The organism is Pseudomonas sp. HP_12, from assembly GCF_055283955.1.
Genome location: NZ_JBTOQG010000026.1, coordinates 1 through 47,720 on the forward strand (window position 1 = coordinate 1; position 47,720 = coordinate 47,720).

General features: G+C 62.0%; 42 protein-coding genes and 1 pseudogene. 23 read left to right on the forward strand and 20 right to left on the reverse strand.

All coding sequences use genetic code 11. From position 1 onward, the window contains the following. Positions 1 to 645: 645 nt before the first annotated feature. Positions 646 to 2,307: a VRR-NUC domain-containing protein gene (locus ACYASU_RS17475; RefSeq protein WP_463583522.1), complete on the reverse strand. Its 1,662-nt coding sequence runs from the start codon at positions 2,305 to 2,307 to the stop codon at positions 646 to 648. A gap of 163 nt (positions 2,308 to 2,470) precedes the next feature. Here ACYASU_RS17475 and ACYASU_RS17480 point away from each other — a divergent pair, with 163 nt between their 5' ends. Continuing rightward, positions 2,471 to 2,974 carry a nucleoside 2-deoxyribosyltransferase gene (locus ACYASU_RS17480; RefSeq protein WP_463583523.1) on the forward strand — a complete coding sequence of 168 codons (504 nt, stop codon included), beginning with the start codon at positions 2,471 to 2,473 and terminating at the stop codon, positions 2,972 to 2,974. Positions 2,975 to 3,150: 176 nt separating this feature from the next. On the opposite strand, the gene ACYASU_RS17485 is transcribed toward ACYASU_RS17480, so the two are convergent. Together ACYASU_RS17485 and ACYASU_RS17490 are read right to left on the reverse strand one after the other, a co-directional pair. After that, positions 3,151 to 3,360, reverse strand: a complete 210-nt coding sequence (locus ACYASU_RS17485; RefSeq protein ID WP_192174307.1) for a hypothetical protein — start codon at positions 3,358 to 3,360, stop codon at positions 3,151 to 3,153. Positions 3,361 to 3,425: 65 nt separating this feature from the next. Next, the gene (locus ACYASU_RS17490; protein ID WP_282373606.1) at positions 3,426 to 4,328 is read right to left on the reverse strand and encodes a LysR family transcriptional regulator; all 903 of its coding nucleotides are present in this window, start codon (positions 4,326 to 4,328) and stop codon (positions 3,426 to 3,428) included. Between the two features lie 130 nt (positions 4,329 to 4,458). Here ACYASU_RS17490 and ACYASU_RS17495 point away from each other — a divergent pair, with 130 nt between their 5' ends. Both ACYASU_RS17495 and ACYASU_RS17500 read left to right on the forward strand, forming a co-directional pair. Then, positions 4,459 to 5,556, forward strand: coding sequence for an AbrB family transcriptional regulator (locus ACYASU_RS17495; RefSeq protein ID WP_463583524.1), 1,098 nt, complete (start codon positions 4,459 to 4,461; stop codon positions 5,554 to 5,556). Positions 5,557 to 5,663: 107 nt separating this feature from the next. After that, positions 5,664 to 6,446 (forward strand): exodeoxyribonuclease III, encoded by a 783-nt coding sequence (locus tag ACYASU_RS17500; protein WP_463583525.1) that lies wholly within the window; start codon positions 5,664 to 5,666, stop codon positions 6,444 to 6,446. Between the two features lie 225 nt (positions 6,447 to 6,671). Here the strand turns inward: ACYASU_RS17500 and ACYASU_RS17505 are convergent, their stop codons facing one another. The 3 genes and pseudogenes from ACYASU_RS17505 to ACYASU_RS17515 all read right to left on the reverse strand — a co-directional run. Further along, positions 6,672 to 7,916, reverse strand: a complete 1,245-nt coding sequence (locus ACYASU_RS17505; protein ID WP_463583526.1) for a D-mannose isomerase — start codon at positions 7,914 to 7,916, stop codon at positions 6,672 to 6,674. A 286-nt stretch (positions 7,917 to 8,202) separates the two neighbouring features. Then, a complete protein-coding gene (locus tag ACYASU_RS17510) occupies positions 8,203 to 9,066 on the reverse strand; it encodes a methyl-accepting chemotaxis protein (RefSeq protein WP_463583549.1) in 864 nt (287 codons plus the stop codon). Further along, positions 9,061 to 9,828 (reverse strand): annotated as a pseudogene (locus tag ACYASU_RS17515) (MCP four helix bundle domain-containing protein); the annotation flags it as partial. The gene ACYASU_RS17510 and the pseudogene ACYASU_RS17515, both read right to left, overlap by 6 nt. A 192-nt stretch (positions 9,829 to 10,020) precedes the next feature. On the opposite strand from ACYASU_RS17515, the gene ACYASU_RS17520 reads away from it, so the two are divergent. The 3 genes from ACYASU_RS17520 (at position 10,021) to ACYASU_RS17530 (ending at position 12,424) form a co-directional block, all read left to right on the forward strand. Beyond that, positions 10,021 to 10,509 (forward strand): GFA family protein, encoded by a 489-nt coding sequence (locus ACYASU_RS17520; protein ID WP_463583527.1) that lies wholly within the window; start codon positions 10,021 to 10,023, stop codon positions 10,507 to 10,509. Positions 10,510 to 10,674: 165 nt separating this feature from the next. Then, positions 10,675 to 12,222 carry an FAD-dependent oxidoreductase gene (locus ACYASU_RS17525; protein WP_463583528.1) on the forward strand — a complete coding sequence of 516 codons (1,548 nt, stop codon included), beginning with the start codon at positions 10,675 to 10,677 and terminating at the stop codon, positions 12,220 to 12,222. Between the two features lie 46 nt (positions 12,223 to 12,268). After that, positions 12,269 to 12,424, forward strand: a complete 156-nt coding sequence (locus ACYASU_RS17530) for a hypothetical protein (protein ID WP_192174314.1) — start codon at positions 12,269 to 12,271, stop codon at positions 12,422 to 12,424. A gap of 10 nt (positions 12,425 to 12,434) precedes the next feature. Here ACYASU_RS17530 and ACYASU_RS17535 read toward each other — a convergent pair whose 3' ends face one another. Then, entirely contained in the window at positions 12,435 to 13,532 is a 1,098-nt protein-coding gene (locus ACYASU_RS17535) for an MBL fold metallo-hydrolase (protein ID WP_463583529.1), read from the reverse strand. A 236-nt stretch (positions 13,533 to 13,768) separates the two neighbouring features. Between ACYASU_RS17535 and ACYASU_RS17540 the strand changes: the two genes are divergently transcribed. Continuing rightward, the gene (locus tag ACYASU_RS17540) at positions 13,769 to 14,398 is read left to right on the forward strand and encodes a TetR/AcrR family transcriptional regulator (RefSeq protein WP_463583530.1); all 630 of its coding nucleotides are present in this window, start codon (positions 13,769 to 13,771) and stop codon (positions 14,396 to 14,398) included. Between the two features lie 9 nt (positions 14,399 to 14,407). Here ACYASU_RS17540 and ACYASU_RS17545 read toward each other — a convergent pair whose 3' ends face one another. After that, positions 14,408 to 15,088: a DJ-1/PfpI family protein gene (locus ACYASU_RS17545; RefSeq protein ID WP_192174317.1), complete on the reverse strand. Its 681-nt coding sequence runs from the start codon at positions 15,086 to 15,088 to the stop codon at positions 14,408 to 14,410. Positions 15,089 to 15,248: 160 nt separating this feature from the next. Between ACYASU_RS17545 and ACYASU_RS17550 the strand changes: the two genes are divergently transcribed. The 4 genes from ACYASU_RS17550 to ACYASU_RS17565 all read left to right on the forward strand — a co-directional run bounded on the left by ACYASU_RS17550 (position 15,249) and on the right by ACYASU_RS17565 (position 20,499). Further along, a complete protein-coding gene (locus ACYASU_RS17550) occupies positions 15,249 to 16,232 on the forward strand; it encodes a GlxA family transcriptional regulator (RefSeq protein ID WP_463583531.1) in 984 nt (327 codons plus the stop codon). 594 nt (positions 16,233 to 16,826) lie between these two features. Further along, positions 16,827 to 18,176 (forward strand): GntT/GntP/DsdX family permease, encoded by a 1,350-nt coding sequence (locus ACYASU_RS17555; RefSeq protein ID WP_108120002.1) that lies wholly within the window; start codon positions 16,827 to 16,829, stop codon positions 18,174 to 18,176. After that, complete coding sequence (locus tag ACYASU_RS17560; RefSeq protein ID WP_237253794.1) at positions 18,177 to 19,037, forward strand: MurR/RpiR family transcriptional regulator; 861 nt, start codon at positions 18,177 to 18,179, stop codon at positions 19,035 to 19,037. It abuts the gene before it with no gap. A gap of 4 nt (positions 19,038 to 19,041) precedes the next feature. Then, entirely contained in the window at positions 19,042 to 20,499 is a 1,458-nt protein-coding gene (locus tag ACYASU_RS17565) for an N-acyl-D-amino-acid deacylase family protein (RefSeq protein WP_463583532.1), read from the forward strand. A gap of 115 nt (positions 20,500 to 20,614) precedes the next feature. On the opposite strand, the gene fahA is transcribed toward ACYASU_RS17565, so the two are convergent. Both fahA and hmgA read right to left on the reverse strand, forming a co-directional pair. Then, entirely contained in the window at positions 20,615 to 21,913 is a 1,299-nt protein-coding gene (gene fahA / locus ACYASU_RS17570; RefSeq protein ID WP_463583533.1) for a fumarylacetoacetase, read from the reverse strand. Continuing rightward, positions 21,910 to 23,226, reverse strand: a complete 1,317-nt coding sequence (gene hmgA, locus ACYASU_RS17575; RefSeq protein WP_463583534.1) for a homogentisate 1,2-dioxygenase — start codon at positions 23,224 to 23,226, stop codon at positions 21,910 to 21,912. The genes fahA and hmgA overlap by 4 nt, the downstream gene beginning before the upstream one ends. Before the next feature lie 108 nt (positions 23,227 to 23,334). Here hmgA and ACYASU_RS17580 point away from each other — a divergent pair, with 108 nt between their 5' ends. Further along, positions 23,335 to 24,129, forward strand: coding sequence for an IclR family transcriptional regulator (locus ACYASU_RS17580; RefSeq protein ID WP_463583535.1), 795 nt, complete (start codon positions 23,335 to 23,337; stop codon positions 24,127 to 24,129). A 243-nt stretch (positions 24,130 to 24,372) separates the two neighbouring features. On the opposite strand, the gene hppD is transcribed toward ACYASU_RS17580, so the two are convergent. The 3 genes from hppD to glcC all read right to left on the reverse strand — a co-directional run bounded on the left by hppD (position 24,373) and on the right by glcC (position 27,146). Beyond that, on the reverse strand, positions 24,373 to 25,449 hold the full coding sequence (gene hppD, locus ACYASU_RS17585; protein ID WP_192174325.1) for a 4-hydroxyphenylpyruvate dioxygenase: 1,077 nt from the start codon (positions 25,447 to 25,449) through the stop codon (positions 24,373 to 24,375). Positions 25,450 to 25,591: 142 nt separating this feature from the next. Next, positions 25,592 to 26,224 carry a maleylacetoacetate isomerase gene (gene maiA / locus ACYASU_RS17590; RefSeq protein WP_463583536.1) on the reverse strand — a complete coding sequence of 211 codons (633 nt, stop codon included), beginning with the start codon at positions 26,222 to 26,224 and terminating at the stop codon, positions 25,592 to 25,594. Between the two features lie 136 nt (positions 26,225 to 26,360). Continuing rightward, entirely contained in the window at positions 26,361 to 27,146 is a 786-nt protein-coding gene (glcC, locus tag ACYASU_RS17595; RefSeq protein ID WP_463583537.1) for a transcriptional regulator GlcC, read from the reverse strand. A 286-nt stretch (positions 27,147 to 27,432) separates the two neighbouring features. Between glcC and glcD the strand changes: the two genes are divergently transcribed. The 5 genes from glcD to ACYASU_RS17620 all read left to right on the forward strand — a co-directional run bounded on the left by glcD (position 27,433) and on the right by ACYASU_RS17620 (position 33,981). Next, complete coding sequence (gene glcD / locus ACYASU_RS17600; protein ID WP_463583538.1) at positions 27,433 to 28,932, forward strand: glycolate oxidase subunit GlcD; 1,500 nt, start codon at positions 27,433 to 27,435, stop codon at positions 28,930 to 28,932. Continuing rightward, complete coding sequence (glcE, locus tag ACYASU_RS17605; protein ID WP_463583539.1) at positions 28,932 to 30,044, forward strand: glycolate oxidase subunit GlcE; 1,113 nt, start codon at positions 28,932 to 28,934, stop codon at positions 30,042 to 30,044. The genes glcD and glcE overlap by 1 nt, the downstream gene beginning before the upstream one ends. 3 nt (positions 30,045 to 30,047) lie before the next feature. Beyond that, positions 30,048 to 31,271 (forward strand): glycolate oxidase subunit GlcF, encoded by a 1,224-nt coding sequence (glcF, locus tag ACYASU_RS17610; protein ID WP_463583540.1) that lies wholly within the window; start codon positions 30,048 to 30,050, stop codon positions 31,269 to 31,271. A 66-nt stretch (positions 31,272 to 31,337) separates the two neighbouring features. After that, the gene (locus ACYASU_RS17615; protein WP_192174332.1) at positions 31,338 to 31,745 is read left to right on the forward strand and encodes a heme-binding protein; all 408 of its coding nucleotides are present in this window, start codon (positions 31,338 to 31,340) and stop codon (positions 31,743 to 31,745) included. A 58-nt stretch (positions 31,746 to 31,803) separates the two neighbouring features. After that, positions 31,804 to 33,981, forward strand: a complete 2,178-nt coding sequence (locus ACYASU_RS17620) for a malate synthase G (protein WP_463583541.1) — start codon at positions 31,804 to 31,806, stop codon at positions 33,979 to 33,981. Positions 33,982 to 34,588: 607 nt separating this feature from the next. Here the strand turns inward: ACYASU_RS17620 and gntR are convergent. Continuing rightward, positions 34,589 to 35,605, reverse strand: coding sequence for an HTH-type transcriptional regulator GntR (gntR, locus tag ACYASU_RS17625; RefSeq protein WP_463583542.1), 1,017 nt, complete (start codon positions 35,603 to 35,605; stop codon positions 34,589 to 34,591). Positions 35,606 to 35,873: 268 nt separating this feature from the next. Here gntR and ACYASU_RS17630 point away from each other — a divergent pair, with 268 nt between their 5' ends. The 3 genes from ACYASU_RS17630 to csrA all read left to right on the forward strand — a co-directional run bounded on the left by ACYASU_RS17630 (position 35,874) and on the right by csrA (position 38,659). Next, entirely contained in the window at positions 35,874 to 36,401 is a 528-nt protein-coding gene (locus ACYASU_RS17630; RefSeq protein WP_192174361.1) for a gluconokinase, read from the forward strand. 128 nt (positions 36,402 to 36,529) lie between these two features. Next, positions 36,530 to 37,882, forward strand: coding sequence for a GntP family permease (locus ACYASU_RS17635; protein ID WP_192174335.1), 1,353 nt, complete (start codon positions 36,530 to 36,532; stop codon positions 37,880 to 37,882). Between the two features lie 588 nt (positions 37,883 to 38,470). After that, a complete protein-coding gene (gene csrA / locus ACYASU_RS17640; protein ID WP_037012727.1) occupies positions 38,471 to 38,659 on the forward strand; it encodes a carbon storage regulator CsrA in 189 nt (62 codons plus the stop codon). Positions 38,660 to 38,938: 279 nt separating this feature from the next. Here csrA and ACYASU_RS17645 read toward each other — a convergent pair whose 3' ends face one another. Then, positions 38,939 to 39,175 (reverse strand): DUF465 domain-containing protein, encoded by a 237-nt coding sequence (locus tag ACYASU_RS17645; protein ID WP_282370873.1) that lies wholly within the window; start codon positions 39,173 to 39,175, stop codon positions 38,939 to 38,941. A gap of 163 nt (positions 39,176 to 39,338) precedes the next feature. Here ACYASU_RS17645 and ACYASU_RS17650 point away from each other — a divergent pair, with 163 nt between their 5' ends. After that, positions 39,339 to 40,592 carry a M20/M25/M40 family metallo-hydrolase gene (locus ACYASU_RS17650; RefSeq protein WP_346626470.1) on the forward strand — a complete coding sequence of 418 codons (1,254 nt, stop codon included), beginning with the start codon at positions 39,339 to 39,341 and terminating at the stop codon, positions 40,590 to 40,592. A gap of 22 nt (positions 40,593 to 40,614) precedes the next feature. Here ACYASU_RS17650 and ACYASU_RS17655 read toward each other — a convergent pair whose 3' ends face one another. Both ACYASU_RS17655 and ACYASU_RS17660 read right to left on the reverse strand, forming a co-directional pair. After that, on the reverse strand, positions 40,615 to 41,547 hold the full coding sequence (locus ACYASU_RS17655; protein WP_463583543.1) for a ketopantoate reductase family protein: 933 nt from the start codon (positions 41,545 to 41,547) through the stop codon (positions 40,615 to 40,617). A gap of 180 nt (positions 41,548 to 41,727) precedes the next feature. Then, positions 41,728 to 43,095 carry a pyridine nucleotide-disulfide oxidoreductase gene (locus tag ACYASU_RS17660; RefSeq protein WP_463583544.1) on the reverse strand — a complete coding sequence of 456 codons (1,368 nt, stop codon included), beginning with the start codon at positions 43,093 to 43,095 and terminating at the stop codon, positions 41,728 to 41,730. A 952-nt stretch (positions 43,096 to 44,047) separates the two neighbouring features. Here ACYASU_RS17660 and ACYASU_RS17665 point away from each other — a divergent pair. Further along, positions 44,048 to 44,362, forward strand: a complete 315-nt coding sequence (locus ACYASU_RS17665) for a hypothetical protein (protein WP_463583545.1) — start codon at positions 44,048 to 44,050, stop codon at positions 44,360 to 44,362. An 11-nt stretch (positions 44,363 to 44,373) separates the two neighbouring features. On the opposite strand, the gene ACYASU_RS17670 is transcribed toward ACYASU_RS17665, so the two are convergent. The 3 genes from ACYASU_RS17670 to ACYASU_RS17680 all read right to left on the reverse strand — a co-directional run bounded on the left by ACYASU_RS17670 (position 44,374) and on the right by ACYASU_RS17680 (position 46,027). Next, on the reverse strand, positions 44,374 to 44,847 hold the full coding sequence (locus ACYASU_RS17670) for a hypothetical protein (protein WP_463583546.1): 474 nt from the start codon (positions 44,845 to 44,847) through the stop codon (positions 44,374 to 44,376). 85 nt (positions 44,848 to 44,932) lie between these two features. Beyond that, positions 44,933 to 45,193 carry a DUF1652 domain-containing protein gene (locus ACYASU_RS17675; RefSeq protein WP_463583547.1) on the reverse strand — a complete coding sequence of 87 codons (261 nt, stop codon included), beginning with the start codon at positions 45,191 to 45,193 and terminating at the stop codon, positions 44,933 to 44,935. 357 nt (positions 45,194 to 45,550) lie between these two features. Next, positions 45,551 to 46,027, reverse strand: a complete 477-nt coding sequence (locus tag ACYASU_RS17680) for a GNAT family N-acetyltransferase (RefSeq protein WP_463583548.1) — start codon at positions 46,025 to 46,027, stop codon at positions 45,551 to 45,553. Positions 46,028 to 46,370: 343 nt separating this feature from the next. Between ACYASU_RS17680 and ACYASU_RS17685 the strand changes: the two genes are divergently transcribed. Then, a complete protein-coding gene (locus ACYASU_RS17685) occupies positions 46,371 to 47,303 on the forward strand; it encodes a hypothetical protein (protein WP_346626475.1) in 933 nt (310 codons plus the stop codon). Positions 47,304 to 47,720 lie beyond the last annotated feature (417 nt).

Sequence of the window (47,720 nt, forward strand, 5' to 3'; positions counted from 1 at the left end):
CAATTTGCGATTCTGTACGGAGATCGATTTATCAGGCCGACCTGGTAAAAGCACGGCCTGCCTAACGGCAGGCCGCTACCAGCCCGCACACAAAAAATCTGACAGTCCCTGGAAAAGCACCCCAAGTAACCAAGGGTGCTTGCTCTCGGTTGGGCCCTTCCTTCGTCAGGGTACCCTCACTCCGACGACGCTCCGTGGGCCCGCGCCGAACGGACATCCATGTCCTGACGGCGCTCTCGCCGCATCCATGCGGCTCGGCCCACTCCGCGTCGTCTGCGTTCGGCCTGCACCCAAGTCGCGATTGGCGGCGTCTGAACTTTTTGCGTATGAAGATCAAAAGCAGATCAGAAGCACGCGTGGTAGGACCGGCTTTAGCCGGGAAGCCTTTGATCTTGATCGTTCCCACGCTCTGCGTGGGCATGCATCCCCTGACGCTCCGCGTCACCGGTCTCACTGATGCAACGCGCGCTGTTAGTGGGACCGGCTTTAGCCGGGAAGAGGCCATCTGAGGCGCCGGGATTGTTGGCTGTGTTTGAAGGGGACTGATTTATTTACAGCGCTTCACCGTAAATTGTTTGAAGGGGACTGATTTATTTACAGCGCTTCACCGTAAATTAATCTGTCGCCGTCTAAGCCAATTCCGTTTCACCCCGCCGCCCGCAAATCTTCTTCCGCCCATTTCACGTAGCACACCACCACCGGCATTTCGTGTTCGGCGCAGAAGTCGATCCAGCGCAGTTGGTTGTCTTGCAGGCGGTCGCCGGGGCCTTTGACTTCGATCATTCGGTAGCGGCGTTGTTCGGGGTAGAACTGGATGAGGTCGGGCATGCCGGTGCGGTTGGCTTTGATGTCTTGCAGCAGGCGTCGGAACCAGCGTTTGAGGTGTTGCGCCGGCAGGCAGTGCAGCGCTTGATCCAGCAGCTCCGGGGTCAGGGTGCCCCAGAACACGAAGGGCGATTGCAGGCCGAACTTGCTGGCGTAGGTGTCGCGGATCACTGCTTCGTAGCGCTGGTCGTCGAGCTGCGCCAGGCACTCGTCGAACAGGGCCGCGCGGCGCTGGTAGAAGTCCGGGCTGTAGAGGTCACTCGGTGCGCTGTGGAACGGGTGGAAAAACGCGCCGGGCAGCGGCGCAAAGATCGCCCGCCAACAGAGCAGACCGAACAGCGAATTGACCAGCGCGTTCTCGACGTAGTGCACCTCGCTGCCCTCTTCCGCCAGGTGCTGCTGGATCAGCCGTTCGACGCTGTGATCGGGAAGCGGCAGCACGCTCAAATCAAGCCGAGTGACGGCTCGTTTCAACCGTTTCTGCACGCTGCCCTCGCCCAACTTGCGCTTCAGACGCGGCTGTATGCGCAGCAGGTGTTGGGTTTCTTCATCGTTTTCCGGCGCCGATTGCGCTTCCAGCAGCAGCGTCATCGCGTCGGTGAATTGCTCGCTGCGCTCAAGCACGCGGATCCTGCGTACGCGGGCGCCGGGGTAGCTGGACTGTGCGTAGACGCTCAATGCCAGCGGCCAGTCCTGCTCGCGTTCGGCCTGCTGACCGATCTTGAACAAGAGCTTGGCGCGACGCATGGCCAGCCAGGGATTGTCGGTCTCGACCGCCAGCGCCTGAGGCGCCAGCTCGGCCAGTGCCATGCCGTCGTCCAAGGCCTGCCGGCAGGTGTGCAGGTGCAGGCAGATGTCGATGTCGGCGCGTTGGTTGATGCCACGGGACTCGACGGAAAATTCGACTTTTTCGTAGCGATAGATGCCCAGGTCCGCCAGCACGAACTCCGACCACTCCTGGTAGAGATTGCCGAAGTACAGCAAGCGAAGCCGGTCGCACAGTGGCATGACCTGCAGCGCGAAGATCACTTCTTCGAATCCGGCAAACCAGTGCTCCAGGCGCTGGGGTGCTTCGTAGATCGGCAACAGGCGCTGCAGGAGGTCGGATTTTTTCTCGGCGCTTTTGACGCCGTGGGCTTTGAAACACTGGCCCAGCTCATCTTTGCGCAGCAGCGCGAACAGAGCGTGAAGGTCCAGATGAGGCTGACCGTCGACCCAGCCGGATTCCAGCAACGGCGCGGCGGCCAACCGGACATCGCCGATTTCTGCGTAATCCAGTTTGCTGGCGCGGAACAGCGTGCCTTTGCGCATGACCATGCGCACCAGCAGCGCCTGCGCAGGTTGCGGCAGTTGGGCAAAGTCGTCGATGAAACGCCGCTCGTCTTCATCGAGCAGGTCGTCGTAGCGCTGGGCGATCCAGTTCAGCACCTGGCGGAAGTTTTCCAGGTAGTAAAACGGATTGTCGAGGGGGGAAAGGCTCACGGCGAGGTCACGTAAAGGCTGACGGAAGAGCGTCAGGATACTGGTTATCCGTACAGATTCCAGCCCTGCCTGTTGTAGGATGGCGCCGGCCCGATCAACGGCGCGGACCAAAGAGCACTGCTCACCCGTTAGACTCGCTCCACGCATTTTCCAGGAGATCGCCATGCCTTCCACCAGCCAACCCCTGGTCTATCTCGCGGGCTTCGACGTATTTCGCGCCGACGCCATCGAGCACGGCCGCTATCTGAAAGCCCTATGCGACCAGCACGGTCTTGAGGGTTTGTACCCGTTTGACAACGAAGTGCCGCAGGGGCTGAGCCCTGAAGAGGCGGCTGCGGTGATTTGCAACGCCAACATTGCGATGATCAAACGCTGCGACGCGGTGCTGGCGAACTTGAACGCCTTTCGCGGCGCCGAGCCGGATTCAGGCACCGCCTTCGAAGTGGGCATGGCCGTTGCCCTAGGCAAACCGGTGTGGGCGTATTTCGCAGCGACTGGCGCGTTGCGCGAGCAGATTGCCCATGACGCGGCGGGCTTTGATGGGCAAGGGTTTCAGGTGGAAGATTTCGGCCTGCCGCGCAATTTGATGCTGGCGTGTACCTGGGCGGGCAGCAGCGAGACGGCGGAACAGGCGGTTGAGGGATTGGCTGCGCATCTGGCTGGCTGAACCCAACCCTGTAGGAGTGAGCTTGCTCGCGATGGCGTCGTATTTACCACTGAATATCCAGCGGATGTACTGGCCTCTTCCCGAGCAAGCTCGCTCCCACAAGGTTTGCATCTGCTGCTAGACCGCGGAGCGGTTCACGACTGGAGATATCCGACAATCCAGCGCCAGCGCCCCGCCTATTCCAGATTCGACGAACTGATGTCCAGCTTGTCAGCGTCGGCAAACTCGTCCAGATCCAGTTCGCTCAAATCCAGCTCGCCCTCCGGATCGCGGTCTTCGTCGGAATCGGCGTCGTTGAGGGGCGACTGGTCGCCGCCGAAATGCTCGCCGTCGTGTGCCCAATAAGCAATTGCGTGGATGTCCGGCTGGTTTGTCTGTAGCTGCATCGTTGACGCTCCGTAGGTGAATGTCGTTAAGCAGGCTAACCCACCCGGCGGGGTAAAAGCACAGGTCACGACCAATTGAGGAAGGATCCGCCGTCATCGCGCAGCATCTGCACCATGGCGTGGGCGGCAGGCGACAGATAGCCTTCGCGGCGCAGCATGACGCAAATGGTGCGCGTCATGGTGGTCTGCTCCAGCGGCACCTCGCGCAGGTCCTGCATGTTCTTGCCGAACTCCAGGGTCTCCCGGGCGATGAAGCTCAGCAGGCTGGTCTGGGCAATCAACCGGGGCAGCAGGGAAATCGAATTGGACTCGATCTGCACTTCCGGCAGCGGCAGGTCGTGGCGGGCGAAGGCGTCGTCGACCCAGATGCGCGACGACACGCCGGAAGGCGGGAGCACCCAGCGGTAACGGCACAGGTCGCGCATCTCGAACGGCGCCTGGAAGATCGGATGGTTGCGGCTGGCGATCACCACGGCTTCGTCGGTCAGGATCGGGTAGAACGAGAATTCCTCCTCGGCACTGCGCTGGGCGCAGATGATCATGTCCAGGTGCCCGGAGCGCAGTTGCTCGCGCAGCATGTCGTCCTGACCGATCACCAGCTTGAGCGTGACCTGCGGCGAGCGTTTGAGCAGCGCGCTGGTCAGTTCCGGCAGCAGGTACTCGGCCATAGTCGCCGCACAGCCCAGCCGGATATCCCCTACCGCGCCACTGGCGAAATCCCGCACCTCGCGCTGGGTCTGGGCAATGCTTTGCTGCAGCACCTTGCCCCGCGCCTGGAGCAGTTCGCCGACCGGCGTGAGCTTGATTCGGCGGCCGTCGCGCTGGAACAGCTTGGTGCCGAAGGATTCCTCCAGCCGCTGAATGCTCTTGGTCAAGGCCGGCTGGCTGCGGTTGAGCTTTTCAGCCGCGCGCCCGAGGTGACCGAGTTCGGCGATGGTTTCGAAATAGGTGAGGTCACGCAGGTCCATATATCAACCAAAGTTATCGATTCATGATTATTAGAAAATAGACTTGATCGATTGCGCTGTCGATACTGGGCGTCATTGGAAATGCACTCGGCAGGGAAGCACTCAGGTCACTCCTTATCAGGAAATGCCAATGCTCTGGAGATCCGCGTTGCCACGCCCCGCCTCGTTTGCCCTCGCCCACCAGCACCCGCTGACCCAATGGCTGCTGCTCATCCTCATGGCCGGTAGCGCCGGCCAACTGTTCAAATACTCCCACATCCCCGCCGCACTGTTTCTCGGGCCCATGCTGGTGGCGATCGGCTTCGGCGTCGCCGGGGCCAGCGTTCGTCTGAACAAGCAGGTGTTCCGCCTCGGCCAGGGCACGGTCGGCGTGCTGGTCGCCCACTCCATGACCGTCGGCGTGCTGCTCGCGGCGATGCAGTCATGGCATGTCATGGTGTTCGCCACCTTGCTCACCGTCGCGTTGAGTGCGGTGGTCGGCATCGCCATGGCGCGCTGGGGCGGCATTCAGAGCAGCACCGCAGCGTGGGGCACTTCGCCGGGCGCGGCGTCAGCGATGGTCGCGATGGCCGAGGATGACGGCGCCGACTCTCGGGTGGTCGCCACCATGCAATACGTGCGGGTGGTGTGCGTGGTGATGGTCGGCGCGCTGGTCAGTCGGCTGATTGGCGCAGATGCCGGTGGGTCGGACGTCCACAGCACGGACGCGCTGTTGCACGGGATGAACCTGCTCAATCTGGGCCTGAGCCTGCTGGTGATCGTGGTCGGCGTGCTGCTCGGCAGTCGCTTGCCGGCCGGCGCCTTGCTGGTGCCCTTGCTGCTCGGCGGCGCGCTGCAGCTGAGCGGCCTGCTGCAGATCACCCTCCCTGCCTGGGTGCTGGCGATCGCCTACGGCGCGATCGGCAGTTACATCGGCCTGCGCTTTGATCGCGTGACCATTAGCTACGTCTGGCGGCGGCTGCCCGCGATGATCGCAGGGGCGCTGGTGCTGATCCTGCTGTGCGCCCTGTCGGCCTGGGGCATCGCGGAAATCATGGGCAAGGAATTCCTCTCGGTGTACCTGGCCACCAGCCCGGGCGGTCTTGATGCCATGGCGATCATTGCCATCGACACCCATTCGGACGTCGGCTTCGTGCTGGCGATGCAGACCCTGCGACTCTTTGCTGTGATCGTGACGGGGACCTATATCGCCCGGCAGGTGATTCGTGTGTCGCAACGTTTTGCCTGACGGAGCGAAGCCGGCTGATTGACGAGAAAGGCAGCGGCGCGCACACCGATGGAATCTTCGGCCAGCAGGCGACCTCCAACGCTGCACACCCATTGGAGGCGAACGCCATGGCCACGCTGAAAATCGCCACGTTCAACATCAACGGCATCCGCGCGCGGTTGCCCATTCTGTTGCAGTGGCTGGAAAAGGAAGCGCCCGACATCGTCTGCCTGCAGGAACTGAAAGCGGCCGACACGGCCTTCCCCGCCGACGATATCCGCAATGCCGGCTACGGCGTGATCTGGCAGGGCGAGCCGTCGTGGAACGGCGTGGCGATCCTGTCCCGGGACAGTGAGCCGCTGGAAATTCGCCGGGGTTTGCCGGGCAATGAAAAGGACAAGCACAGCCGCTATCTGGAGGCGGCTGTTCAGGGCGTGATCGTCGGCTGTCTGTACCTGCCCAACGGCAACCCGCAGCCGGGGCCGAAGTTCGAGTACAAGCTGGACTGGTTCGAGCACTTCATTAAACACGCCGACTCGCTTTTCAAGAGCGAGCATCCGGTGGTACTGGCGGGAGACTACAACGTCATCCCCACAGACGATGACATCTACAACACCCGCTCATGGCTGAAGGATGCCTTGCTGCAACCGGAAAGCCGCGCGTGCTTTGAGCGGTTGCTGGACCAGGGCTGGACCGACGCCCTGCGCGCGAAATTCCCTGACGAGCGGATTTACACGTTCTGGGATTATTTCCGCAACCACTGGAAAACCAACTCAGGCCTGCGCATTGACCACTTGCTGTTGAGCAAGGATCTGAAGCCCAAGCTGAAAAACGCGGGGGTGGACCGCTGGGTCAGGGACCTGCCCCACGCCAGTGACCATGCACCGACGTGGATTGAGTTGAAGGTGTGAGGTTGATGCGCGGCTCGCCAACCCACTGCCCTTAATCAACATGACCACACTGCCGATGTACCTGCTGAAAACGGGACTGTGGGAGTGAGCTTGCTCACGAAGGCGGCAGTTCAGGCGCTAAAGATATAGCGGATGTACTGGCCTCTTCGCGAGCAAGGTGGAGCGCCACCCCGGTCGCTCCTACACAGATCGCGTTGGCCTCGAGACCGCGCAGGATCCCGCGGGCTAGGCCCGGCTCGCCAACGCCGTCGCCAGGCTTTGTTCCAGCGGCAACACCGGCAGCAGCGTCGCCTGATAGGCGTGATACAAATCCGGCTTGCCGGCCCAGATGTCGGCGCTGGGTTTGTTTTCAGGGTTGAGTTCGTGGCGCCAGCTGCCGTTTTCGTAGTCGATGAACAGCGTCTCGCTGAACTCCCAGAACGTCCGGTACCAGTCTTCGTATTGCTGCTCGTGGGTGCGTTGCAACAACGCCGCGGAGGCGGCCGCGGCTTCGGCGTGGGTCCAGTGCAGGCGATGGCGGACCACCGGTCGGTTTTCCCAGTCGAGGGTGTAGACGATCCCCGGCGCGCCATCGACGTCCCAGCCATAGCGGCAGGCGTTTTCGAATAAACCGCGAGCGTCTTCCAGCATCCAGGCCGGCGTTTCCAGCCCGGCCTTGCGCCGCGCCGCTTCCAGGTGCAGCACCAGCCGCGCCCACTCGAAGGCGTGGCCGGGCGTGGTGCCGTAAGGGCGGAAACCGTCGTCGGGCTTGTCGACGTTGTAGTCGAGGATCGGCTGCCACTGCAGGGTGAAATGCTCGATCACTTGATGGTTGTTGCCAGCGGCGTGCTGATGAATAACCCGCTCGACGATGCTCAGCGCACGATCCAGCCAGCGCGCATCGCCGGTGACGTCGGCCAGGGCGAGGAACGCCTCGGTGCTGTGCATGTTGCTGTTGGCGCCGCGGTAGGGTTCTTCGTTGCTCCAGTCGCGGTCGAAGGATTCGCGCATGGCGCCTTCTTCCTCGCTCCAGAAGTGCCCGGTGATCACCTGAATCGCTTGTTCCAGCAACGCCTGGGCGCCGGGGCGACGGGCGACGACTGCCGAACTGGCGGCGAGGGCGACGAAGGCGTGCAGGTAAGCGTTCTTGCCGGTGTCGGCGCTGTGCTCCAGGGGTTTGGCGAACCAGCCTCCGTGTTCGGCGTCACGCAACGGCCCGGCCAGCGCCGCAATGCCGTGATCGACCAGCGCGGCGCAACCGGGAATGCCGTTGATGTGGGCCATGGCGAAACTGTGGGTCATGCGTGCGGTGTTCATGGTTTCGGCCACGGCATCGGCGGGGAGCCGGCCGAGGTCATCCAGATTGCCGAAGCCCTGGGGCAGCTTCGAGGCCTTGGCAAACGCCAACAGCCGATTGCCCTCCTGCATCAGCCATGCCGTGTGGCCCGGGGAGCGCAGCCAACTGCTGAAATCGCGATTCACGTCATCCATTGCCCTTCACCTATCTCGTCGGCAGGTTCGGCCCGCCAGGAATTATTAGTCGGGGCGAATCATGCAAGCCGAGGGCAGCGACAGGCAAGTGAATGAGGTGAAAGGCTGCCGTTCTTGGCCTGTTCCCGGCTAAAGCTGGTCCTACCAGGAAGGCGTCATTTGTCACACCGCAAAACCGAGGGTGCTCAAACCGGCCTCTTCCCGGCTAAAGCCGGTCCCACTAATACCGCATTACCCTGTGGGACCGGCTTTAGCCGGGAAGCCTTTGAGACGTTGAGAAGAACCATCAAACCCGAAAGCGCGTGACCACCTGGTTCAACTCCGCCGCGAGCCGGGACAGTTCGTTGCTCGACGCGCTGATCTGGTTGGCGCCGGACGACGACTGCATCGACAGGTCGCGGATATTGACGATGTTGCGGTCCACTTCCCGCGCGACTTGCGCCTGCTCTTCGGCGGCGCTGGCGATGACCAGATTGCGTTCGGAGATTTCGTTGATCGACGTGGTGATCCGGCTCAGCGACTCGCCGGCACCCTGGGCCAACCCCAGTGTTTCGGTCGCCCGTGAGCGGCTGATCGACATCGACTCCACTGCTTCGGTGGAACCGCTGCGCATGGTCGTGACCATCTTGTCGATTTCCAGGGTCGACTGCTGGGTGCGGTGGGCCAGGGCGCGCACTTCATCAGCGACCACGGCGAACCCGCGTCCGGACTCGCCGGCCCGTGCGGCTTCGATGGCAGCGTTCAATGCCAGCAGGTTGGTCTGCTCGGCGATGGAACGAATCACGTCCAGCACCTTGCCGATGTCCTTGGACTGATCGGCCAGGTTCTGCACCAGGTCCGAGGTGTGCTGTACGTTGCCGGACAGGGTCTGGATCGAATTGACCGTGTCGATGACCCGGTTCTGGCCGTCGCGGGCCGCCGCGTTCGATTCGCTTGACGCCTGGGACGTCGACACCGCGTTGCGCGCGACTTCCTCGACCGCCGAGGTCATTTCGTTCACCGCCGTGGCGGCCTGTTCGATTTCGGCGTTCTGCTGGTGCAGGCCGCGATGGCTGTCTTCGGTCACCGAGTTCAGCTCCGTGGCCGCCGACGCCAGCTGGCTCGCCGAATTGCCGATCAGGCTCAGGGTCGAGCGCAGATTGGTTTGCATCTGCTGCAACGCGCTCTGCAAGCGCGTGACTTCATCATTGCCCTCAACGCGAATGTCATGGGTCAAATCGCCCTTGGCCACGTACTCGGCGGCATCAACCGCTTCCTGCAGGGGGCGAACAATGCTGCGGGTCAGCCACACCGCGAGCACCACGGTGGCCAGTGCTGCAATCAGCACGAACACCAGCACCACGTTTCGGGAGTTGCCGTATTGCGCTTCGGCGGCAGCGCCTTCGAGTTCGACCTGATGGGAGTAGAAATCACCCAGATCGCCCAATTGCGCGCCGGAGTTGTCGACGGCGGTTTTCATGTCCACCAGCAGCAGTTTGTTCAACGCCTTGAGGTCACCGCTCTCGGCGAGCACAAAAGACTGGGTCAAACCGCGCTGATAATCGACCAGGGTCGCGCGGAATTTGCCGTACAGTGCCTTCTCTTCCGGGGTATCGATAAAGGTGTCGAGGCTGGCGAGTTTCTCGTCAAGGATCTTCGCGCGCGCGTCCATCTGACCTTTGTAGACGCTGACGTTTTTCGGATCGGTGTCAAGGGCAACCCGCAGCGAGATCGTGCGAATGCGCAGCATGGCTTCGCGGATGTCATTGACCAGACGCATGCTCGGCATCCAGTTGCTTTCAACCGCCACCTCGCTCTGTCGGATCGTCGACATCTGGCTCAGGGCGAACCAGCCCAGCAACGCGACCAACAGGGAAATCAGGGTAAACCCAAGGCCGGCGCGGCGGGCGATGGTCAGGTTGCGTAGGCTCATAACGGTCGGCTCATTCTTGTAGGGGCGGGACGCTAAGTCGTCATATGACTACCGCTTATCGACATTGCCGCGGGCTTCTTGAGCCGCCGGTCCGTGAATAATCCGAACGCCCGTTCGAGAAAACATCGAACCCCGCCCGCTTGAGCGGTCTAGACCCTTAGACCCGACATCACATTCAAGCGGAGGTGAATCATGCATCTGGAAGGCTCTTGCCATTGCGGCGCCGTCGAATTCAGCCTGACAAGCGCCCATCCCTACCCTTATCAACGCTGCTACTGCTCGATCTGCCGCAAGACCCAGGGCGGTGGCGGCTACGCGATCAACCTGGGCGGCGATGCGAAAAGTCTCCATGTTAAAGGCAAGGACAGCATCGCCATCTACCACGCCAAGATGCGCGACGATGAGGGTCACCAAACCCGCATCAGCAGTGCCGAACGGCATTTCTGCAAACGGTGCGGCAGCGGGCTGTGGCTGTTCAGCCCCGAGTGGCCGGAGCTGATCCACCCGTTTGCGTCAGCCATCGACACGCCGTTGCCCATCCCGCCGGAGCACACGCACTTGCTGCTGAACTCCAAGGCGCCGTGGGTGGAAGTGGCCGCAGGACCGAATGACCAACAGTTCGAGGAATTCCCTGAAGAGTCGATTGCCGACTGGCATGAGCGGCTGAAGTTGACGCAATAGCCAGACGCAGTGAAATGACCACGCGGTCCGGGCGTTCCTCCGGCAGTTGAAGCGAACGGAGCGCCCGCCCAACCGGCCACCCGATAATTCCCTGAACCTCTCCCCCGACCGCCGACTCCCAACTAAAAGCCCCTAAGTCCAATAAAAGCCCACAAGGAAGCGCACATGCCTCTGCATCGAGTCGCCCCTCTGACCGATATTCAGCAAGACCGCGGTCTCCAGGTCGAGTTTGGCGAAACCAAGGCGCTGCTGGTTCTGCACGGCGACGAAGTCCGCGCGTTTCAAGCCTTCTGCCCCCATGCCGGCGCGCCACTGGCCGACGGCGCCATCTGCAACGGCCACCTGATCTGCCCCTGGCACAAGGCCGAATTTTCCATCGACGACGGCCATCTCTGCGAACCGCCTGCGCTGGATGCCCTGACTCGTTACCCCGTCCACGTCATCGATGGCCATGTGCTCGTCGATGACCAGCCCATCGCCGCCGACACGCCGACGCTGGCCGAGGACAGCCGCTGCTTCGTCATCATTGGCGCCGGCGCGGCGGGCACAGCGGCTGCCTGCGCGCTGAGGGAAAAAGGCTTCAACGGTCAATTACGGCTCATCGACAGAGAAGCCGCGCCCGGGTACGACCGCACGGCGCTGAGCAAATTTGTCTTGTCCGCCGAAATGGATACCGATGAGATTCCGGCTCTGCGCGACGGCGGGTTCTACCTGAGCAACCGTATCGAACGGGTGCACGGCGAAGTGATGAAACTGGACGTCGTCAACAAGCGCGTCACCTTGGCGGACGGGCGCCGCTTTGACTACGACGCGGCGCTGGTCACCACCGGTGGCGAGCCCCGCGCGTTGACTCTAGAGGGCGCGGACCTGCCGCAAGTGCTGACCCTGCGCAGCCGCGATGACGCCAGCCGAATTCTTGCGTCGGTCCACCCCGGCAGCCACGCATTGATCGTCGGCGACAGTTTTATCGGGCTGGAAGCGGCGTCGGCGTTGCGCACACAAGGTGTGAACGTGACGGTTCTGGCTCGTCATGAAGTGCCGTTTGCCGGTCAGCTGGGTGAGCGCATCGGCAAAGCCCTGCGGGCGCTGCATGAGCAGAACGGCGTGCTGTTCCGCACCCATGTGGACGTCAGCCGTTTCGAGGGTGTTGAACGGGATGGGCAGCAGCTGCTGCAGACGGCGGTGCTCAGCAATGGCGAACGACTGCAGGTGGATCTGGCGTTGGTCGGCGTCGGCGTGAGCCCGGTGACGCATTTCATCGACGGCGTTCAACTGGAGGACGATGGCTCACTGGCGGTCGACGACGGCATGCGCGCGGGCAAGGATCTGTGGGCGGCCGGCGACATTGCCACCTTTCCGCTCAACCATCAGCCCCGGCGCATCGAGCACTGGCGCCTGGCCCAACAACAGGCCCGCATTGCGGCGGGCAACATGCTGGGCGAGGACCTGCGATACACCGATGTGCCGTACTTCTGGACCTACCACTTTGAGAAGCGTCTGGATTACCTCGGCCACGCCGAAGACTGGGACGACATCGTCTACTTGGGCGAGCCGGAACACTTCGATTTCCTGGCGCTTATCTGCAAACAGGGCGTTGTCGCGGCCGTGGCCGGCTGTGAGCGGGAACGGCCCATGGCGATGCTCGCCGAACGCATGAAACGACCGCTGTTCAAAGACGAAGCGCTGATGCTGATCAACCAGATCGACCATTGAGCACGTGCTTCAAATCAACCATCAACCTCGTACACCGGAGGGCGCCATGCCTGATAAAGAGTCCAATCGCGAAGACCTCGACCACAAGCCTGAAAACGCAGGCAAGGTCGGCGAGGAACACAAACAAGCCAATCAGAGCGGTGAACAACAGCGACCGCCGGAAACGGAGCATCCGGCAGATTCCACTGACGCCAAACCCTGAAACAGCCGGCTTAGCCGCGACTGGTGACCTGCTGGCGATCGTCCCGCCGTTTCGAGCAGCGGCCGGTCGCAGGCTCGGCAGCCTTGTCCACTTTCAGCCACCACGCCTCGCCTCGGCTGGGGTACTGAACGTAAAACGGCTGGCCCATTTCTGGCGTGGTGATGGAAATGCTGCGGTCCCACGCCAGCGCGAGAATCCGGTCGAACGGCTCGTGCCAGGCGTGCATCGCCAGGTCGAAGGTCCCGTTGTGGATCGGCAGCAGCCACTTGCCGCGCAGGTCGATGTGCGCCTGCAGCGTCTCTTCGGGCTGCATGTGCACGTCCGGCCAGTCTTCGTTGTACGCGCCGGTCTCCATCAGGGTCAGGTCGAACGGGCCGTACTGCTCGCCGATCAGCTTGAAACCGGCGTGATAGCCGGTGTCACCGCTGAAGAAGATGCGCTGCTCGCCATCAAGCATCACCCACGATGCCCACAGGGTATGGTTGCCGTCGCGCAACGTCCGGCCCGAGAAGTGCTGCGCCGGGGTCGCCACAAAGCGAATGCCATGAATCTCCGTCGACTGCCACCAGTTCAACTGCTGAACCTTGGCGGCCGGCACGCCCCACTCGATGAGCGTGTCCCCTACCCCCAGCGGCGTAATGAAATGCTCGGCCTTGTCCTTGAGCACCTGAATGGTCATGTGATCGAGGTGGTCGTAGTGGTTGTGGGAGAGGATCACGGCCTTGAGCGGCGGCAGGTCTTCCAGGCGGATCGGCGGCTGATGGAAGCGCTGCGGACCGGCCCATTGCACCGGCGAGGCACGTTCGGCGAATACGGGGTCGGTCAGGAAGTATTCACCGCGCAGTTTCAGCAGCACTGTGGAGTGGCCGAGCCGGTAGACCGTGTTGTCGGGCGCCGCGAACAGTTGCTGGCGCGACAGCGGCTGAACCGGGATCTCCCCGGCCGGGCGGGTGTGGTGGGGTTTGTTGAACAGGGCGTTCCAGAAGATGCGCAGGGTTTTGCCCACGCTTGAGCGCGCCATCGGCTTGTGATTGAAATAGCGACCTTCACGCCGAGTCAGGACGGGCAGCGCAGGATTTGAATCAAGGTTTTTATCGATCGAGGCCATGAGGGTGCTGACTCCATGAAACGGGTGAAGGTGGCGTTGCGGGAGCTGCAAGCTGCAAGAGCATGCCGTACGCCGTAAGCTTGCGACTTGAAGCTTACAGCTTGAAGCTCTTGTCTGCTTCTACACTACACAGTGTAGTTTCAAGCTTGCACGATGAGCAAAGAGAAGTAAACTGCCCGGTGTAATTTTCCTGTCGGGCGGTTGAGTCGTCCGCGCCACCTCACAGAAGCGAATCCATGACTGCCCCACTGCGACTGACCGACCGTAAACGCGAAGCCATCGTTCAGGCGGCGATCGCCGAGTTCCGCGATAACGGTTTCGAGGTCACGAGCATGGACCGGATTGCCGCCCGGGCCGAGGTCTCCAAGCGCACGGTCTACAACCACTTCCCCAGCAAGGAAGAACTGTTCTCCGAAATGCTCCATCGCCTGTGGTCCTCCGCCGCGACGCAGACCGATGCAGTGTACAAACCCGGCGTGCCCCTGCGCGATCAACTGCGCGAATTGCTCGACGCGAAGATGAAAACCCTCGGTGACAGCAACTTCATCGACCTGGCCCGCGTGGCCATCGGCGCAACGATTCACTCTCCCGATCGTGCGCAGATCTGGGTCAGCCGACTCAATCAACGGGAAGAAACCTTCACCGTCTGGGTGCGCGGCGCCCAGCAGGACGGCCGCCTCAAGGCCGTCGAGCCGGTGTTCGCCGCGTCGCAGATCCATGCATTGCTCAAGGCCTTCGCCTTCTGGCCGCAAGTCACCCTCAACGAGCCCCTGCTCGCGCCGGATAAGCAGCGCGAAGTGGTCGAGTCGGCGCTGGACCTGTTCCTCTGCTGGTATGAAATCCCGCTCACTGCATCTCCGATCTAGTCCCGCCCGTTAATCCATGGCCGCCGTGACGCGTTCGACAATCTGCCGACGCGCCAGCAAACCCTGCATGGCGCGATCGGTGGCGACGGCGAGGATGTTCGCCGGTGCGGTGTCCGGTCGGCCGGAATCGTAGGGCGGTGCCGGCGCGTACTCCAATTGCAGCTGAATGGTCCGGGCGGTATCCGCGTCAAACACTTCGCTGATCAGCGTCAGCGCAAAATCGATACCCGCCGTCACGCCGCCGCCGGTCATCAGGTTGCCGTCGCGCACCACGCGCTCGTGCACCGGAATCGCACCGAACTGCTCCAGCAATGAATGGGACGCCCAGTGGGTGGTGGCGCGGCGGCCTTTCAACAGCCCTGCTGCGCCGAGCACCAGCGCGCCGGTGCAGACGGAAGTCACGTACTGCGCCGTGGCCGCCTGATGCTGGATGAAGGCCAGGGTTTCGGGGTCTTCCATCAATGCATCAACCCCTACCCCGCCCGGCACGCAGATCACGTCCAGGTCTATGCAGTCGGCGAAGGTCGCGGTCGGCACCAGGGTCAGGCCGGTGCTGGACTGCAGCGGCTCAAGGTTTTTCCAGACCAGATGCACGACCACGCCGGGCATGGTGGCGAAAACATCGTAGGGACCGGTGAGGTCCAGTTGCTGGACTTTGGGGAATACCAGCAGGCCGATATGCAGGGTCATGGTGTGTTTCCTTGTACTGGAAGTGATTCATCTGACGGTATGAAGTGACGCGGCCGATGGGGCTCGGCCAGCGACTGGACGAAACCACTGTAGCGAGCTAGCCTCTGGCGGATACGCCATAAAGCCGACAATTCACGCCAATCTTCACAGTGAGAGCGCCATGCCCCATCAGCCCAGGCCGGTTCACGTTCTGGCCTTTCCCAACGTTCAGTTACTCGACGTCACCGGACCGCTGCAGGTGTTTGCCTCGGCCAACGTCATGGCCCAGGAAGCCGGCCTGAAAAAAATCCCATACCGGCCGGAGGTCATCGCTCGCGAACCCGGCAGCGTGGTCTCCTCCGCCGGGCTCGGGCTGCTTACCCACCCGCTACCGTCCACGCCTTCGGACACGCTGATCATTGCCGGTGGCGGCGCGGTGCACACGGCGCTGCGGGACCCGATTCTGGTGGACTGGGTGCGAACGCAATCCGCCAGTGCCCGGCGAGTGGCGTCGGTGTGTACCGGCGCATTTTTACTGGCGGCGGCGGGCGTGCTGGACGGCCATCGGGTGGTCACCCACTGGGACAGTTGCGACGAACTGGCGCGGCGTTTTCCGCAACTGCGCGTCGACCCGGACCCGATCTTCATCAACGAAAACCAACTGTGGACGTCCGCCGGGGTGACAGCAGGGATAGACATGGCCCTGGCGATGGTCGAGGCGGATTTGGGCCGGGACATCGCACTGGCCGTGGCGCGGGATCTGGTGGTGTTTCTCAAGCGCCCGGGCGGGCAATCGCAGTTCAGCACGGCGCTGTCAATGCAGCATCAGACCCGCGACCAAGGCAGCCGGTTTGGCGACCTGCACGCCTGGATTCTCGACAACCTGGCCAGTGACCTGTCGGTTGCCACACTGGCGGCGCAGGTGGGCATGAGCGAGCGCAGTTTCGTCCGCCACTACCGCGCCCACACCGGGAACACGCCGGCGCGGGCCATCGAGCAATTGCGCGTCGAAGCGGCGCGGCGCCTGCTGGGGGACAGCGCGCTGCCAATCAAGCGCATCGCCGACCGCTGCGGTTTTGGTACGGAAGAAACGTTGCGGCGCAGCTTCATGCGTGCGGTATCGGTGACACCCCAGGCGTATCGGGAGCGGTTCACTGCGGCATGAAGCGGCCGCGAATGCTGACTGTCCTTCCCCAGAGAAAGTGGCTGGCTGTCCTGGCCCCTTCGCGAGCAAGCTCGCTCCTGCAAATTGACTGCATCGACCGGGCAATCCAGGTCGCGCACAGAGACCTGTAGGAGTGAGCTTGCTCGCGAAGAGGGCCGTTCAGCCAATGAATTTTCTTCGCTGGATAAACCGCATTCGCGAGCAAGGTGGAACGCCACCCCGGTCACTCCCACACGTCTAACAAACCGGCCGAAATCCTGAGGCAGCCCTCGCTCCCCACAAATTGACTGGTCGCAAGACAAAGCATCGGAGCGAAATTAATTTTCACGAATTGATCTTTTTATACTGCTTCGTGTAATTTACTTTCCATCACGAAATCAGAGATAACAATAATGACTGCCTGTGATCGTCCCGCCCCTGCTCTTCTTTCGCCGTTCATGGCGCTTGCAACACCCACTGCCGAGATCGTTTTCACCGCCTGGCTGCGCACTGGTTAACCCCTGCGCGGGCTAGCCCTACACGGGATCAGCCCCACTCTGGTTAGCCCCGCCGCCCAAGCCCTGACCTCCTCATTCTCAGCAAGGAATCCGTTGCATGCCTCCGTCAACCGGCCTGTCTCTGTTGGTCTATGCCGCCGTCGCGATCATCGCCCTGATCGTGCTCATCGCGCGCTTTCGTCTCAATCCGTTCATCGTCATCACCCTGGTGTCCGTCGGCCTAGCGCTGGTCGCCGGGATGCCGGCCAATGCCGTCGTCGCGTCCTATGAGGGCGGCGTCGGCAAGACGCTGGGGCATATCGCGCTGGTTGTGGCGCTGGGCACCATGCTCGGCAAAATGATGGCCGAGTCCGGTGGTGCCGAGCAGGTGGCGCGCACCTTGATCGACCGCTTCGGCGAGCGCAACGCGCACTGGGCGATGGTCTGCATTGCGTTTCTGGTGGGGCTGCCGCTGTTCTTCGAAGTGGGTTTCGTGCTGCTGGTGCCGATTGCGTTCACTGTGGCGCGCAGGGTCGGCGTGTCGATTCTGATGGTCGGCCTGCCGATGGTCGCCGGCCTGTCGGTGGTCCACGCGTTGGTGCCGCCGCACCCTGCCGCGATGCTGGCGGTGCAGGCCTATCAGGCGTCGGTGGGCCAGACCCTGTTTTACGCCATCCTCATCGGCATCCCTACCGCGATCATTGCCGGCCCGATCTACGCGCGCTTCATCGTGCCGCACATTCATTTGCCCGATGAAAACCCGCTCGCCAAACAATTTCTCGACCGTGAACCCCGCGCCCAGCTGCCGAGCTTCGGCATCACCATGGCGACCATTCTGTTGCCGGTGGTGCTCATGCTGCTGGGTGGCTGGGCCAACCTGATTTCCACGCCGGGCAGCGGCTTCAACAGCTTTCTGCTGTTCATCGGCAACTCGGTGATCGCGCTGCTGCTGGCCACGTTGCTAAGCTTCTGGACGTTGGGCATTGCACAGGGGTTCTCCCGCGATTCGATCCTGAAATTCACCCAGGAATGCCTGGCGCCAACGGCCAGCATTACGTTGCTGGTGGGCGCGGGTGGCGGTCTGAACCGGATTTTGGTCGACAGCGGCGTGACCAACGAGATCGTCGGCCTGGCGCAGGACTGGCATCTGTCGCCGCTGCTGATGGGCTGGCTGTTCGCCGCATTGATGCGCGTCGCCACCGGGTCGGCCACCGTGGCAATGACCACGGCGTCCGGCATCGTGGCACCCGTAGCGCTGGGCCTGGGTTATCCCCATCCAGAGCTGCTGGTGCTGGCGACCGGCGCCGGCTCGGTGATTTTTTCCCACGTCAACGACGGCGGGTTCTGGCTGATCAAGGAGTATTTCAACATGACCGTGGCACAGACCTTCAAAACCTGGACGGTGCTGGAGACGCTGATTTCGGTGATCGCTTTCGTCCTGACCCTCGGGCTGGCGCAGGTGATCTGAGTGGACATTCTTTACCAGATCCGCGCCCGGCAGGAGTCGTTCAGCGCCGGCGAAGGCCGCATCGCCAGACTGGTGCTCAGCGACGTGGCGTTTGCCGCCAGCGCCAGCCTCGACGACCTCGCCGCCCGCGCCGAGGTCAGCAGCGCCACGCTGTCGCGTTTCGCCCGCACGGTGGGCTGCAAGGACCTGCGCGACCTGCGTTTGCAACTGGCCCAGGCCAGCGCCGTGGGCAACCGCTTCCTCACCCCGGAGCAGGCGCCGGAGCAGTCGGCGTTTTTTACCCAGATCGTCGGCGACATCGAGTCCACCCTGCGTCAACACCTGGCCGGTTTCGATGAATCACGCTTCCAGGCGGCGGTGGCCCTGCTGGCGCCGGCGCGGATGATTCACAGCTTCGGCATGGGCGGCGCGTCCAGCCTGTGCAGCGAGGAACTGCAGACCCGGCTGGTGCGCCTCGGCTACCCGATCGCCGCCAGCCGTGACCCGGTGATGATGCGCCTGATCGCCGCGACCCTGGGTCCCGAGCACAGCGTGATCGTCTGCTCGCTGAGCGGGCGCACTCCTGAACTGCTCGACGCGGTGGATCTCGCCCGCAGCTATGGGGCGAAGATTCTCGCCATCACCCTGCCCGGCTCCCCGCTGGCGGAACGGGCGGATGTCCTGCTGCCGCTGCAGATCGCCGAAACCAATTTCATCTACAAACCCACGGCCGCGCGCTACGGCATGCTGCTGACCATCGACGTGCTGGCCACCGAACTGGCGCTGACTGCGCCCGACGCCAACCGCGAAAGGCTGCGGCGGATCAAGCTCGCGCTGGATGACTACCGCGGCGGCGACGACGGCCTGCCCCTTGGAGACTGACCCCATGCTTTACGACCTGATCATTCGCGACGCGCTGGTGATCGACGGCAGCGACACCCCCGGCTATCGCGCCGATGTGGCCATCGGCGAAGGCCGTATCCAGCGCATCGGCGACCTCCACGACGTGTCCGCCCGCGAAGACATCAACGCCGCCGGCCGCGTGCTGGCGCCGGGTTTCATCGACGTGCATACCCACGACGACACCGTGGTGATTCGTCAGCCGGCGATGCTGCCGAAAATCACCCAGGGCGTGACCACGGTGATCGTCGGCAACTGCGGCATCAGCGCCTCGCCCGTTTCGCTGGCGGGCGATCCGCCGGATCCGATGAACCTGCTCGGCCCCGCCGCTGCATTCGTTTATCCGCGCTTTGTCGATTACCGCAACGCGGTGGACGCGGCGCGTCCGGCGGTCAATGTGGCGGCGCTGATCGGCCACACCGCGCTGCGCAGCAATCACATGGACGATCTTTTTCGAACGGCGCGCGCTGATGAAATCAGCGCCATGCGCGGGCAATTGCGCGACAGCCTGGCGGACGGCGCGCTGGGCCTGTCCACCGGCCTGGCCTATGCCTCGGCTTTCGCCGCCGAAACCGACGAAGTCAAACAACTGGCCGAGGAGCTCACGGCGTTCGGCGCGGTGTACACGACGCACCTGCGCAGCGAGTTCGAGCCGGTGCTGGAGGCCATGGACGAGGCGTTCGAGATCGGCCGTCATGCCAGATCCCCGGTGGTGATCTCCCACATGAAATGCGCAGGCGCAGGCAACTGGGGCCGCAGCCCGCAACTGCTGGCGTCCCTGGAAAACGCCGCCCTGACCCACCCGGTGGGCTGCGATTGCTACCCCTATGCGGCCAGTTCTTCAACGCTGGATTTGAAGCAGGTCACCGATGCGTTTCCGATCACCATCACCTGGTCAACACCGCACCCGGAACAGGGCGGCCGCGAGTTGACAGACATTGCCGCCGACTGGGGCCTTTCACTGGTGGACGCCGCGCGAAGGCTGCAGCCGGCTGGCGCCGTGTATTACGGGATGGACGAGAACGACGTGCAGCGGATCATGAAGCACCCGCTGTCGATGATCGGTTCCGACGGGCTGCCGGAAGACCCGTTCCCGCACCCGCGCCTGTGGGGTGCGTTCCCCCGGGTGCTCGGGCATTTCAGTCGGGATCTGGGGCTGTTTCCGCTGCACACCGCCGTGCACAAGATGACCGGACTGACCGCCACACGCTTCGGGCTGCATGAGCGTGGCTTCGTGCGCGAAGGGTATTGCGCGGACCTGGTGTTGTTCAACGCGGGCACCGTGCGCGATGTGGCGGATTTCAAAGAGCCAAAGCGCGCGGCCGAGGGGATCGATGCGGTCTGGGTGAACGGGCATTTGAGTTACGCGGAAGGCAAACCGCAGGGGGAGCGGCAAGGGAGGTTCTTGCCGCGCAGTGGATCTCTGGTGGGTGGGTTTGGTTAATTTCTGTAGGACTGGCTTTAGCCGGGAAGACGTAAGCGGCACACCGCAAATCTGGGCTGTACACGCTGGCCTCTTCCCGGCTGAAGCCGGTCCTACTAAGACATGGGATGCGGCTTTAGCCCACCACCACCCCACGGCACTCGCCAAAGCCGATGCTCACTTCGCCCTCTTTGCGGCAGCGCGCTTTGAGGATCACCTCATCGCCGGCCTCCAGAAAGGTTCGCGTCTCGCCGTTGGGCAACTCTACGGCGCGCTTACCGCCCTCGGTCATTTCCAGCAGGCTGCCGAGTTGGCCGGGCTGCGTGCCTGACAAGGTGCCGGTGCCGAAGAGATCCCCCGCCTGCAGCTTGCAGCCGTTGACGCTGTGGTGGGCCACCATTTGCGCGACGGTCCAGTACATGTTTAGCGTGTTGCTGAGGGACAGACGCTGGGGCGCGACGCCCTGCTCTCTCATCTGCGCGGTGAGCAGCAGCACTTCCAGCTCGATGTCCAGCGCGCCGCCGGCCTGATCCTGCTCGTCGAACAGATAAGGCATCGGCTGCGGGTCACCCTCGGGGCGCGCCGGTTGAGCCGCGCGAAACGGCGCAAGGGCTTCGGCCGTGACCACCCACGGCGAAATGCTGGTGGCAAAACTCTTCGACAGAAACGGCCCCAGTGGCTGGTACTCCCAGGCTTGCAGGTCGCGAGCCGACCAGTCGTTGAGCAGGCAGAAACCGGCGATGTGCTCGCCCGCCTTGCTGATGGCGACAGGCTCGCCCGCCTCGTTGCCCTGCCCGATCCATACGCCCACTTCCAGTTCGTAATCCAGGCGCTTGCTCGGCCCGAAATCCGGTGTCTCGGCACCCGGTTTCAAGGTCTGCCCGCTGGGGCGCTTGACCGGCATCCCGGACACACCCAGGGTCGACGCGCGCCCGTGATAAGCGATGGGCACGTATTTGTAGTTCGGCAGCAGCGGGTTGTCCGGGCGGAACAGCTTGCCGACGTTCATCGCGTGATGAATGCCGACGTAGAAATCAGTGTAGTCGCCGACCTGCGCCGGCATGTGCATCTGGCAGTCAGCCATTGGCACCAGCAGACGGTCGCCCATGGCCTGCAAGCGTTCACGCTGCAGGGTTCTTTCGTCGAGCAGGTGCAGCAATTCATGGCGCAGCGCCTGCCGCGACGAACCGCCCAGGGCGAAAAAGTCGTTCAGTTGCCCGCGGCTGGCGGCCTCCACGGCCACCCGCGCGGCGCCGTTGAACAGGCTGGCCTCAAGGGCCGTTTGCAGGTCGAGAATGAAATCGCCGATGGCAACGCCGCCGCGCTTGCCGAAACCGGGGCGGCTGAACACGCCCAGAGGCAGGTTTTGCAGGGGGAAATCGGGATGGTCGTTGGCGCTGGCAACCCAACTGCGCGGGTGGTGTGAAGTGCTCATCGTTGGCTGTCCGTGTCGAAAAGCTTGAACGTTCTGGCGATGCCATCCCAGCAGGCATCGTAGTCGCTTTGCAACTGTGGGCATTCCAGCGCGTGGTAGCTGGGGCGCAGGACTTTGCCGGTCTCGAACATGAACGCCATGGTCTTCTCGATCTTGTGCGGCGTGAGTTCGGCGGCGATGGCTTTCTCGGCGCTGGCGTTGTCCGGGCCATGAGCGCTCATGCAGTTGTGCAGCGACGCGCCGCCGGGCATGAAACCTGCGGCCTTGGCGTCGTAGGCGCCGTCGATCAGGCCCATGAATTCGTTCATCAGGTTGCGGTGGAACCACGGCGGCCGGAAGGTGTTTTCCGCCACCATCCAGCGCGGCGGGAAGATCACAAAATCGACGTTCGCCTGACCTTCGACAGCGCCCGGAGACGTCAGCACAGTAAAGATCGACGGATCGGGGTGGTCGTAACTCACCGTGCCCAAAGTGTTGAACAGGCGCAGGTCGTATTTGTACGGGACGTTGTTGCCGTGCCACGCAACGACGTCGAAGGGGGAATGACCGAGCGTAGTCGCCCACAGTTCGCCGAGGAATTTCTGCACCAGCACAGTGGGCTGCACGCTGTCTTCAAAATGTGCGTGGGGCACCTGGAAATCCCGGGGATTGGCCAGGCCATTGCTGCCAATGGGCCCAAGGTCAGGCAGGCGCAGGGCGCAGCCGTGGTTCTCGCAGATGTAGCCCCGCGCTGTGCCGTCGAGCAGCTCGACGCTGAATTTCAAACCACGGGGCAGGACGGCGATTTCCTGCGGCTCGAGGTCGAGCAGGCCCAGTTCGGTGGTGATGCGCAGCCGGCCCTGCTGGGGGACGATCAGCCATTCGCCGTCAGCGTTGAAGAACGCGCGCTGCATGGAACGGCTGGCGGTGTAGACGTAGACGCTCACGCCCTCGGCCTGTTCGGCAGACGAGGTGCTGGCCAGCGCGTGCAGGCCTTCAATGAAATCGGTCGGCTCGGCGGGGATGTCGAAGGCATCCCAGCGCAGGCGATTGGGTGTGACGGGGCCCTGCTGCTGGCCCGTGATCTGGCGCTCAAGGCGCTGAAAACGGGGGTGCGCGGCGGACGGTTGAATGCGGTAGAGCCAGGTTCGTCGGGCTTCGGCGCGGGGGACGGTGAACGCGGTCCCGGAGAATTGCTCGGCGTACAGGCCCAGCGGGTGACGTTGCGGCGAGTTCTGCCCGTGGGGCAAACCGCCCGGCATCGCCTCGCTGCTGAATTGATTGCCGAAGCCGCGCTGGTAGCGCAAGGGCTCGGACCGAGGTGTTGTCGACATGGCGACCTCTTATTGTTTTTATCGTAAGCGTGTTACGCATAACGTAATTTGAGTTTGAGGAAGGGTCAAGCTATAAAGCAGCCTTTCCAGACCGGGGGCCTCCCTTCCATGACCGACGATTCCACCCCCGCCACCGCGCCGCGCCAGCAGAAAGTCCAATCGGCTGAAGTCGGCGTCGGCATCCTCAAGGCGCTGGCCGAACTGGCGCCCGCCACGTCACTGTCGAAACTCGCCGAATACGTCGGCATGCCCGCGAGCAAGGTGCATCGCTACCTGCAGGCGCTGGTGGACAGCGGATTTGCCGAGCAGGACCCGGCCAGCAATCACTACCGTCTAGGGCGCTCGGCGTTGCAGGTCGGGCTGGCGGCGCTGAGCCAGCTGGATGTGCTGAAGACCTCCGCACCGGCATTGATCGCGCTGCGCGACGAACTCAACGAAACCTGTTTTCTGGCGGTGTGGGGCAATAAAGGCCCGACAGTCGTGTATGTCGAACAGTCACTGGGGGCGGTCACCCTAGTCACGCAGATCGGCTCGGTGCTGCCGCTGCTCAGTTCGTCCACCGGGCTGGTGTTCGAGACCTTTCTGTCGCCGACCGAAACCTCGGCGCTGAGAGAGGCGGAATCGGCCTCGTTGAACGCCGCGCAGATGAAGGAGATTGATCGCCACGTACGAGAGATCCGCAGCACCGGGGTGCATCAGATTCATGGCTTGTTGATGGCCGGCGTCAACGCGGTGTCGTCGCCGGTGTTTGCCATGGGCAACAAGCTGGTGGGTGTGGTGACGGTGGTGGGTTCAGCGTCGGTGTTTACCGATCAGCGCCAGGCCCTCGCCGCGCAGAAACTGCTGCAGACGGCGCAGGCGATCAGCGCGCGGATGGGTGGGGAAATGCCGCAGGATCAGTAGCACCGCTCGCATCGAGTAGGACCGGCTTTAGCCGGGAAGGCGTCGGCAGTCACACCACACAACTGATGGTGTTCAAACTGCCCACTTCCCGGCTGAAGCCGGTCCTACTAACGGACCATGTGCATCTAGTGGGACCGGCTTTAGCCGGGAAGGCGTCGGCGGTTACGCCACAAAATTGATGGCGTTCAAACCGGCCCCTTCCCGGCTGAAGCCGGTCCCACTAACAGCGCGCGTGCACCTACTTCAATCCACCGCCAACACCCCGCGTCGCACTTGATCGCGCTCGATCGATTCAAACAGCGCCTTGAAGTTGCCTTCACCGAAGCCATCGTCGCCCTTGCGCTGGATGAATTCGAAGAACACCGGCCCCATCAGGGTTTCCGAGAAGATCTGCAGCAGCAGGCGCTTGTTTCCGCCGTCGGAATTGCCGTCCAGCAGAATCCCCCGCGCCTTCAGCTCGTGCTCCGGTTCGCCATGGTTAGGCAGCCGGCCTTCGAGCATTTCGTAATAGGTGTCCGGCGGCGGGGTCATGAAGCGCATGCCCAGCGCCTTGAGCCGGTCCCAGGTGTCGATGAGGTTTTCGGTGAAGAACGCGACGTGCTGAATGCCTTCGCCGTTGAACTTCATCAAAAATTCTTCGATCTGCCCGGCGCCCTTGGACGATTCCTCGTTCAGCGGGATGCGGATCATGCCGTCCGGCGCGGTCATCGCTTTCGAGGTCAGGCCGGTGTACTCGCCCTTGATGTCGAAATAGCGCAGCTCGCGGAAGTTGAACAACTTCTCGTAGAAGTTCGCCCAATAGGCCATCCGCCCGCGATAGACGTTGTGGGTCAGGTGATCGATGAATTGCAGGCCGGCGCCCTTGGGATGGCGGTCGACGCCTTCGAGGTACACGAAGTCGATGTCGTAGATCGAGGTGCCTTCACCGAAACGGTCGATCAGGTACAACGGCGCGCCGCCAATGCCCTTGATCGCGGGCAGGCGCAGTTCCATGGGCCCGGTGCCGATCTCGACAGGCTGGGCGCCCAGTTCCAGCGCGCGTTTGTAGGCCAGTTGCGAATCCTTGACCCGGAAGGCCATGCCGCACACCGAAGGACCGTGCTCCGCAGCGAAGTAGGACGCTTCACTGTTGGGCTCGTTGTTGAGGATGATGTTGATCGCGCCCTGGCGGTACAGCGACACGTTCTTCGAGCGGTGTTGGGCGACTTTGGTGAAGCCCATGATCTGGAACACAGGCTCCAGCACATTAGGGGTGGGCGAGGCGAATTCAATGAATTCAAAGCCCATCAGGCCCATCGGGTTTTCGTAGAGATCAGTCACGGTCTTGCTCCTGCTAAATAGTGAGAGGCACAGCGGCTCGGATCACGATTCAGCGGGTGGCGCGCAGGAAATCCCCCGCACGCTGCGGGCGAGGAAGTCGCCGAAGATCAGTTGCAGACCGAAGCTTTTCATGTGGGAAAGATTACTCCGGCTTGTCCGATTGCGCATCGGGATGGGCGGACTGAAACGCTGGATGCTGCAACGCCAGCCCTTCGACCCGGCAAATTCGCGGGTACGGGCTCATGTCCACGTTGAAGCGCCGCGCCGCATACACCTGGGGCAGCAGGTACACATCGGCCAGGCCAACCGCGCCGAAACAAAATCCAGTATCGCCAATCAGGGCTTCCACGGCGGCGAAGCCTTGGTTGATCCAGTGGCCGATCCACGCCGTCACATCGCCTTCGTCATGGCCCATGCCGCGCAAACGATTGAGCACCGCGACGTTGTGCAGCGGGTGAATGTCGCAACCGATCAGGGCGGCGACTTGCCGATGGCGCGCGCGGTCGAGCAGCGCGTCGGGGAGCAATGCAGGTTCCGGGGAGAATTCTTCGAGGTATTCGAGGATCGCCATGGACTGGATGATCACCTCACCGCCGTCCAGCTTCAGGGCGGGAACGCGGCCCTGGGGGTTGATCGCCAGGTAGTCGGGCTGGTGATGTTCGCCGCCGTCGCGAATCAGGTTGACGGGGATGGCGTCGAACGCGAGACCTTTCAGCGCCAGGGCAATGCGCACCCGGTAGCTGGAGGTCGATCGGTAGTAGGTGAAAAGATCCACGGGGATGGCCTGTTATTGTTGTTTTGGTTTTTCACTACGGCGTAAGCGGCTTACGCAATGCGTAAACTGCGGCAATGGGTGAGGTCTGTCAAGCGAAGGTCCTATCAAGCGGAGCTGCAGGCAAAGCTCCGGTGACTCAAGCCCAACCCTCGAGCCGCAACGTGGCGCGCACCAGCCGCTGCTCTTCGCTTTCGATCTCCCGCAGGTTGTCGCAGATGTTCTGGATGTGCGCCACAGCGGCCTTGCGCGCCTGCTCGGGCAATCGCCCGGTCACCGCGTTATAGAGCCGGGCGTGATGGCGGTCGATCTGCCGTTTCTGCGCGTCGCGGTGATAGAGGTTGTTGACCGAGGCGAATACCGTGTTCAGCAGCAGATCCGTCAATGAGCGCAGGGTCTGCACCAGCACCGGGTTGTGCGAGGCCTCGCAGATGGCCAGGTGAAACGCATGGTCGAGCCGTGCGTGTTCGGACGCCGCCAACGGGTGGTCATGGCCGGCGACCAGCGCGTCGTAGGCCCGGGTAATCAGGACAAAATCCGCGTCGGTGCCGCGCAGCGCCGCCAGCCGCGCGGACTCCCCTTCCAGCAGGCTGCGCACTTCAAACAGGTCGTACAGCGTGCGGGGCTGGGAAGCGAACAAGTGCATCAGCGGTGAATTGGCGGTCAGCCCCAGCCCCCCCATCTGCGCGACGAACGAGCCCTTGCCCTGACGGGTTTCGATGATGCCTCTGGCGCGCAGCAGCTGCAGGCCTTCGCGCAGCGCAGTGCGCGACACCCCCAGCTTTTCGGTCAACCGCCGTTCGGAAGGCAGCAACTGACCAACCTTGAGCACCCCGTCGACAATCAGCCGCTCGATGCGCTCGCTGACGACATCGGCGACCTGCTGCGGACGTTTGGTTTGGGACTGGGCCTGAGTGATTTCCATGGGTCGGACCTGCTTCGTTGCGTTGGATGAGTGGGCACTTATTGCTTGCCCTCACTGGTATGACCATGGACGGCGGTAAAAACCACAAGAACTGGCGTGGGATCTATCTCACTGATAAACAAGTCTTTTAGGCGTTTATTTGATTCAGCCGTATCACGAAACTGGTTCGACCACTGCTCCACCCGGTAGACACTAAGCCCGGCTGAGCCAATGATGCAAGCCAGCCTTTCACGTTCCGTCACGGAACGGGCCTCCAATAAAAACAAGACAGGGTTGCGAACCCATCATGAATATCCTGTACGACGAACGCGTCGACGGCGTGCTGCCGGTCATCGACAAACAACAGCTGCTCCAAGCGCTGCAATCCCGCCTGCCTGATCTGGACATCCTCCACCGCGAGGAAGAACTGCGCCCGTATGAATGCGACGGCCTCTCCGCCTACCGTACGACGCCGATGCTGGTGGTGCTGCCCCAGCGCATCGAGCAGGTGCAGACGCTGCTGAAGGTCTGCCATGAGCGCGGCGTGCCGGTGGTGGCGCGGGGTGCCGGGACCGGACTGTCCGGCGGCGCCCTGCCCCTGGAAAAAGGCGTGCTGCTGGTGATGGCGCGCTTCAACAAAATCCTCCACATCGACCCCGCCGGGCGTTACGCCCGCGTGCAACCCGGTGTGCGCAACCTGGCCATTTCCCAGGCCGCAGCGCCTTACGACCTTTATTACGCGCCAGACCCCTCCTCGCAAATTGCCTGTTCCATCGGCGGCAACGTCGCGGAGAACGCTGGCGGCGTGCATTGCCTGAAATACGGCCTGACCGTGCACAACCTGCTCAAGGTCGACATCCTCACGGTCGAGGGCGAGGACATGGTGCTGGGCTCCGACGCACTGGACTCGCCAGGCTTTGATCTGCTCGCACTGTTTACCGGGTCAGAAGGCATGCTCGGCGTGATCACTGAAGTGACGGTCAAACTGCTGCCCAAACCGCAAGTGGCGCGGGTGCTGCTGGCCGCCTTCGACTCGGTGGAGAAAGCCGGTCGCGCGGTGGGTGACATCATCGCCGAAGGCATCATCCCCGGCGGCCTGGAAATGATGGACAACCTCGCCATTCGCGCCGCTGAAGACTTCATTCACGCCGGCTACCCGGTGGACGCCGAAGCCATTCTGCTGTGCGAACTCGATGGCGTGGAAGCCGACGTGCACGCCGATTGCGACCGGGTTCGCGCGGTGCTGGAAAACGCCGGCGCGACCGAGATACGCCAGGCGAAGGACGAGGCCGAACGCGTGCGTTTCTGGGTCGGGCGCAAGAACGCCTTCCCGGCAGTCGGTCGGCTGTCGCCGGATTACTACTGCATGGACGGCACCATCCCGCGTCGGGAATTGCCCGGCGTGCTGAAGGGCATTTCCGCGCTGTCGGAAGAATACGGCCTGCGCGTCGCCAACGTTTTCCACGCCGGCGACGGCAACATGCACCCGCTGATCCTCTTCGATGCCAACCAACCCGGTGAGCTCGATCGCGCCGAAGCGCTGGGCGGAAAGATTCTGGAGCTGTGCGTGAAAGTGGGCGGCAGCATCACCGGCGAGCACGGCGTGGGCCGCGAGAAGATCAATCAGATGTGTGCGCAATTCAACAGTGACGAGCTGACGTTGTTTCACGCCGTAAAAGCCGCGTTCGACCCGGCCGGCACCCTCAACCCCGGCAAGAACATCCCGACCCTGCACCGCTGCGCCGAATTTGGTGCCATGCACGTGCACATGGGCAAGCTGCCCTTCCCTGAACTGGAGCGTTTCTGATGGATGCCCAACGTCAGCCAGCCTTCGTGGCCCAGGACCGCGACGCCAGCGACGCACTGCTGGAGCAGGTCAATCAGGCGATTCAGTCCGCCCTGCCGCTGCGGATTCAAGGCGCCAACAGCAAAGCGTTTCTCGGTCGCGAGGTGGCGGGTGAAGTGCTCGATACCCGCCTTCACTGCGGCATCGTCACCTACGACCCGACCGAACTGGTGATCACCGCCCGCGCCGGCACGCCGCTGTCGGTGCTGAACGCCGCGCTGGAGGAAGCCGGTCAGATGCTGCCCTGCGAGCCGCCCAGCTACAGCCTTGGTGATGCGAGCGACAGCGGCGCAGGCGATGGCACCGTGGGCGGGATGGTCGCGGCAGGCTTGTCCGGGCCGCGCCGGCCATGGTCAGGCTCGGTGCGTGACTTCGTGCTGGGCACGCGGGTGATCACCGGCCTGGGCAAGCACTTGCGCTTCGGCGGCGAGGTGATGAAAAACGTTGCCGGCTACGACCTGTCGCGCCTGATGGCCGGGAGTTTTGGTTGCCTGGGCCTGATCACCGAAGTCTCGTTGAAAGTCCTGCCCAAGCCGCGGCTGTGCACCAGCATTGCGCTGGAGATCGACAGCCCCACCGCCCTCGCCCGCCTGGCGCAATGGGGTCAGCAACCGCTGCCGATCAGCGCCGCCAGCCACGACGGCCGCGTGCTGCGTTTGCGTCTTGAAGGCGGCGAAGGTTCGGTCGCGGCGGCTCATGACCGCCTGGGCGGCGAATCCATCGACCCGGCTTACTGGCGCGCGCTCAACGAACACCGCCTGGATTTCTTCACCGATGGCCGTCCCCTGTGGCGCCTGTCATTGCCCGTCAGCACGGCTGCGCTGGACCTGCCGGGGGATCAATTGATCGACTGGGCCGGTGCGCAACGCTGGTTGAAATCCGACGCCAGCGGCAGCGAGATTCGTCGCATCGTCAGCGCCGCAGGCGGCCACGCCACCTGCTACAGCCACGGCCTCGACGACAGCCCGTTTCAGCCGTTGGCCACGCCATTGCTGCGCTACCACCGCCAGCTCAAGGCACAACTCGATCCGCACGGAATTTTCAATCCGGGCCGAATGTACGCGGAGATCTGAACCATGCAGACGACCCTGAGCGAACACGCTAGAAGCCTGCCCCGTGGCGAAGAAGCGGAAAGCATTCTGCGCAGCTGCGTGCACTGCGGTTTCTGCAACGCCACCTGCCCGACCTATCAGTTGCTCGGCGACGAGCTGGATGGCCCGCGCGGGCGCATTTATTTAATCAAGCAGGTGCTGGAAGGCAAGGAAGTCACCGAGAAAACCCAGCTGCACCTAGACCGCTGCCTGTCCTGCCGCAACTGTGAAACCACCTGCCCTTCCGGGGTCGATTACCACAACCTGCTGGACATTGGCCGGGAGGTGGTCGACGCCGCCGTGCCGCGCCCGCTGGGCCAACGGTTGCTGCGCGACAGCCTGCGCGCCGTGGTCCCCAATGCAGGTCTGTTCAAGTCGCTGACCCAGCTGGGCAATTCATTCAGGCCACTGCTGCCGGTTGCGCTGAAGACCAAGCTGCCGGGCAACATTCGTCCCGCCAAGGCTCGGCCGACCCGGCATCACGCGCGGCAGATGTTGATTCTCGAAGGCTGCGTGCAACCCGGGTTGTCGCCCAACACCAATGCGGCCACGGCGCGAGTGCTGGATCGACTGGGCATCAGCGTCACCTCCATCGCCCAGGCCGGTTGCTGCGGCGCTGTGGATTACCACTTGAATGCGCAGGAACAAGGCCTGCAGCGGGCGCGGCGGAACATCGACGCGTGGTGGCCGAGCATTCAAGCCGGTGCCGAGGCCATTGTGCAGACGGCCAGCGGCTGCGGCGCCTTCGTTAAAGACTACGGCCACCTGCTGCGCAACGACCCGGTTTACGCCCAAAAAGCGGCAGCCATCAGCGAACGCACCAGGGACCTGGTCGAAGTGCTGCGCGCCGAACCCCTGGAGCAGCTCGGCGGTTGCACGCGCCAGACCCTGGCCTTCCATTGCCCGTGTACGCTGCAGCACGCGCAGAAACTTGGCGGCGCCGTTGAGTCGGTGTTGACCCGACTGGGCTTCAATCTCACACCGGTGCCCGACAGTCACTTATGCTGCGGCTCGGCCGGCACCTATTCGATCACCCAGCCGGTGCTGGCGAAACAGCTGCGGGACAACAAGATGAACGCGCTGGAAAGCGGCAACCCGGATGTGATCGCGACGGCCAACATTGGCTGTCAGACCCATCTGGCCAGCGCCAACCGCACGCCGGTCAAACACTGGATCGAACTCATCGAGGACGCCCTGCCTCCAAGTTGATTGCAGGCGCACTGGCTCCGTATCAGACCGACACGCATGACACCCTTTGCCCTTCAGGAGAACTGCATGAAAACCAAATCCGTACTGACCCAGACCGAAGTCACCCAGATCCTCGCCGCGGCCCGCACCGAGGCGCAGAACAACGGCTGGGCAGTGTCCATCGCCGTCACCGATGACGGCGGTCACCTGCTGGGCTTCGAGCGCCTCGACGGCTGCGCGCCCATCGGTGGCTACATCGCCATCGAAAAAGCCCGCACCTCGGCGCTGGGTCGTCGCGAATCCAAGGGTTATGAGGACATGGTCAACGGCGGGCGCACCGCATTCGTGACCGCCCCGCTGCTGACTTCGCTGGAAGGTGGCGTGCCGGTGATCATCGACGGCCAGACCATCGGCGCGGTGGGCGTGTCCGGGGTGAAAGCCGATCAGGATGCGCAAGTGGCCAAGGCCGGGGTTGCGGCGGTAAGCGCGCAGTAACGTCCGCAGCGATCGCCTGCAGCAATGCTGCAAACCCAATTCATGATGGAGACCCCAGATGACCGAGTTCGTCAATTGCCACAACCTCAAGGTGGCGGCCAACCTCAAGCGTTTCGTCGACGAGGAAGTGATCCCCGGGACAGGCCTGACCCCGGAGTTGTTCTGGGCCGATTTCGATTCGCTGGTCCACGACCTCGCCCCGGTCAACCGCGAGCTGCTGAAAGAGCGTGACCGCATACAGGCTCAGTTGGACAAGTGGCACAAATCCAATCCCGGCCCGGTCACCGACATGCCGGCGTACATCGCGTTTCTCGACAGCATCGGCTATCTGAAGCAGGTGCCGGCGCAGGTTCAGGTGTCCACCCACAAAGTGGACATCGAAGTCAGCGAACAGGCCGGTCCGCAACTGGTGGTGCCCGCTGCCAACGCCCGTTACGCCTTGAACGCCGCCAATGCGCGCTGGGGTTCGCTGTACGACGCGCTCTACGGCACCGATGCCATTTCCTCGGCCAACGGCGCCGAAATCAAGGCCGGGTACAACCCGCTGCGTGGCGAGAAAGTCATCGCCTTCGCCCGCGCCCTGCTCGATGAAGCCGCGCCCCTGGCGTCGGGTTCCCACGTCGGCGCCAAAGCCTACGCGGTGGACAGCGGCGAGTTGCTGGTCACCCTGGCGGACGGCAGTCAGTCGCGCCTTGCCCAGCCCGAGAAATATGTGGGCTATCAGGGCGAGCCGCGCCAGCCGAATGCGATCCTGCTGAAGAACAACGGCCTGCACATCGAAATCCAGATCGACCCCGCCAGCCCGATCGGTGGCACTGATCCGGCCGGGATCAAGGACTTGCTGCTGGAAGCGGCGCTGTCGACCATCATTGACTGCGAAGACTCGGTCGCCGCCGTGGATGCCGACGACAAGCTGGTGATCTACCGCAACTGGCTGGGCCTGATGAAGGGCGACTTGACCGAAGCCCTGGTCAAGAACGGCAAGACCATCACCCGTTGCCTGAACGCCGACCGCCAGTACACCGCCGCCGACGGCAACGCGATCACCCTGCACGGGCGCTCGCTCTTGTTCATCCGCAACGTTGGTCACCTGATGACCAACCCGGCGATTCTCTACGACGGCAACAAGGAAATCCCCGAAGGCATTCTCGACGGCGTCATCACCAGCCTGATCGCCCTGCACGACCTGCATAACCGCACCAACTCCCGCGCCGGCAGCGTTTATATCGTCAAACCAAAGATGCACGGCCCGGACGAAGTGGCGTTCGCCGACACGCTGTTCAGCCGCATCGAAGACGCGCTGAAGATCCCGCGCAACACCCTCAAGATGGGGATCATGGACGAAGAACGGCGCACCAGCGTCAACCTCAAGGCGTGCATCGAAGCGGCGTCGTCGCGGGTGGCGTTCATCAACACCGGCTTCCTCGACCGCACCGGCGACGAAATGCACAGCTCGATGGAAGCCGGGCCGATGCTGCGCAAGGGCGACATGAAAGCTACGCCGTGGATCAAGGCGTATGAGCGCAACAACGTGCTGGTCGGCCTGGCCTGCGGGCTGCGCGGTCGTGCGCAGATCGGCAAGGGCATGTGGGCGATGCCGGACCTGATGGCTGACATGCTGGAGCAGAAGATCGCGCACCCGAAAGCCGGCGCGACCACGGCGTGGGTGCCCTCGCCGACGGCGGCCACCTTGCACGCGCTGCACTACCACAAGGTGGATGTGAAGGCGGTGCAGCAGGAATTGGAACAGGTTGATCTGGACAGCATCAGCGAAGACATTCTGCTGGACCTGCTGAGCATTCCCGTCGTCGAAAAGGCGGAATGGAACGAGGATCAGATTCGCGAAGAAGTGGAGAACAACGCCCAGGGCCTGCTGGGTTATGTGGTGCGCTGGGTGGAGCAAGGCGTTGGCTGCTCCAAGGTGCCGGACATCCACAACGTCGGGCTGATGGAAGACCGCGCGACGCTGCGCATTTCCAGCCAGCACATCGCCAACTGGCTGCGCCACGGCGTGATCTCCGAGGACTATGTGAAAGACGCCTTGAAACGTATGGCGAAGGTGGTCGACCGGCAAAACGCCGGGGATTCGGCTTACACACCGATGGCCGGCAATTTCGAGAAGTCCGTGGCCTTCCAGGCCGCCAGCGCGCTGGTGTTCAAAGGTCGTGAGCAGCCGAGCGGCTACACCGAACCGCTGTTGCACGAGTTCCGGTTGGCGTTCAAGAAGGAGCATTGATCGAGCGGAAGCGCTGGGATTGAAGTGGGGGGTGACTTGCTCACGAATGGGGTGTGTCAGCGATGCTCAGGCTGGCCGACAGAATGCCTTCGCGAGCAAGCTCGCTCCCACAGGTTCAGCGTCTGACTCAAGCTTTGGGGTGGATTGAGGACTTGTGGGAGTGACCGGGGTGGCGTTCCACCTTGCTCACGAATGGGGTGGGTCAGCGATGCTCAGGCTGGCCGACAGATTGCCTTCGCGAGCAAGCTCGCTCCTACAGGTTCAGCGTCTGACTCAAGCTTTGCGGTGGATGGAGGAATTGTAGGAGTGACCGGGGTGGCGTTCCACCTTGCTCACGAAGGGGCCAGTCGAGCCCATGCATCTCTAGCGGCTGGAAGTCAGCATTCGCGAGCAAGCTCACTCCCACGGGATAGTGGCTCGACTCGAGATTCCGGACCGAGCCGAGGACTTGTGAGAGTGAGCTTGCTCACGAATGGGGTGGGTCAGCAGCACTCAGGCTGGCTGACAGATTGCCTTCGCGAGCAAGCTCACTCCTACAGGATCAGCGTCTGACTTTGGTTCGGGGCGGATGGAGGACTTGTGGAAATGAGCCTGCCCACGAAAGCACCTAAGTGCTTTCCCGCACCACCAGTTCAAACCCCAGATCCACCTGCGCTTCGTGAACTGTGCCGTCCAGCAAGCCGAGCAATAGTTGCGCGGCGCGCTGGCCGACCTGTTCGCGCGGAGTGCGGATGGAGGTCAGGCGCGGGACCATGTGGGCCGAGCCCGGCAGGTCGTTGAAGCCGATCAGCGACACCTGTTGCGGAATGCGGATGCCCTGCCGCAGGGCTTCCAGCGATGCGCCCTGGGCCAGGTCGTCGTTGCAGAAAAACACCCCGTCGACGTCCGGATGCGCTTTGAGCAATCGGGCGAACAGCTCGCTGCCCAGGCCAATGGACGACGGCAGCGGCGACGCCGTCTGCAGCGCCTCGTCATACAGCCCTTCCTGCTCCAGCACGCCGCGAAAACCGACGCCCCGTTGAATCACCCGTGGATCAAGCTGCGCCGACACGTACGCCAGTCGCCGCCGTCCACGACTCAACAGATGCCGCGCCGCCTCGGCACCCGCCTGTTGCTGGGAAAACCCCACGCAGGGTTCGGCCCGGGTCGGGTCCAGTTCCATCATGTGCACGCAGGGCACGCCGCTGGACGCCAGCAATTGCTGCGCCGCCACGCTGCGGTCAAAGCCGGTCAGCAGAATGCCGCGCGGTCGGTGGGACAGATGACTGCGCAGCAGGTTCTCTTCTTCTATAGGCGAGTAGTGATAATTACCGATCACCACTTCCAGCCCACGCGGACGCAAAACCGTCTGAATGGCTTCGAGGGTTTCGATGAACAACTGGTTGGACAGCGACGGCACGAGCACCACCACTGACTGACTCTGCGAAGACGCCAGCGCCCGTGCGGCAGGATTGGCGACATAGCCTAGACTCAGCGCAGCAGCGCGAACCTTCTCTACCAGTTCAGGCGCCACGGTGGCCACGCCACGCAAGGCTCGGGACGCGGTAATCGGCGAGACGGCGGCCAGTTTGGCGACTTCGTTGAGAGTGGGACGACCGGTGGAGCGGGAACCAATACGTGTCATGCGTTGCCAACTGATTGGAAGGAAGCTGCGGGGGTTGCGATTGTGTGGGATGGGCTCTAAGGTAGCGCTATCTCACGGAGGCCCGCAACTTTTCGATCGTCTAAACGACTGGATTGATGCATCTCATGGATCAGCGAGATACCCATAACAATGACTACACCTGGAAACAGTCTCGCCGGACTTGCACACCATTCGGCGAAGACAGCGCTGTCTCCGGGACGAGGTTTTTATGACTACTGCTCCACATGCTATTTCCGCCATCGTGGTAATGGGTGTTTCCGGCTGCGGCAAGAGTGCCGTCGGCGAGGCCATCGCTAAAAACAGCGGCGGTCGCCTGATCGAGGGTGATGCGTTCCATCCTCAAGCCAACATCGACAAGATGAGCGCGGGCCATCCCCTCGACGACAACGACCGCGCCGGCTGGCTGACACGCCTCGGCGAAGAAGTTGCCGCCGCGGTAAAAAACGGCGAAAAGCCCGTTCTCACCTGCTCCTCCCTCAAGCTCATCTACCGCGAACGTCTGCGTGCAGCCGTCCCGGAGCTGGGCTTCGTGTTTCTGGAGCTGACCAAAGAACTCGCCACCGAACGCTGCTCCCATCGCCCGGGGCACTTCATGCCGGCCAGTCTGGTCGACAGCCAGTTTGCGACCCTCGAGCCTCCGTACAACGAAGACCGCACGCTGGTGGTAGACGCGACCAAATCGATCGAGACCATCGGTAAAGAAGCGGCCACCTGGTGGAGCGAGTCTGGCTCCGAATCTCACACCCCATCTGTCACCGCGCGCACCGGCTCTTGATCCTCGATCAGGCGTGAGCGGCAAAGGTAGCGCTGTCTCTGATGACGCTGCCCTCGCTTCACAGGGCAGAGAGCAACAGCGTCAAGCAGTAGCTCCAAAAAAACAAAATACAACGGAGAGACACCCCCATGTTCGGCATGACTCAAGACACGTATCTGCTGGTCGATGCGTTGGTGACCATCATTGGCCTTGTGCTTCTGATCACCAAGTTCAAAGTCCACCCCTTTATTGCATTGACCATCGCTGCAGGCTTTCTCGGGCTGACCTCCGGGATGCCGGTCGACAAAGTGATGAAATCGTTCCAGGACGGTTTCGGCGGCGTGCTCGGTTTCGTCGGCATCATCCTTGGCCTGGGCACCATGCTCGGCAAGCTGATGGCCGATTCCGGCGGTGCTGACCAGATCGCCCAGACGCTGATCCGTCGCTTCGGCAAGGACCGCGTGCACTGGGCCATGATGTTTTCGGCGTTTCTGGTGGGTATCCCGCTGTTCTTCGAAATCGGCTTCGTGCTGTTGATCCCGCTGGTATTCATCGTTGCCCGTCGCAGCGGTGTGTCCATCGTCAAAATCGGTATCCCGTTGCTGGCAGGTCTGTCGGCCGTCCACGGCCTGGTGCCACCGCACCCGGGTCCGCTGCTGGCCATCGGCATCTTCAACGCAGACATCGGCAAGACCATTTTCTACGGTCTGATCGTGGCGTTCCCGACCGCAATCATCGCAGGTCCCATCTACGGCAAGTGGATTGCCAAGCGCATTCCGGGCAACCCGTCGAAAGAGCTGATGGACCAGATTGCCAAAGAGTCGACCAACGAAAACCTGCCGAGCTTCGCCATCACCCTGGTGACGATCCTGCTGCCGGTGTTCCTGATGCTGCTGAAGACGTTCGCCGACGTCGCGCTGCCAGCCGGTCACATCTTCCGCATCTGGATGGATTTCATCGGTCACCCGATCGCTGCCCTGTTGTTCGCATTGCTGCTGGCGTTCTACACCTTCGGTTCGGCCCGTGGTTTCAGCCGTGACCACATCATCAAGCTGCTCGACCAGAGCCTGGCGCCGGTCGCCGCGATCGTGCTGATCGTCGGTGCCGGCGGTGGCTTCAAGCAGATGCTGGTGGACAGTGGCGTCGGTAACCTGATCGGCCATATGGCCGTGCAGGCGCAGATTTCGCCAATTCTGCTGGCGTGGCTGGTGGCTGCGGTGATCCGGATTGCTACCGGTTCTGCGACCGTCGCCACCATCACCGGTGCCGGGATTGTGGCCCCTGTGGTCGGCATGATCCCGGGCGTGAACCGTGAACTGCTGGTCCTGGCAACCGGTGCCGGTTCGCTGATCCTTTCCCACGTGAACGACGCAGGCTTCTGGCTGGTCAAGCAGTACTTCAACATGACCGTGGCCGAAACCCTGAAAACCTGGACCGTGATGGAAACCATCCTGTCGGTGGTGGGCATCATCCTGATCATGCTGTTGTCGCTGGTCGTCTGATGCTTTGATCGCGGCAAATTGACGCTGCGGTTTCTTCGCTGTTCCCATGCCCACCCTCGCGGTGGGCATGTCGTTTCTGCCCCCCTCAAACCATTCACCGCCACGCTCCGGATGCTGAGGCTAGCGTCTGCAGGGCAGGTGAACCGGGCCTGATACAAAACCGTTCACACATGCCGTCATCAATTCGATTAAAGTTACCGCGTTTTGCCGGTACTCATTTGGGAAGTCTCCTACACTCCTTTCAGAGAACTCGTACTCAGCAATCTAATGAAAATTTCATCGCTGCCCGGCATGAGTTCTTTGCAATAAAGCTCAAAGGAGTGTGGAATAGGCGCCGCCCGGAATTCGGCTATCAGCCCGATAGCCGATTCGCGCGGGAATTTCCCGCCAGCATCAGGCAAGATTCACCTGCCGTTCGACCCAGGAGCCACGCTAACTGTGACGAGACGATGAACCTGGGGAATTAAAATCGTACCAATGGCGTCATACTGATGACCGCATTTGGATGCATTCGGCAATTACCATCACCCAAAGGCTCACGCCAGCCTCCCGGTAGAGGCGCTTCATGAGGCCATCAAGGAAAAGATTATGTTGATACTCACCCGCAAAGTCGGCGAAAGCATAAACATTGGTGACGACATCACCGTCACCATTCTGGGCGTTCAGGGCCTCCAGGTTCGTCTTGGCATCAACGCTCCGAAAGATGTTTCCGTGCACCGCGAAGAAATCTACAAGCGCATCAAGGCCGAGACTGCACCTGACCAGGATCCGCAATAAACCCACCGGTTTATGTTTATTCGATAACTGTCAGCGGCCACCCGGTGCTGACAGATCGGCGACGGCGACTGACCAGACGCCGTTTTTTTTCGTCTGAACTTTGGATCCATGGAAATCGCCCCGCGGACAACTAAGCCCGAGCGAAGACACTGATTCAGCGTAATTGACGATGCACTTCCGGATGTCGGGGCAAGTTGTCAGACATCGGGTATCGCCAACTAAAAACGGCCGACCTCCATAAGAGATCGGCCGTTTTAGTAACTGACCCGTTTAACCCGATCAGTTCGGGGTGTTCAGGTGACTGGCGATGGTGTCTTTTGCCTGCAACCGTTTTTCCTTGAGTTTCTTCAACTCCTCGTCGGGGATATCGCCCGCCTCTTCGGCGCTGACAATCTGGATGTCCAGCTCATCATAGTGCTCGACCAGGGCATTGAGCTTCGCGTCGCTGCCTTTGCGCTTGGCAAGCTCTTCTTTGGTGATGCTCAGGTCCGCGTACAAATCGTGCTTAACCGGCATGGGATGCCTCTCCTCTGATGGCTGATGTAGGAATGTTGAGGGTAGCCCACCGGAAAGGTTCGACGTTTTTGCCGACGTGAATAACGCGTTTTGACATGCACGATCCTGTGCAACGGGCTAGGGTGTCGATCGAGCCCTCTTCATGCCATTACAAGGATCGACAATGACCTCACCCTTTTCCCGCTCCCTTCTCGCCAGCGCGCTGGCCTTCGGTATCGCGTTTTCAGCGGCAGCCCCTGCGTTCGCCGAGCCCGACAAGCAGGTCCAGGCAGATGCCGAGCAATACAAGGACGAAGCGCTGAAGCTGCTGGAGCAGCTGGTCAATATCGATACGGGCTCCGGCTACGAGCCGGGACTGACCCAGGTGCGGGACATCGTCGTCGCCCAGCTCAAGGCGCTGGGCGCAACCATCGAGATGATCCCCAATACCGCGCCGGACAAAAGCCAGCATGTGGTCGCGACGCTCAAGGGCACCGGCAAGGCGAAGATCCTGCTGATGGCGCACATGGACACCGTATTCAAGGAAGGCTCCGCCGCGGCCCGGCCTTTCCACATCAAGGACGGTCGCGCGTACGGGCCGGGAGTGATGGACGACAAGGGCGGCATCGTCGCCGGGCTCTACGCGCTGAAGATTCTGAAGAAACTCGACTTCAAGGACTATGCGCAGATTACCTTCCTGCTGGACGCCAGCGAAGAGACCGGCTCGGCCGCCGCCACTGCGCTGATTCAGAACGTCGCCAAACAGCACGATGTGACCCTGAACCTGGAGCCGGGACGTCCCGCCGATGGTTTGGTGGTCTGGCGCAAAGGCAGCGCCACCGCGGTGGTCGAGGTCAAGGGCAAGGCGTCCCACGCCGGCGTCGCGCCGGAGCTGGGGCGTAACGCGGCCATGGAGGTGGCGCATCAGATTCTGCAACTGGGCAAACTGGGCGATGCCGAGAAGAAGACCACGATCAACTTCACCGTGCTCAACGCAGGCGATCGTACCAACGTGATCCCCGATCAGGCCACCGCCAAGGCCGATGTGCGCGCCGCCGTGCCGGAGGAATTCGACCGCATCGAGAAGGACCTGGCCCGTGTCTCGGCGGACAAACTGATCCCGGACACCCAAGTGACGACCCGCCTGGAACGTGGCCTGCCACCTATGCCGCAGACGCCGGAAACCGACAAGCTGGTCGATATCGCCCAGGGCATCTACGGCGAGATCGGCCGCAAGCTGACCATCGAGGGCAGTGGCGGCGCGGCCGATGCGAGCCTCTCGGCCGGGGTCGGTGTGCCAACGCTGGATGGCTTCGGCATCGTCGGCGGGAACATTCACACGCCCGAGGAATATGCCGAAGTCGACAGCGTGTCGCCGCGCATTTACCTGCTGACGCGGATGATCATGGAGCTGGCGACGCACACCCCGGCCAAATGACTGACACCTGCTCCCTGCGCTGTCACGCGAGGCGCCGCGCCTCATACGCGCGCAGGTGCAGAGACACGTACTCGAGTGCCGACAGTGAACCTTCAGGTGACCTGTCGGCGCCTGGCCGCCGGGCAATCAGCTCCCCGAACACATGTTCCACTTCAATCGGCGCGCCGCGCTCGATGTCCCTGAGCATTGAGGCGGTCATCTTCGAGCCGGGGGTGGTCAGCATGTTCTCGAAGCGCTGGCGGACTTCACTGCGCAGCGGGTGCCCGGCATGCTCTGCCACTTGGGCGCACTCATCCAGCAACTTCAGAATCAGCCCTTCCCCGCCACTGGCGACCACGTCGCCGATGCTCGCGCGCATCGATCCGGTAATGCCGGCCCCGGTCGCGATGAAGCACCATTTTTCCCACATCTCCTGAATAATCTGCTCACTCAGAATCGCGTCGAACCCTGCATTGCCCAGCGCCTCGGCGACCTGCTGAATGCGCGGCGTCAGCCCACCGTCCCGTTCGCCAAACGAGAGCTGGTTAGTCTCGTTCAAGTGAAGGATGGCGCCCGAGGCATCGCGATCCAGCGAGATCAGGCATTGGCCGCCGAGCACGTTTGCGGGGGAGAACCGTTCGGCAAGGCGATCCAGATGCGCCATGCCATTGAGCAGCGGCAGGATCAACGTCTCCGGGCCGACCGCTGGCGCGAAGGATTCCATGGCGGTGTCAAGGTCGTAGGCCTTGCAGCTGAGGACGATCAGGTCGAATGGCGTGTCCAGCATCGCCGCCATGACCTGCGGCGGCGACGGGTATTCGATGTTACCCAGCGGGCTGCGCACGATCAGCCCGTCACGCTCCAGTACCTGCGCCCGTCCTTCGCGCACCAGAAACGTCACGTCTCGCCCGGCGTCCAGCAATCGGCCGCCGAAATAGCCGCCGATCGCGCCCGCGCCCACCATCAAAATACGCATTGGTCAGTTCCTGTTCGATGCAACGTCGAGGGTCAGGCAAGCAGAATAGATCAGCGGCCGGACTCTGGCGAACTGCTTATATGGCGGCCAACATCTAGTTTGCGCGACGGCATCACGGGCAAAAAAAATCCCGGGCTGCCTAACCAAAGGAGCGCCGGGATTCGGGTGTTGCAAGGAGCATCAGGACTGCGCGTTGACCAGCACCGGCCAAAGGAATGGCAGGCGTTCTTCGCTGCGACTGGACACCAGCCGTGGCGCAGCAGGGATGGGCTGCACGGCCGGGGTCTGCAAGCGGGTCAGGACCGAGTCGATCACCACGCCGCTGGCGTCGTGATGAAACTGCCAGACGCCGTAGATGCGGCCGTCAAACGACGCTTCGCTCCCCAGTCGCGGATCAACCCCCAGCCCTGCCCCCAGACCGAACAGGTGCAGGCCATGCAGGCGCTGACCGCTGGCATCCAGCGGACAGCCTGAAGGGTCGGAATCCAGTCCGCCCTTGACCTCCATCAGCGTGATGGCCTCGCCCCCGGCATGACTCAATGCCGGCAGCACCGGCTGATAACCGGTGCACTGCACGACAATGTCGGCTTCCGCCAGCGCCTGACGGGCGCGCTCGAACTGATCGGCCGGGCCCTGATGGGTCTGCAGCAACTGCACGCGGACGCCGGTCTTGCCGATCTGGCCTTTGGACAGGGCTTCACGGCCCACGTCCAGCGCCCGGTAGCGCAAACCGCCCGAGCGGTTGACCCGGCCCGAAACCGGGCAGACATCCCTGGCCGCATCGAAGGCATAGCCGGCGTCCAGCGCGGCCTGAGCGGTTTCATAAAACAGGCGGATCGGCGAACGATGGACCAGTGTCACTTCCTCCAAGCCGGCGAATTCCAGCGCGTCGGCCAGGTTTTCCAGCACCGAGAACGCGCTGTGGGAGCCACCCACGACGCACACCCGGCCCTTGGACGCCAGCGTGGTCGCGAAAAGGTGGCGCAGTTGCACGGCGTTCATTCTCAGCAGTGCGTCGGCGCTCTCGATCCGCGCGGAAGGTGGTACCGCGAGGCCTTGATCCGCCAGGCTGTCGAGCAGATGCTGCGGGTCCTGCCAGCCACCCAGATTGAGGACGACTGCGCGGCTGCGAATACGCCGACTGCGGCCTTCGGACTCGACCCACACTTGATACTCGTCACCCTCACGCACGATCTCGGTGATCGTCGTGCTGCTCCATAGCTTCACGCCGTAGCGCTCGACGATAAAGTCGAGCACCAGCTTCGAGGCTTCCGCCAGCAGTTCAGCGACATCCGCCAACTGCGGCGCGCTTTGCGCCTGACGACGGATGCGCCAGTAGGCGGGCGAATGCTCGAGGGGTTCGAATACATCACGCAAAGCCGGGTCGCGCAGACAATCAAGGAACACATCGCCCACTGAGTTGGCGGTGATCCGGTAATCGCCCAAACGACCCGTGCCCGGCGTGGGACTGGCGTCGACAATGATTAAACCTTCCTTGGCCAGTTCTGGCATGGCGCCACTTTTCAATGCGTTGAAAAGCAGTCCCATCCCCGCAGGTCCGGCACCTCCTACTACGCAACCGCAAACGGTTTCCAGATGATCTCCTTGCATAACTGTCACTCCACGCTGGGTCGTTACCGTATCGCCACGTGCGTTATAAACCGCCCCACTTACGTGGGCGTTCAACCGCTACCGCTGAAGCGATGTCTGGACTTTCAAGTTGAAAAATAAATGAGCAATGACTGAACTACTGCACTTCTGGCAGACACGACTACCGCAGTGATTTGCATCACGTCGGTGGTGATAAAGGGTCGGATGACCGACGCGAGGTCGATCGATTGGCGCAGGCTCTGGGACGCCGCTTTCGGGGCAGCCGCTCGTTTCATGAGCCGGCCGGTCGCCACCTGTTGAGGCTTCCCTTCGTCAGGTTTATTAGAGGGACGCTACCGCCAACTCATCGCGCGTCTGAAGGCAATAATCCTGAAACGAGAAGTATCGGGCGCTTGCACTAAGCGCGGGTTATTTAAGTTGAAAACGTAACGTGATGTTTGCAGGGATCAGATGAAGTGTCAATTTTTTGAGAAAACGCTATATCAGCCTAATTTCAGACCTAACTCATTGTTTTAAAAGGGATTAATAAATATGACGTCATTATTACGTCGCCCTCTCAAAGCCCCATGTATTTATAAAATAAGAAGGTTTGGCAATTTAGCTGCAAAACTCAGGTCGCCGATGGATAAGTGCTCTTATTCGCAATAAGGCATTGCGGGTAAGCGTCATCCTTAGTTGCAGTTGCCCATCACCGGGGACGTCTTGCAGCGTTTATTGACGTCAGAAGTTTTTCAGCTTCATATACATTTACTTCCTCTTGAAGAGCAGAGGCACTCTCTGGCGTATCCGATGAATGGAAAATTATCGTGAGCGGCGATGAGAACTATTCCGCCCTGGCATGTCTCCATTGTCATGCTGAGCACTTTCCCACGGACAGAGAGATGACCTGATGAATGCTGATAAAAACCGTCGGTCCAGCATTGCCGAAATTGATTATTCGCGGGATACGCTGTTTGGCCCTATTCCCATGCAGGCCACCTGCCGAGTGCGACTGGCCACCATTGAGCATGACGGTCACAGCCTGCGCGAGCTGACGATCATCGGCGACGTGCCGGATTATTTGCACAAGTCAGCGATCATTCGCGTTGCGATGGATGGACGCGTGGAAGCAGGGCCTGTGCGAGAACACTATGCGGTTCAAGACAACGGCGAAGAGCAGTTCAAACTGCTCTTCGAAAACGAGCACCGTCGCCGGATGCATTGAGAAAGGTAGGATTACTGCTGGCCGTTGTGCACATGAATGGCCTGAGCGATGCCCAGCGGTTTGCTGGATCGAGTCTCTGAAGCACCCAGCGCTGAGGGGCTCAGCGGTGCAGGCGTCAGTGGTGGTGAGCTGAAGAGCAGCGCCGCTGCGGAGGCAGATGCCTCTTCAGGCGTAGCGGACGCGCTGCTCTCCGGCTGACCTGCCGGCGCGATTGCGGCGCCGTAGCGCAGGCCTTCTACTTGGGGTTTGACTTCCAGCACCGGCTCGGCGGGAAGAAGCTGTTGTCGCTCCAGGGATGTCATGGGCGGCCGAAAGCTGGCATTACGCGTTTCCAGGCGCTCCAGCATCGTGACGATCGTCGCCGCGCCCACCACCACAATCCCCAGCAGGCAGCCGAGGCCGATCATGACCTTGCGACGGCGGCGCAGGGGCGCCACTCGTTCCTGCTCTCGTATCACCTCGATCCCGGGTTGCGCGTGCGCCATGCAAATCCTCAATATCCCGCCTGGCCGCTTTGGGCCGATACAACCAACATAAGGCCGAATGGCGATTATTGCTAGAGCCCCGCGCTCACCCCGCCAATGCATGGGGGTAATGCCTGGCCCTTTCGCGCTCGGCCTGGAGATCTCGAATCAGCACGCACAAGGCGTGGCTGTTATCGAGGGAATCCAGGGCAATGTTGGAAGCGAACAATTCGACGTGCTCGGTGACGGGGTCGATGACTTCAACCGTCATCACATCCTCCAGCACCGTGCAGTTGCAGCGTAGAGGCAGAAACGCACTTTCTATGATGCTGCGCAGTTCAAGGTTAGAGAGCGTACAGGCAATCATCGTCAATCCTCCACAGGCAGGACTGGGTGATGCGTTCAGCCACTCGCCTGACTATAAGTAACCACTTCCAGGACGCTGGAAATGTTTCCAGTGCCTGCCCGCCCTTCGGCAAACAGGAATATCCAAGTTATACGCCGCGCCCCAAAGTGAAGCAAACAACCGCGATTGCCCGCACTCAATTGCGCCAGACACAGGTTGGCCGAGCAAAATCGATTCATCGGAATAGAACCTTCCCCGTTAATCGTTTAACTAGCGGGGTCAGTGGATCAATCGACACGATCAGGCGGCGAGCATGCGCTCAGCCATTCGTCGGGCGTCCTTGGGCAGCCCGACGAGTGACGTTATTTGCTGATGGGATCAGCTGCGTGGCAACTTGAGATGAATGAGGGCAACGCGAGCGCCCTTTTTGTCCTGACGCTCTTCAATGGCGAAGGGTTTGAATCCCAGCTTGGGGTAGAAGAGCAATCCGGGAACGTTATGGTTGAAGCAGGAAGCGGTCAGTTCCGCCGCTTCATGTTTGCCGAACGCCAGTTCCATCATGCAGCCAATCATGTAGCGGCCAACGCCTTTGGAGCGAAAGCGCGGGTCGATGATGACGTTGCCCATGGAGCACCGGCCTCTGAAATCGTAGCGGGAGAAATTGGCGAATCCTACCACTTGGCCGTCCAGCTCGATGACGGTGTTGTCCGAGCGCTGCGCGATGGATTCATTGAGCTGCTCCGGTGTCAGCGGGAATACCGCCTTCGGAAACATGTAGAAGAGCTCGTCAATGCTCTGGGGCATCTCGCAGATGAAAGGGACGTCTTTTTCTTCCAGGGGGCGATGGACAAACATGCTGGGTTACCTCTCGAAGAAACAGTGGCTGTGGGCGGACTATAGCTGTCAACCTGCGGGGGTGACGTTTTAAGACACCATCCAGGCATAAATGTGCCGGAATGTTGCGCATTGACGGAATCCGTCGCAGAAGATTGTCGCAAACCTCTGACAGCCATGGAAATCCCGTCACCGGGCAGAACGCATCCGCTCTTTTGGGACGTTCATGCATTTTGCACGGCCCCTGTGGATAGCTGAATTTACAGGTCATTGATTTTTAAGGTTTTTTATTCTAATTCGCAGCTGGCACAGGCAGTGCACCGCAATGGGGAGAAGCACAACATCATTCGCACGGAGCAGCACAATGAACGTCTCACCTGATTCTTATCCTGCCGCTGTAGAAGAGTCCTCCTCGGTCTCGGGCGTGTCCTGGGGAGCCATCTTCGCTGGCGCCGCCGGTGCCGCCGCGTTGTCCCTTATCCTGGTTCTGCTGGGTTCGGGTCTTGGTTTCTCGGCGATGTCGCCTTGGGCCAACGAAGGCGCGAGCGCCAAGACCATCGGTATCTCGACGGTCGTCTGGCTGGCGCTGACGCAGATCGTGGCATCCGGTCTTGGCGGTTACCTCGCCGGTCGTCTGCGCGTCAAATGGGCCAACATGCACGGTGACGAAGTCTACTTCCGTGACACCGCACACGGCTTCCTGTCGTGGGCTGTCGCTACGCTGGTGGCCGCCGTGTTGATCGTCGGTTCGGTCAGCGGCATCGTCGGCAGCGGCGTGAAAGCCGGTGCTACCGCGGTTGCCGGTGTTGCAGGTACTGCTGCCACTGCGGCCGGTTCTGCAGCGGGCAATACAAGCAGTGACCAATACGGTTACTACATCGATTCGCTGTTCCGCGATGATCGTCCTGCTGCTGTCAGCGATGATGCTGCCCACGGCGTGGTGGTGCGTATCTTCACCAAGACCATGGCCAACGATGGTCAGCTGGCTCCGGAAGACCGTACCTATCTGGCACAGCTGGTCGCTCAGCGTACCAACCTGAGTCAGGCGGATGCCCAGGCGCGTGTTGATCAGGTTTACGGTCAGGCCAAGCAAGCTGTTGCCGATGCCAAGCTGAAAGCTCAACAGGCTGCCGATGCTGCGGCGAAGGCCGCTGCAACGGCTGCGCTGTGGACATTCGTTTCGCTGCTGTGCGGTGCATTCGTGGCCAGCCTTGCCGCTATCTGGGGTGGTCGTCGTCGTGATGCGGTGACGTATGTCGAAACCCGTGCTTATTCCACTACTTCCAGCATTCGCTGATTAAGGAGAGTCATCATGCGTTCACTACTTCTGTGGTTCCTCGGCATTCCAATCCCGATCATTATTTTGATTGCACTGTTTGTGCATTGATTGAGTGATTAAAGATCCGCGCTGTTCTCCCCGAGGCAGCGCGGATTTTTTTCGTCTGTTGGAAAACCGAATTGTCTGTTGTAGAGATCAAGAGCGTCTGCCTAACGGCAGATATTTCGCCTTCGGCGAGTTACTTGGAAAAGTCGAGAGTCGCACCATCCCCAAGTAACCAAGGGTGCTTGCTCTCGGTTTGGCCCGACTTCGTCGGGTTCCCTTACTTCGACGACGCTCCGTGGGCCCGCGCCGAACGGACATCCATGTCCTGACGGCGCTCTCGCCGCATCCATGCGGCTCGGCCCACTCCGCGTCGTCTGCGTTCAGCCTGCA

What these genes read in the sequence shown, in the direction of transcription:
- ACYASU_RS17645 (WP_282370873.1), bottom strand. Translation starts at nt 39,175, where the DNA reads ATGCCGGTTAAGCACGATTTGTACGCGGACCTGAGCATCACCAAAGAA.
- ACYASU_RS17580 (WP_463583535.1), top strand. Translation starts at nt 23,335, where the DNA reads ATGACCGACGATTCCACCCCCGCCACCGCGCCGCGCCAGCAGAAAGTC.
- fahA (WP_463583533.1), bottom strand. Translation starts at nt 21,913, where the DNA reads ATGAGCACTTCACACCACCCGCGCAGTTGGGTTGCCAGCGCCAACGAC.
- ACYASU_RS17505 (WP_463583526.1), bottom strand. Translation starts at nt 7,916, where the DNA reads ATGGATGACGTGAATCGCGATTTCAGCAGTTGGCTGCGCTCCCCGGGC.
- ACYASU_RS17665 (WP_463583545.1), top strand. Translation starts at nt 44,048, where the DNA reads ATGAATGCTGATAAAAACCGTCGGTCCAGCATTGCCGAAATTGATTAT.
- ACYASU_RS17670 (WP_463583546.1), bottom strand. Translation starts at nt 44,847, where the DNA reads ATGGCGCACGCGCAACCCGGGATCGAGGTGATACGAGAGCAGGAACGA.
- ACYASU_RS17620 (WP_463583541.1), top strand. Translation starts at nt 31,804, where the DNA reads ATGACCGAGTTCGTCAATTGCCACAACCTCAAGGTGGCGGCCAACCTC.
- ACYASU_RS17540 (WP_463583530.1), top strand. Translation starts at nt 13,769, where the DNA reads ATGACTGCCCCACTGCGACTGACCGACCGTAAACGCGAAGCCATCGTT.
- ACYASU_RS17535 (WP_463583529.1), bottom strand. Translation starts at nt 13,532, where the DNA reads ATGGCCTCGATCGATAAAAACCTTGATTCAAATCCTGCGCTGCCCGTC.
- ACYASU_RS17635 (WP_192174335.1), top strand. Translation starts at nt 36,530, where the DNA reads ATGTTCGGCATGACTCAAGACACGTATCTGCTGGTCGATGCGTTGGTG.
- ACYASU_RS17615 (WP_192174332.1), top strand. Translation starts at nt 31,338, where the DNA reads ATGAAAACCAAATCCGTACTGACCCAGACCGAAGTCACCCAGATCCTC.
- ACYASU_RS17520 (WP_463583527.1), top strand. Translation starts at nt 10,021, where the DNA reads ATGCATCTGGAAGGCTCTTGCCATTGCGGCGCCGTCGAATTCAGCCTG.
- ACYASU_RS17550 (WP_463583531.1), top strand. Translation starts at nt 15,249, where the DNA reads ATGCCCCATCAGCCCAGGCCGGTTCACGTTCTGGCCTTTCCCAACGTT.
- gntR (WP_463583542.1), bottom strand. Translation starts at nt 35,605, where the DNA reads ATGACACGTATTGGTTCCCGCTCCACCGGTCGTCCCACTCTCAACGAA.
- ACYASU_RS17525 (WP_463583528.1), top strand. Translation starts at nt 10,675, where the DNA reads ATGCCTCTGCATCGAGTCGCCCCTCTGACCGATATTCAGCAAGACCGC.
- ACYASU_RS17490 (WP_282373606.1), bottom strand. Translation starts at nt 4,328, where the DNA reads ATGGACCTGCGTGACCTCACCTATTTCGAAACCATCGCCGAACTCGGT.
- ACYASU_RS17555 (WP_108120002.1), top strand. Translation starts at nt 16,827, where the DNA reads ATGCCTCCGTCAACCGGCCTGTCTCTGTTGGTCTATGCCGCCGTCGCG.
- glcC (WP_463583537.1), bottom strand. Translation starts at nt 27,146, where the DNA reads ATGGAAATCACTCAGGCCCAGTCCCAAACCAAACGTCCGCAGCAGGTC.
- ACYASU_RS17495 (WP_463583524.1), top strand. Translation starts at nt 4,459, where the DNA reads ATGCTCTGGAGATCCGCGTTGCCACGCCCCGCCTCGTTTGCCCTCGCC.
- ACYASU_RS17660 (WP_463583544.1), bottom strand. Translation starts at nt 43,095, where the DNA reads ATGGGACTGCTTTTCAACGCATTGAAAAGTGGCGCCATGCCAGAACTG.
- glcD (WP_463583538.1), top strand. Translation starts at nt 27,433, where the DNA reads ATGAATATCCTGTACGACGAACGCGTCGACGGCGTGCTGCCGGTCATC.
- ACYASU_RS17485 (WP_192174307.1), bottom strand. Translation starts at nt 3,360, where the DNA reads ATGCAGCTACAGACAAACCAGCCGGACATCCACGCAATTGCTTATTGG.
- hmgA (WP_463583534.1), bottom strand. Translation starts at nt 23,226, where the DNA reads ATGTCGACAACACCTCGGTCCGAGCCCTTGCGCTACCAGCGCGGCTTC.
- ACYASU_RS17565 (WP_463583532.1), top strand. Translation starts at nt 19,042, where the DNA reads ATGCTTTACGACCTGATCATTCGCGACGCGCTGGTGATCGACGGCAGC.
- ACYASU_RS17530 (WP_192174314.1), top strand. Translation starts at nt 12,269, where the DNA reads ATGCCTGATAAAGAGTCCAATCGCGAAGACCTCGACCACAAGCCTGAA.
- ACYASU_RS17650 (WP_346626470.1), top strand. Translation starts at nt 39,339, where the DNA reads ATGACCTCACCCTTTTCCCGCTCCCTTCTCGCCAGCGCGCTGGCCTTC.
- ACYASU_RS17680 (WP_463583548.1), bottom strand. Translation starts at nt 46,027, where the DNA reads ATGTTTGTCCATCGCCCCCTGGAAGAAAAAGACGTCCCTTTCATCTGC.
- glcF (WP_463583540.1), top strand. Translation starts at nt 30,048, where the DNA reads ATGCAGACGACCCTGAGCGAACACGCTAGAAGCCTGCCCCGTGGCGAA.
- ACYASU_RS17655 (WP_463583543.1), bottom strand. Translation starts at nt 41,547, where the DNA reads ATGCGTATTTTGATGGTGGGCGCGGGCGCGATCGGCGGCTATTTCGGC.
- ACYASU_RS17510 (WP_463583549.1), bottom strand. Translation starts at nt 9,066, where the DNA reads ATGCAAACCAATCTGCGCTCGACCCTGAGCCTGATCGGCAATTCGGCG.
- ACYASU_RS17480 (WP_463583523.1), top strand. Translation starts at nt 2,471, where the DNA reads ATGCCTTCCACCAGCCAACCCCTGGTCTATCTCGCGGGCTTCGACGTA.
- csrA (WP_037012727.1), top strand. Translation starts at nt 38,471, where the DNA reads ATGTTGATACTCACCCGCAAAGTCGGCGAAAGCATAAACATTGGTGAC.
- ACYASU_RS17545 (WP_192174317.1), bottom strand. Translation starts at nt 15,088, where the DNA reads ATGACCCTGCATATCGGCCTGCTGGTATTCCCCAAAGTCCAGCAACTG.
- ACYASU_RS17630 (WP_192174361.1), top strand. Translation starts at nt 35,874, where the DNA reads ATGGGTGTTTCCGGCTGCGGCAAGAGTGCCGTCGGCGAGGCCATCGCT.
- ACYASU_RS17685 (WP_346626475.1), top strand. Translation starts at nt 46,371, where the DNA reads ATGAACGTCTCACCTGATTCTTATCCTGCCGCTGTAGAAGAGTCCTCC.
- ACYASU_RS17500 (WP_463583525.1), top strand. Translation starts at nt 5,664, where the DNA reads ATGGCCACGCTGAAAATCGCCACGTTCAACATCAACGGCATCCGCGCG.
- glcE (WP_463583539.1), top strand. Translation starts at nt 28,932, where the DNA reads ATGGATGCCCAACGTCAGCCAGCCTTCGTGGCCCAGGACCGCGACGCC.
- ACYASU_RS17675 (WP_463583547.1), bottom strand. Translation starts at nt 45,193, where the DNA reads ATGATTGCCTGTACGCTCTCTAACCTTGAACTGCGCAGCATCATAGAA.